63 protein-coding genes and 7 pseudogenes (1 of these 70 only partly in view) are annotated in these 53,259 nt (G+C 70.3%); 35 read left to right on the top strand and 35 right to left on the bottom strand.

The window, feature by feature from the left end:
• The 3 genes from P3T39_RS30030 to P3T39_RS30020 all read right to left on the bottom strand — a co-directional run.
• Window positions 1–329: the 5' portion of a hypothetical protein gene (locus P3T39_RS30030; protein ID WP_280702350.1), read on the bottom strand. The gene continues 178 nt to the left of window position 1, outside the view; only the first 329 of its 507 coding nucleotides appear in the window; it begins with the start codon at window positions 327–329; its stop codon lies off the left edge, out of view.
• 266 nt (window positions 330–595) lie between these two features.
• Window positions 596–1,096, bottom strand: coding sequence for a hypothetical protein (locus P3T39_RS30025; RefSeq protein WP_280702349.1), 501 nt, complete (start codon window positions 1,094–1,096; stop codon window positions 596–598).
• A 17-nt stretch (window positions 1,097–1,113) separates the two neighbouring features.
• Window positions 1,114–1,620, bottom strand: coding sequence for a hypothetical protein (locus tag P3T39_RS30020; protein ID WP_280702348.1), 507 nt, complete (start codon window positions 1,618–1,620; stop codon window positions 1,114–1,116).
• Between the two features lie 570 nt (window positions 1,621–2,190).
• Between P3T39_RS30020 and P3T39_RS37655 the strand changes: the two genes are divergently transcribed.
• The 3 genes from P3T39_RS37655 to P3T39_RS30005 all read left to right on the top strand — a co-directional run bounded on the left by P3T39_RS37655 (window position 2,191) and on the right by P3T39_RS30005 (window position 6,882).
• Window positions 2,191–3,468 (top strand): hypothetical protein, encoded by a 1,278-nt coding sequence (locus tag P3T39_RS37655; protein ID WP_348534404.1) that lies wholly within the window; start codon window positions 2,191–2,193, stop codon window positions 3,466–3,468.
• 167 nt (window positions 3,469–3,635) lie between these two features.
• Complete coding sequence (locus P3T39_RS30010; protein ID WP_280702347.1) at window positions 3,636–4,616, top strand: CHAP domain-containing protein; 981 nt, start codon at window positions 3,636–3,638, stop codon at window positions 4,614–4,616.
• A 319-nt stretch (window positions 4,617–4,935) separates the two neighbouring features.
• Entirely contained in the window at window positions 4,936–6,882 is a 1,947-nt protein-coding gene (locus P3T39_RS30005; protein WP_280702346.1) for a BTAD domain-containing putative transcriptional regulator, read from the top strand.
• Window positions 6,883–8,315: 1,433 nt separating this feature from the next.
• Here P3T39_RS30005 and P3T39_RS30000 read toward each other — a convergent pair.
• The 3 genes from P3T39_RS30000 to P3T39_RS29990 form a co-directional block, all read right to left on the bottom strand.
• A complete protein-coding gene (locus P3T39_RS30000; protein WP_280702345.1) occupies window positions 8,316–9,143 on the bottom strand; it encodes a CHAP domain-containing protein in 828 nt (275 codons plus the stop codon).
• A 67-nt stretch (window positions 9,144–9,210) separates the two neighbouring features.
• Complete coding sequence (locus tag P3T39_RS29995) at window positions 9,211–10,101, bottom strand: peptidoglycan-binding protein (protein WP_280702344.1); 891 nt, start codon at window positions 10,099–10,101, stop codon at window positions 9,211–9,213.
• A 344-nt stretch (window positions 10,102–10,445) separates the two neighbouring features.
• The gene (locus tag P3T39_RS29990) at window positions 10,446–10,877 is read right to left on the bottom strand and encodes a hypothetical protein (protein WP_280702343.1); all 432 of its coding nucleotides are present in this window, start codon (window positions 10,875–10,877) and stop codon (window positions 10,446–10,448) included.
• A 1,074-nt stretch (window positions 10,878–11,951) separates the two neighbouring features.
• On the opposite strand from P3T39_RS29990, the gene P3T39_RS29985 reads away from it, so the two are divergent.
• Window positions 11,952–12,443 (top strand): hypothetical protein, encoded by a 492-nt coding sequence (locus tag P3T39_RS29985; protein ID WP_280702342.1) that lies wholly within the window; start codon window positions 11,952–11,954, stop codon window positions 12,441–12,443.
• On the opposite strand, the gene P3T39_RS29980 is transcribed toward P3T39_RS29985, so the two are convergent.
• Together P3T39_RS29980 and P3T39_RS29975 are read right to left on the bottom strand one after the other, a co-directional pair.
• A complete protein-coding gene (locus P3T39_RS29980; RefSeq protein ID WP_280702341.1) occupies window positions 12,424–12,843 on the bottom strand; it encodes a transposase in 420 nt (139 codons plus the stop codon). The two genes, P3T39_RS29985 and P3T39_RS29980, sit on opposite strands and share 20 nt — an antisense overlap.
• Window positions 12,819–13,112, bottom strand: coding sequence for a hypothetical protein (locus tag P3T39_RS29975; protein WP_280702340.1), 294 nt, complete (start codon window positions 13,110–13,112; stop codon window positions 12,819–12,821). Before P3T39_RS29975 ends, P3T39_RS29980 begins: the two co-directional genes overlap by 25 nt.
• Window positions 13,113–13,168: 56 nt before the next feature.
• Here P3T39_RS29975 and P3T39_RS29970 point away from each other — a divergent pair, with 56 nt between their 5' ends.
• The gene (locus tag P3T39_RS29970; RefSeq protein WP_280702339.1) at window positions 13,169–13,966 is read left to right on the top strand and encodes a hypothetical protein; all 798 of its coding nucleotides are present in this window, start codon (window positions 13,169–13,171) and stop codon (window positions 13,964–13,966) included.
• A 110-nt stretch (window positions 13,967–14,076) separates the two neighbouring features.
• Here P3T39_RS29970 and P3T39_RS29965 read toward each other — a convergent pair whose 3' ends face one another.
• Entirely contained in the window at window positions 14,077–14,826 is a 750-nt protein-coding gene (locus tag P3T39_RS29965) for a transposase (protein ID WP_280702338.1), read from the bottom strand.
• Window positions 14,826–15,506: a replication-relaxation family protein gene (locus P3T39_RS29960; RefSeq protein ID WP_280702337.1), complete on the bottom strand. Its 681-nt coding sequence runs from the start codon at window positions 15,504–15,506 to the stop codon at window positions 14,826–14,828. The genes P3T39_RS29965 and P3T39_RS29960 overlap by 1 nt, the downstream gene beginning before the upstream one ends.
• 747 nt (window positions 15,507–16,253) lie before the next feature.
• On the opposite strand from P3T39_RS29960, the gene P3T39_RS29955 reads away from it, so the two are divergent.
• The 4 genes from P3T39_RS29955 to P3T39_RS29940 are packed head-to-tail and all read left to right on the top strand — an operon-like array spanning window position 16,254 to window position 18,839.
• On the top strand, window positions 16,254–16,754 hold the full coding sequence (locus P3T39_RS29955) for a hypothetical protein (RefSeq protein ID WP_280702336.1): 501 nt from the start codon (window positions 16,254–16,256) through the stop codon (window positions 16,752–16,754).
• A gap of 54 nt (window positions 16,755–16,808) precedes the next feature.
• Window positions 16,809–17,285 carry a nuclear transport factor 2 family protein gene (locus P3T39_RS29950; protein WP_280702335.1) on the top strand — a complete coding sequence of 159 codons (477 nt, stop codon included), beginning with the start codon at window positions 16,809–16,811 and terminating at the stop codon, window positions 17,283–17,285.
• Window positions 17,282–18,268, top strand: coding sequence for an NADP-dependent oxidoreductase (locus P3T39_RS29945; protein ID WP_280702334.1), 987 nt, complete (start codon window positions 17,282–17,284; stop codon window positions 18,266–18,268). The genes P3T39_RS29950 and P3T39_RS29945 overlap by 4 nt, the downstream gene beginning before the upstream one ends.
• Window positions 18,261–18,839 carry a TetR/AcrR family transcriptional regulator gene (locus P3T39_RS29940; protein WP_280702333.1) on the top strand — a complete coding sequence of 193 codons (579 nt, stop codon included), beginning with the start codon at window positions 18,261–18,263 and terminating at the stop codon, window positions 18,837–18,839. The genes P3T39_RS29945 and P3T39_RS29940 overlap by 8 nt, the downstream gene beginning before the upstream one ends.
• A gap of 121 nt (window positions 18,840–18,960) precedes the next feature.
• Here the strand turns inward: P3T39_RS29940 and P3T39_RS29935 are convergent, their stop codons facing one another.
• Both P3T39_RS29935 and P3T39_RS29930 read right to left on the bottom strand, forming a co-directional pair.
• Entirely contained in the window at window positions 18,961–19,191 is a 231-nt protein-coding gene (locus P3T39_RS29935) for a hypothetical protein (protein WP_280702332.1), read from the bottom strand.
• 690 nt (window positions 19,192–19,881) lie between these two features.
• Complete coding sequence (locus P3T39_RS29930) at window positions 19,882–20,316, bottom strand: Hsp20/alpha crystallin family protein (RefSeq protein WP_280702331.1); 435 nt, start codon at window positions 20,314–20,316, stop codon at window positions 19,882–19,884.
• Between the two features lie 120 nt (window positions 20,317–20,436).
• Here P3T39_RS29930 and P3T39_RS29925 point away from each other — a divergent pair, with 120 nt between their 5' ends.
• The 4 genes from P3T39_RS29925 (at window position 20,437) to P3T39_RS29910 (ending at window position 24,348) form a co-directional block, all read left to right on the top strand.
• Window positions 20,437–21,123 (top strand): type III effector protein, encoded by a 687-nt coding sequence (locus P3T39_RS29925; protein ID WP_280702330.1) that lies wholly within the window; start codon window positions 20,437–20,439, stop codon window positions 21,121–21,123.
• A 189-nt stretch (window positions 21,124–21,312) separates the two neighbouring features.
• Complete coding sequence (locus tag P3T39_RS29920; protein WP_280702329.1) at window positions 21,313–21,783, top strand: hypothetical protein; 471 nt, start codon at window positions 21,313–21,315, stop codon at window positions 21,781–21,783.
• A 92-nt stretch (window positions 21,784–21,875) separates the two neighbouring features.
• Complete coding sequence (gene htpG, locus P3T39_RS29915) at window positions 21,876–23,807, top strand: molecular chaperone HtpG (RefSeq protein WP_280702328.1); 1,932 nt, start codon at window positions 21,876–21,878, stop codon at window positions 23,805–23,807.
• A gap of 283 nt (window positions 23,808–24,090) precedes the next feature.
• Window positions 24,091–24,348 carry a hypothetical protein gene (locus tag P3T39_RS29910; RefSeq protein WP_280702327.1) on the top strand — a complete coding sequence of 86 codons (258 nt, stop codon included), beginning with the start codon at window positions 24,091–24,093 and terminating at the stop codon, window positions 24,346–24,348.
• A 94-nt stretch (window positions 24,349–24,442) separates the two neighbouring features.
• On the opposite strand, the gene P3T39_RS29905 is transcribed toward P3T39_RS29910, so the two are convergent.
• The 4 genes from P3T39_RS29905 to P3T39_RS29890 all read right to left on the bottom strand — a co-directional run bounded on the left by P3T39_RS29905 (window position 24,443) and on the right by P3T39_RS29890 (window position 25,862).
• Window positions 24,443–24,607, bottom strand: a complete 165-nt coding sequence (locus P3T39_RS29905) for a hypothetical protein (protein ID WP_280682209.1) — start codon at window positions 24,605–24,607, stop codon at window positions 24,443–24,445.
• 32 nt (window positions 24,608–24,639) lie between these two features.
• On the bottom strand, window positions 24,640–24,843 hold the full coding sequence (locus P3T39_RS29900; RefSeq protein ID WP_280702326.1) for a CsbD family protein: 204 nt from the start codon (window positions 24,841–24,843) through the stop codon (window positions 24,640–24,642).
• A 75-nt stretch (window positions 24,844–24,918) separates the two neighbouring features.
• Window positions 24,919–25,206 (bottom strand): hypothetical protein, encoded by a 288-nt coding sequence (locus P3T39_RS29895; protein ID WP_280702325.1) that lies wholly within the window; start codon window positions 25,204–25,206, stop codon window positions 24,919–24,921.
• Window positions 25,203–25,862: a hypothetical protein gene (locus P3T39_RS29890; RefSeq protein ID WP_348534403.1), complete on the bottom strand. Its 660-nt coding sequence runs from the start codon at window positions 25,860–25,862 to the stop codon at window positions 25,203–25,205. Before P3T39_RS29890 ends, P3T39_RS29895 begins: the two co-directional genes overlap by 4 nt.
• A gap of 109 nt (window positions 25,863–25,971) precedes the next feature.
• On the opposite strand from P3T39_RS29890, the gene P3T39_RS29885 reads away from it, so the two are divergent.
• From P3T39_RS29885 to P3T39_RS29870, 4 genes are all read left to right on the top strand, one after another.
• Window positions 25,972–26,406: an Hsp20/alpha crystallin family protein gene (locus P3T39_RS29885; protein WP_280702324.1), complete on the top strand. Its 435-nt coding sequence runs from the start codon at window positions 25,972–25,974 to the stop codon at window positions 26,404–26,406.
• A 125-nt stretch (window positions 26,407–26,531) separates the two neighbouring features.
• Window positions 26,532–26,825 carry an STAS domain-containing protein gene (locus tag P3T39_RS29880; protein WP_280702323.1) on the top strand — a complete coding sequence of 98 codons (294 nt, stop codon included), beginning with the start codon at window positions 26,532–26,534 and terminating at the stop codon, window positions 26,823–26,825.
• 46 nt (window positions 26,826–26,871) lie between these two features.
• Complete coding sequence (locus P3T39_RS29875; RefSeq protein ID WP_280702322.1) at window positions 26,872–27,276, top strand: DUF2267 domain-containing protein; 405 nt, start codon at window positions 26,872–26,874, stop codon at window positions 27,274–27,276.
• 55 nt (window positions 27,277–27,331) lie between these two features.
• Entirely contained in the window at window positions 27,332–27,730 is a 399-nt protein-coding gene (locus P3T39_RS29870; RefSeq protein ID WP_280702321.1) for a DUF2267 domain-containing protein, read from the top strand.
• Window positions 27,731–28,211: 481 nt separating this feature from the next.
• Here the strand turns inward: P3T39_RS29870 and P3T39_RS29865 are convergent, their stop codons facing one another.
• Window positions 28,212–28,406: a hypothetical protein gene (locus tag P3T39_RS29865; protein WP_280702320.1), complete on the bottom strand. Its 195-nt coding sequence runs from the start codon at window positions 28,404–28,406 to the stop codon at window positions 28,212–28,214.
• A gap of 730 nt (window positions 28,407–29,136) precedes the next feature.
• On the opposite strand from P3T39_RS29865, the gene P3T39_RS29860 reads away from it, so the two are divergent.
• Complete coding sequence (locus P3T39_RS29860; protein ID WP_280702354.1) at window positions 29,137–29,418, top strand: MerR family transcriptional regulator; 282 nt, start codon at window positions 29,137–29,139, stop codon at window positions 29,416–29,418.
• A gap of 394 nt (window positions 29,419–29,812) precedes the next feature.
• Here the strand turns inward: P3T39_RS29860 and P3T39_RS29855 are convergent, their stop codons facing one another.
• The 3 genes from P3T39_RS29855 to P3T39_RS29845 form a co-directional block, all read right to left on the bottom strand.
• The gene (locus tag P3T39_RS29855) at window positions 29,813–30,175 is read right to left on the bottom strand and encodes a hypothetical protein (RefSeq protein WP_280702319.1); all 363 of its coding nucleotides are present in this window, start codon (window positions 30,173–30,175) and stop codon (window positions 29,813–29,815) included.
• Between the two features lie 95 nt (window positions 30,176–30,270).
• Window positions 30,271–30,675, bottom strand: a complete 405-nt coding sequence (locus tag P3T39_RS29850; RefSeq protein ID WP_280702318.1) for a hypothetical protein — start codon at window positions 30,673–30,675, stop codon at window positions 30,271–30,273.
• Between the two features lie 228 nt (window positions 30,676–30,903).
• Window positions 30,904–31,131, bottom strand: coding sequence for a hypothetical protein (locus tag P3T39_RS29845; protein WP_280702317.1), 228 nt, complete (start codon window positions 31,129–31,131; stop codon window positions 30,904–30,906).
• Window positions 31,132–31,647: 516 nt separating this feature from the next.
• Here P3T39_RS29845 and P3T39_RS29840 point away from each other — a divergent pair.
• From P3T39_RS29840 to P3T39_RS29830, 3 genes are all read left to right on the top strand, one after another.
• Window positions 31,648–31,851: a cold-shock protein gene (locus tag P3T39_RS29840; protein ID WP_031068443.1), complete on the top strand. Its 204-nt coding sequence runs from the start codon at window positions 31,648–31,650 to the stop codon at window positions 31,849–31,851.
• Window positions 31,852–32,219: 368 nt separating this feature from the next.
• On the top strand, window positions 32,220–33,767 hold the full coding sequence (locus P3T39_RS29835; protein ID WP_280702316.1) for a DEAD/DEAH box helicase: 1,548 nt from the start codon (window positions 32,220–32,222) through the stop codon (window positions 33,765–33,767).
• 162 nt (window positions 33,768–33,929) lie between these two features.
• Window positions 33,930–34,310 (top strand): CBS domain-containing protein, encoded by a 381-nt coding sequence (locus P3T39_RS29830; RefSeq protein ID WP_280702315.1) that lies wholly within the window; start codon window positions 33,930–33,932, stop codon window positions 34,308–34,310.
• Window positions 34,311–35,109: 799 nt separating this feature from the next.
• Here P3T39_RS29830 and P3T39_RS29825 read toward each other — a convergent pair.
• Window positions 35,110–35,325: pseudogene (locus P3T39_RS29825) on the bottom strand (MerR family transcriptional regulator); the annotation flags it as partial.
• Here P3T39_RS29825 and P3T39_RS29820 point away from each other — a divergent pair.
• Together P3T39_RS29820 and P3T39_RS29815 are read left to right on the top strand one after the other, a co-directional pair.
• Window positions 35,321–35,722, top strand: a complete 402-nt coding sequence (locus P3T39_RS29820) for a hypothetical protein (RefSeq protein ID WP_280702314.1) — start codon at window positions 35,321–35,323, stop codon at window positions 35,720–35,722. The pseudogene P3T39_RS29825 and the gene P3T39_RS29820 sit on opposite strands and share 5 nt — an antisense overlap.
• A 106-nt stretch (window positions 35,723–35,828) precedes the next feature.
• Window positions 35,829–36,584, top strand: coding sequence for a methyltransferase domain-containing protein (locus tag P3T39_RS29815; protein ID WP_280702313.1), 756 nt, complete (start codon window positions 35,829–35,831; stop codon window positions 36,582–36,584).
• Window positions 36,585–36,766: 182 nt separating this feature from the next.
• Here the strand turns inward: P3T39_RS29815 and P3T39_RS29810 are convergent, their stop codons facing one another.
• The 4 genes and pseudogenes from P3T39_RS29810 to P3T39_RS29795 all read right to left on the bottom strand — a co-directional run.
• Window positions 36,767–37,219 (bottom strand): hypothetical protein, encoded by a 453-nt coding sequence (locus P3T39_RS29810; protein ID WP_280702312.1) that lies wholly within the window; start codon window positions 37,217–37,219, stop codon window positions 36,767–36,769.
• A 383-nt stretch (window positions 37,220–37,602) separates the two neighbouring features.
• Window positions 37,603–37,926 carry a plasmid stabilization protein gene (locus P3T39_RS29805; RefSeq protein ID WP_280702353.1) on the bottom strand — a complete coding sequence of 108 codons (324 nt, stop codon included), beginning with the start codon at window positions 37,924–37,926 and terminating at the stop codon, window positions 37,603–37,605.
• A gap of 25 nt (window positions 37,927–37,951) precedes the next feature.
• A pseudogene (locus tag P3T39_RS29800) lies at window positions 37,952–38,768 on the bottom strand (SDR family oxidoreductase); the annotation flags it as partial.
• Window positions 38,769–39,003: 235 nt separating this feature from the next.
• Window positions 39,004–39,268 (bottom strand): annotated as a pseudogene (locus tag P3T39_RS29795) (LLM class flavin-dependent oxidoreductase); the annotation flags it as partial.
• A gap of 423 nt (window positions 39,269–39,691) precedes the next feature.
• On the opposite strand from P3T39_RS29795, the gene P3T39_RS29790 reads away from it, so the two are divergent.
• A complete protein-coding gene (locus P3T39_RS29790; RefSeq protein WP_280702311.1) occupies window positions 39,692–39,865 on the top strand; it encodes a hypothetical protein in 174 nt (57 codons plus the stop codon).
• A 92-nt stretch (window positions 39,866–39,957) separates the two neighbouring features.
• Window positions 39,958–40,416, top strand: a complete 459-nt coding sequence (locus tag P3T39_RS29785; RefSeq protein WP_280702310.1) for an SRPBCC family protein — start codon at window positions 39,958–39,960, stop codon at window positions 40,414–40,416.
• Window positions 40,417–40,773: 357 nt separating this feature from the next.
• On the opposite strand, the pseudogene P3T39_RS37650 reads toward P3T39_RS29785, so the two are convergent.
• The 3 pseudogenes from P3T39_RS37650 to P3T39_RS29775 all read right to left on the bottom strand — a co-directional run.
• Window positions 40,774–40,899: pseudogene (locus P3T39_RS37650) on the bottom strand (glycoside hydrolase family 15 protein); the annotation flags it as partial.
• A gap of 53 nt (window positions 40,900–40,952) precedes the next feature.
• A pseudogene (locus tag P3T39_RS29780) lies at window positions 40,953–41,417 on the bottom strand (FAD-linked oxidase C-terminal domain-containing protein); the annotation flags it as partial.
• Window positions 41,410–42,077 (bottom strand): annotated as a pseudogene (locus P3T39_RS29775) (thiamine pyrophosphate-binding protein); the annotation flags it as partial. The pseudogenes P3T39_RS29780 and P3T39_RS29775, both read right to left, overlap by 8 nt.
• 277 nt (window positions 42,078–42,354) lie before the next feature.
• Between P3T39_RS29775 and P3T39_RS29770 the strand changes: the two are divergent.
• Complete coding sequence (locus P3T39_RS29770) at window positions 42,355–42,996, top strand: carbonic anhydrase (protein WP_280702309.1); 642 nt, start codon at window positions 42,355–42,357, stop codon at window positions 42,994–42,996.
• A 40-nt stretch (window positions 42,997–43,036) separates the two neighbouring features.
• On the opposite strand, the gene P3T39_RS29765 is transcribed toward P3T39_RS29770, so the two are convergent.
• Window positions 43,037–43,222: a hypothetical protein gene (locus tag P3T39_RS29765; protein ID WP_280702308.1), complete on the bottom strand. Its 186-nt coding sequence runs from the start codon at window positions 43,220–43,222 to the stop codon at window positions 43,037–43,039.
• Between P3T39_RS29765 and P3T39_RS29760 the strand changes: the two genes are divergently transcribed.
• Window positions 43,221–43,409, top strand: coding sequence for a hydrophobic protein (locus P3T39_RS29760; protein ID WP_280702307.1), 189 nt, complete (start codon window positions 43,221–43,223; stop codon window positions 43,407–43,409). The two genes, P3T39_RS29765 and P3T39_RS29760, sit on opposite strands and share 2 nt — an antisense overlap.
• A gap of 201 nt (window positions 43,410–43,610) precedes the next feature.
• Here the strand turns inward: P3T39_RS29760 and P3T39_RS29755 are convergent, their stop codons facing one another.
• The 4 genes from P3T39_RS29755 to P3T39_RS29740 all read right to left on the bottom strand — a co-directional run bounded on the left by P3T39_RS29755 (window position 43,611) and on the right by P3T39_RS29740 (window position 46,233).
• Window positions 43,611–44,516, bottom strand: a complete 906-nt coding sequence (locus P3T39_RS29755; protein WP_348534402.1) for a SigB/SigF/SigG family RNA polymerase sigma factor — start codon at window positions 44,514–44,516, stop codon at window positions 43,611–43,613.
• 160 nt (window positions 44,517–44,676) lie between these two features.
• On the bottom strand, window positions 44,677–45,228 hold the full coding sequence (locus P3T39_RS29750) for a type 1 glutamine amidotransferase domain-containing protein (RefSeq protein WP_280702306.1): 552 nt from the start codon (window positions 45,226–45,228) through the stop codon (window positions 44,677–44,679).
• 1 nt (window position 45,229) lies between these two features.
• Window positions 45,230–45,583, bottom strand: a complete 354-nt coding sequence (locus tag P3T39_RS29745) for a DoxX family protein (RefSeq protein ID WP_348534401.1) — start codon at window positions 45,581–45,583, stop codon at window positions 45,230–45,232.
• A 221-nt stretch (window positions 45,584–45,804) separates the two neighbouring features.
• On the bottom strand, window positions 45,805–46,233 hold the full coding sequence (locus tag P3T39_RS29740; protein ID WP_280702305.1) for an STAS domain-containing protein: 429 nt from the start codon (window positions 46,231–46,233) through the stop codon (window positions 45,805–45,807).
• Between the two features lie 130 nt (window positions 46,234–46,363).
• On the opposite strand from P3T39_RS29740, the gene P3T39_RS29735 reads away from it, so the two are divergent.
• From P3T39_RS29735 to P3T39_RS29720, 4 genes are all read left to right on the top strand, one after another.
• Window positions 46,364–46,720, top strand: coding sequence for a MarR family transcriptional regulator (locus tag P3T39_RS29735; RefSeq protein WP_280702304.1), 357 nt, complete (start codon window positions 46,364–46,366; stop codon window positions 46,718–46,720).
• A gap of 90 nt (window positions 46,721–46,810) precedes the next feature.
• Window positions 46,811–47,353 (top strand): DUF6328 family protein, encoded by a 543-nt coding sequence (locus P3T39_RS29730; protein ID WP_280702303.1) that lies wholly within the window; start codon window positions 46,811–46,813, stop codon window positions 47,351–47,353.
• Window positions 47,354–47,511: 158 nt separating this feature from the next.
• Window positions 47,512–48,012 (top strand): ATP-binding protein, encoded by a 501-nt coding sequence (locus P3T39_RS29725; RefSeq protein ID WP_280702302.1) that lies wholly within the window; start codon window positions 47,512–47,514, stop codon window positions 48,010–48,012.
• A gap of 179 nt (window positions 48,013–48,191) precedes the next feature.
• Entirely contained in the window at window positions 48,192–48,365 is a 174-nt protein-coding gene (locus P3T39_RS29720) for a CsbD family protein (RefSeq protein ID WP_280702301.1), read from the top strand.
• A 313-nt stretch (window positions 48,366–48,678) separates the two neighbouring features.
• Here the strand turns inward: P3T39_RS29720 and P3T39_RS29715 are convergent.
• Window positions 48,679–49,465 (bottom strand): annotated as a pseudogene (locus tag P3T39_RS29715) (SDR family oxidoreductase); the annotation flags it as partial.
• A gap of 31 nt (window positions 49,466–49,496) precedes the next feature.
• On the opposite strand from P3T39_RS29715, the gene P3T39_RS29710 reads away from it, so the two are divergent.
• The 4 genes from P3T39_RS29710 (at window position 49,497) to P3T39_RS29695 (ending at window position 52,139) form a co-directional block, all read left to right on the top strand.
• Window positions 49,497–49,709 (top strand): hypothetical protein, encoded by a 213-nt coding sequence (locus P3T39_RS29710; RefSeq protein ID WP_348534400.1) that lies wholly within the window; start codon window positions 49,497–49,499, stop codon window positions 49,707–49,709.
• A gap of 196 nt (window positions 49,710–49,905) precedes the next feature.
• Window positions 49,906–50,469, top strand: a complete 564-nt coding sequence (locus P3T39_RS29705; protein WP_280702300.1) for a trehalase-like domain-containing protein — start codon at window positions 49,906–49,908, stop codon at window positions 50,467–50,469.
• Between the two features lie 503 nt (window positions 50,470–50,972).
• Window positions 50,973–51,533: a hypothetical protein gene (locus tag P3T39_RS29700; protein WP_280702299.1), complete on the top strand. Its 561-nt coding sequence runs from the start codon at window positions 50,973–50,975 to the stop codon at window positions 51,531–51,533.
• A 48-nt stretch (window positions 51,534–51,581) separates the two neighbouring features.
• Complete coding sequence (locus tag P3T39_RS29695) at window positions 51,582–52,139, top strand: hypothetical protein (RefSeq protein WP_280702298.1); 558 nt, start codon at window positions 51,582–51,584, stop codon at window positions 52,137–52,139.
• A 233-nt stretch (window positions 52,140–52,372) separates the two neighbouring features.
• Here the strand turns inward: P3T39_RS29695 and P3T39_RS29690 are convergent.
• Window positions 52,373–53,259: transposase (locus tag P3T39_RS29690; RefSeq protein ID WP_280702297.1), on the bottom strand; the 887-nt coding region annotated here is incomplete at its 5' end.

Below are 53,259 nucleotides of genomic sequence, written 5' to 3'. Positions count from 1 at the left end.
TTGATGTAACCGCTCTGCGACCAGTCCACGTGGTTCACGCCCTGGCCGTAGCTGCCGCTGGCCCACAGCGCCCTGCTGCCGTCGTTGGTGTACAGCACCAGGTTGCCATCGCTCTGGAAGACCAGATTCACGCTGGACGAGTTGGTGTTGTAGCCCGCGTACCAGTCGCCCTGGCCGGCGGTGAAGTACGCGGCCGTCGAGTCATAGTCGCCGGCGGCCATCGCGTTGGTCCCGGCCAGGCCGACCACGGCCACGGCAGCCGTGCAGACCGTGGCAGCGCGGATGACCGTCTTGCGAAGCAGTGATCCGGTGGTTCGGTTCGCAGTCATGAGTGTTCCTCTTCTCGGAGCATCGGTTGATCGTGAGGGACGCAGGCGCGAGGGGCGCACCACCGTCGGAGACCGCCCCGTCGGACGGCAGGTGTCCTCGGGGGAGTCGACGTGTGCGGTCCGGCGCGCACGGTTCGAGGCGAACGGTCGCCCGGAGTGGACCTGGCGGAAGCGGCACGCCAGGTAAGGGTGGAAGCTCGACGTATACGGGTCGAGCCGAAGGGCCCTGCGGCGCCGCCCGCTGGGTGCGGCGGCGGGGGCGCGGATCAGGTGTAGCAGTAGTTCAGGTTGCGGTGACTGTGGCTGTCGGTGGACCAGGTGACGTTGCCGTTGACGTCGTAGAACACGAGGTCGCCGGTGTCCTGGAGCTCCGCGTGGCCACCCGGTGCCGGGTTCAGGGCTCCCATGGTGCAGACGATGTTGCCGGAGGAGTCCAGCAGTTTGACGTATCCGGACTGCGACCAGTCCAGATGCGTCACACCCTTCCCGCTGGTGCCCGAGGCCCACAACGGGTAATCGGTCTCGCCGTCGAAGCCATAGAGAACCAGGTTGCCGTCGTTGAGAAATGACAGTTGCCTCACGCTGCCAGACGCCGCCGTCTGGCCGAGCCACCAGTCGGGCTGGTTGAGTGTGAAGGTCGCGATGGGCGTGTCGGCGGTCGCTGTGGTGGCGGTGGAACCGATGGCACCGGCGGCCGCGGCACACACCAGCACGACGTGCCCCAGGCGCCTGCGCGCCTTGGAACCGGCGGATCTGCTGAATATCACGGGTGTCCCTTCGACGATCAGGTGTAGCAGTAGTTCAGGTTGCCCGGCCCGTTGGAGGTGCCGGTGGACCAAGTGGCGTTGCCGTTGGTGTCGTAGAAGACCATGTTGCCGTCGTCCTGGACCCGGACCGAGCCCCCCGGGGCGGGGTTGAGCTTGCCGAGGGTGCACACGACGTTGTTGGAGGCGTTCAGCAGTTTGGCGTAACCGGACTGCGACCAGTCCACATGGGTCACGCCCCGGCCGCCGGTGCCGCTGGCCCAGAGTCGAATGCCCCCGTCGGTGTCGCTGATGGTGTGCAGCACCAGGTTTCCATCGCTCAGCAGCTCCAATGTGACGGAGGAGGAGGACACGCTGGTGTTGGCGTACCAGTCGGGCTGAGCGAGGGTGAAGGTGGCGGCCGTGCTGTCCTGCGCCATCGCCTCCGCACCGGACAGGCCGACCGCGATGAGAGCCGCCGCGCCCACCAGGGCGGCCCGGACCCCGGCCTTCCTCAGACGCGGACCCGGGACCTGACGTTCCGTCATGAGCTCTCCTCAGTGGATGTGATGCGGGACTCGGCCGAGCGCAGCGCCTCGAACCGGCAGTGCACTGATCTTGTCGGCAGCCACTCATAGTCGACTCACGTGTTGATCACGCACGACGGAGGCGATCTGGGACCGGATCCGCCAGACCGAAGCGGACCGGGGCGAGCATAAGAGACGGCACTGATACGACCCCTCAGCAGCCTGATCCCGTCGATGAAGAACAACAACGCGTCCGGCCAGTTCTTCGGGACCTGAGCCGCCTGGTCTCGTCGCCGTATAGGCGGCGCCCGCCGGTAACAACTCCAGACGTACCCCAGCACGACTGCCCGCCTCCACTCGGAGGACGGTCAGTCGCGCTGTCGCGTTCTGATCGGAACGCGACGGAGCATGACGCAGTACCAGGCAATTCATGTAACAATCTGACTGCCCATCATCACGCGCCATGCACATCGTCGCCGCCAGGGGGTTGTGGCGGCGGCTGCGGCACTCGGCACGACCGGGGCGCCAGCAGAGCACAGGGGGATGCCGGGATGTTCGAATCGCACACGGTCGGCCGCGGCGAGGTGGCCCTTGCCCCGTAGGCCACGACCTCTTGACCCCGACGGCGGCCCGCTGCAGGCGTTCGCGTACGAGCTGAGGTCGCTGCGGCAGGCGGCCGGCAACCCGACATACCGGGCACTCGCGGCGACGGCGGGTTTCAGTGCCACGACACTCAGCGATGCGGCCGGTGGCATGCGCAAACCCACGCTCGAGGTGACGCTGGCGTACGTCGGCGCCTGCCGTGGCGACGTCAAGCTCTGGGAGAAGCGCTGGTGCGCGCTCGACCGCCGACTCGCCGGTACGGCTGGAGCCGACGCGCGGGTTAAGCCCGATGCGCGGGTTCAGCCGTCGCAGGTCCAGGCCCCCCAGATCGTCTTGACGGCGATCGAGCCGACCGAGGCGAGCACCGAGGAGTGCGGCCCGGCGGTGGACGCACTACCCAAGCACGGCTTCGGCCCCGAGCCGGTCGACGGCGAGGAGTCGAGCGCACCGCGCCGGCGCTGGTGGCGGCCACGGGTGTGGCTGCCCGCCCTGGGCTTCGCCTTGGTGCTGGGGCTGACCAGCCTGCTCGTGGTCTGGCAGCGCGCGGCGGACAACACGGGCGCGGCCGCCGAGTCGGGCTGTCCGGCCAGCCCGGCCGGCGGGACGACCTTCCAGGGCACGACCTACAGCGGGGACACGCGGGTCCGCAGCGGCGCCACCCGCAGCGCGGCGGTGATCGGCGAGATCCCGCCCGGATGCAAGGTCCACTTCGTCGGCTTCTGCATCGGTGACGTCGTCCTGGACCAGACGGGCGGGGCACCCGACGTCCGGTGGTTCGAACTGAGCGGTGGCGGGATGGTCTCGTCGGCCTCGGTGCACGGCAATCCGCCCACGGAGGCAAAGCCGGACATCTGCCCCGGCGGGCTCCCGGCTCCTGCCTCGATCTCCCTGACGGTCTCTCACCAGCCGACCGATCCCGATGCCATGGATCTGCACGCCACCGGTTCCTACCTCGGCATCGTGGGGTTCGCCGCGTACTTCTCCGACAGTGGTCAGGCGGTGCCGGCGCCGCGCTGGCACCAGCTCGGCCTGACCGACGTCGGCCCCGACGGGTTCACCGTGCCCTGGCGGCTCGCGAAGCCGACGGCCGATCAGGGCCCGATCCGGCTGGCCGCGGTCGCCTGCCTGGGCGGTGACGGTCCCACCGACGTGGTGGACGCGCTGGCCCTGCCATCTGCCGCCCCCGCGCAGGCACGGCCGGTGTCGCTGGGCGACGGCGAGCGGAGCGTGGCCGCACGGGCCGCCTGCCGTTACCCCGCCAAGTAACAAGGTCCGCCGGCAGGGCGGGGGCCGCTGTTCGGGACCGGGCTCGGCCCGCCGAGTGGGACAGGAACGTTACGGCGTACGGGAAGAGTGTGCCGCGCGGCGCGGCTGGGTGCTCGACGGCACCGTCGGCCGCGCCGTGCCCTGTCCCCCCCTTCCCAAGGAGAACGGTGAATCACCATCACCTCTCAGGATTGGTCAGGCGGATAGCCGGCGCCACGGTCGCCGCCGTGGTGTTCGCCCTGCTGAGCCTCGCCAACCCTGCCACCGCCTCCGCCGCCACGGGTGCGGACGCGGCCGCGCTGGCCGCCGCCAACGTCGACAAGACGGCTGGCACCTGCGCCAACAATCCGACCTACAACAGCCTCGGCGGCCCGCAGTTCGAGACCAGCTGCTCGGGCGGCCCCGAGTACTGGTGCGCCGACTTCGCGCAGTGGGTCTGGGAGCACGCCGGTTTCTCCACCGGCGGCCTGAACGCCGCCGCCTCCAGCTTCGTCGACTACGGCCGGGCCAACAGCACCCTGCACACCTCGGCCTCGTACAGTCCGCAGCCGGGCGACGCCGTGGTCTACGGAAGCACGAAGGACTCCGAGATCCACCACGTCGGCATCGTGACCTCGGTCAACCCCGACGGCTCGATCAGCACCGCCAACGGCGACTGGGGCGGCACCCAGAACACCGGCTCGATGGCCGGCTTCGCGGTCAGCTCCCACGTCGCCGCCATCACCATCGCCGCCGGCCAGAAGAGCGCGGGCAGCGCGCCGGACAACGTGGACGCCGCGGACGGCTACTACATCCTCGGCTACACCACGCCGGTGGCCACCGGCAGTAGCAACCCGTACACCCCGGCCGCGGTCTGCGGCAGCGGCTTCGGCGTGGTCGACTCGCACGCGCTGCCCGGCGCGGTGGTCTACCTGCTGTTCAACGGCGCCACCGGTCAGAACTGCGTCACCACCATGGCCACCCACCCCGTCGGCCAGGTGGCGATGGACGCGACGCTGGCCGCGCAGGGCGGCGCCTCGGCGAGCAACCCCGGCAGCTTCACGTACTACGCGGGCCCGGTCACGCTTGCCGCGCCGAAGGTCTGCGTGCAGTGGGGCGGCTCCTACGCGGGTGCCTCGTGGACCAGCGACTGGAGCCACTGCGGCTGACGGCTGTTCCCCGCTCACCGTGCCGGCTCCGCTCGGGGCCGGCACTTCCCGTCTCCTCAGGCCGCCCCACCCGGCCACCAGTCGGTTGTCCGGTTGTCCGGTTGTCAGGACAGCCGGACAACCGGACATTGTCCGGGATAGCCGAGGGCCCCAGCTGGCGGCGTATCAGGATGACCGCTGTCCGGAGTTGACCACCCTTCACCAGGTTCTGCAGCACTGACAACGTGTCGGCGCATTAGAAAGGGTGATCGATCGTCATGGGCGCGTCGCGAAGCGCGCCCATCACCTTCCACCACCCACGGCAGAGGAGAACAGGCGAGTGGAGTTCGGGATCCTGGGGCCCCTACTGGTCCGCGACGGCGGGCAGACCCGCGCCGTCCCCGGCCGCAGGCAACGTGCGCTTCTCGCGGCGCTCCTGATCCGGCACGGGCAGCCGACGTCGGCGGATTTCCTGGCAGAGGCGGTCTGGGACGGACAGCCGCCCCGGAGCGCGTCCGCCGCCCTGCGCAACTACGTGATGCGGCTGCGCAACGCCCTGGGCGAGTCGGGCGAGCGGATCCGGACCACCGCCGGTGGCTACCTGATCGACGTCGACGACCAGGAGCTCGACGTCCAGCGGTTCACCCTGCTCCGGGACCAGGGCATCTCGGCACTGCGGCGTCAGGACTTCGAGCGCGCGGCTGCCCTGCTGGACGAGGCCCTGGGGCTGTGGCGGGGGTCGGCTCTGGAGGACATCCCCTCGGACGTCCTGCACCGCGAGGAGGCCCGCCGGCTGGCCGAGGCCCGCCTGGACGCTTTGGAGGCACGGACCGAGGCGCAGCTGTGCCTGGGCGACGACACCGATGCCCTCATCACCGAGCTGCGCGCGCGAACGGCCGAGCACCCGGAACGGGAGCGGCTATGGGGCCAGCTCATGACGGTGCTGTACCGGGGTGGGCGGCAGTGCGAGGCGTTGACCGTCTACCAGCGGATGCGGCAGACGCTGGTCGAGCAGATCGGTGTCGAGCCCGGCCGCGAACTGCGCGAGATCCACCAGCGAGTCCTGCGTGGGGAGCCCGATCCGTACGGGCCGGCTCGGGCACGCCCCGAGCCGATCAGCGCGGGCTCCGTGCCGGCGCCCAGGCCGGCCGGCGGGTCCGTGGCCGCGACCGGGCACCCGACAGCCGGGAAGCCCGCGACCGCGCGGGTGAACGCCGGCCCGGGGACGGCAGCTGTGACGCCCTGCCAGCTCCCGCCGCCCCTGCCCGAATTCACCGGCCGCGACGAGCAGGTGTCCCTGCTCGTCGACCGGCTGACCTCCGCGAACCGCCTGGCACCGTTCGTCGCGGTGATCTCGGGCCAGCCCGGAGTCGGCAAGAGCGCGCTCGCCGATCAGGTCGCACACGCCGTCCGGACCGAGTTCCCGGATGGCACCCTCTACGCCGACCTCCACGCCACGGCCGACCAACCCGCCGCCCTCGCCGCCCCTGCAGCCGTGCTCGGCGCCTTCCTGCTCGCCCTGGGAGTTCCGGCCGAGCGGCTACCGACCGGTCTGGACGAGCGCGTCTCGCTCTACCGCTCGCTGCTGACCGGCCGTCGCGTGCTGGTGGTGCTGGACGACGCCTGCGACAGTGCGCAGCTGCGCCCGCTGCTGCCGAGCGACCCCGGCTGCGCGGTGCTGGTCACCAGTCGCCACCGGCTGCCCGACCTGTTCGAGGCCCTGCCGCTCGGGCTGGACGTGCTGACCGTGCCGGAGTCCGAGCGGCTCCTGCACCGGTTGGTCGGGTCGTCACGGGTGGCGGCCGAACCGCAGGCGGTGGCCCGGGTCGTCGACGCCTGCGGTCGACTCCCGCTGGCACTGCGGATCTGCGCCGCCCGGCTCGGCGCGCGGCCCGCGTGGAGCATCGGATACCTCGCCGACCGACTGACCGACGAACTGCTGCTCGACGAACTGCGGGTGGGAAGCCTGGACCTCAGGACCCGGGTGGCGGCCAGCTACCGGGCACTCGATCCGACCGCCGCCTGGGCCTTCCGGCTGCTGGCGTCGGCCACGGACGGCCGGTTCTCGAGCGCGCAGGCTGCCCGTGCCATGGACCTGCCGCTGCTGGTCGCGGAGGAGGTGCTCGAACGGCTCGTGGACGCCCATATTCTGGCCACCGACACCCCCGGTAGCTACTCCTGCCCCGCCCTGCTGCGCGCTTTCGCCCGCGAGTTGGGCCACCCGCAGGGCCATCCTCGGGTCCGGGTACTGCCAGTGCCCGCAGCCAGGGCGCGAATCTGGTTGTGATCGAGACCGGTTCGGCCAGGTGCGCATGGGGTTGCGTAGTTCTACCGATGGGGCCGGTAGACCCGGGTGAGGGCTACCGGTGACCTGGCCGGCGAACCCGTGCATTGGGTGTGGGGATCCGTGTCCGGCGCCCCGGGGCGCCCAACGGCGTTCAAGGGCAGGCGAAGTGCGCGGATCGTACGGCTACGGCGGCGGAGCGGTTTGGAGTCGCTGTAGGTCTCTCAAAATCCCTGTACGGAACCTCTATGCACGAGGAGGGCTTTGAGCTGGCTTGACAGTGGAGACTTCTGACGGATTGACACGCGGCTGGGGGTCAAGGGGTCGCAGGTTCAAATCCTGTCGCCCCGACTTCGGACTGATGTCCAAAGTCGCAGATCAGAGGCCGTATCTTGTTTTCAAGATACGGCCTTTTTGCGTTCTCGGGGGCGGTTTCTGGGAGCGTGGGGCTGGGAGTGTTGGGAGTAAATGGGAGCGGTGTGCTCCCAGTCTGCTCCCAGAGGTCAATGCGGCGCCGAGTGTTGTCACCCGATCCGGTCGAGTTTGCAAATCGGCCGGGCCACGAAAGATGCCGCCCCTACGTTTGACGCCTGCTCCGTGGGGGCACTGCGTCTGGCCCTGCGCATGAACGGAATCGGGTGTGTCCATGGACCCGCCCCACCGAAAGCACGAAGCCCCCGGCCGCGTTGGCCGGGAGCTTCGGTGCACGGGTCAGCCTTGCCAGGCAAGCGGGCTCAGAAGGTGTTGTCTTTCCGCTCGTGATCGGTGGGGTTCAACAACGGCTCTTCACTGTCGGGTCGTGACGGATTGGTGCTGACAGTAGTGATGAAAGGCCAGGTCATTCTCGTGCCGACTCCTATGGCGGCCGGGCTATTTGCACAGGTCAGAGGAGTGCGGCTCCCTGTCGATCGCTCTGTTCTGGGCATGCCTGGCTTGCGCTGCTGCTTGGTCTGCAGGCTGTAGTGGACGGTGAAGTGGAGGCATTGCCCGGGCCGTCGGTTTGATGTCCACGGGCCCGCCGACTCGGGCCCAGACGGTCACAAGGGCGTGGGAGCCGACGGGGGCCACATGTGGCTCATGGCCGAGCGGCTGGTGCCCACTCTGCTGAGACGCTCCGGTCAGTGGGCTTGTCCGCTACAAGCACGTAGGCGGGAAACAGATCCATTGCGCGAAACGGAGGTGGCAAGCTCTCGAAGCACCTCTGCAGTACCGGCACGGCTCAACTCGGCCGGGCGGACGTCGGCGGACTGGCGGCGTGTCGAAGCCCCGTTGGACGAAGGCGACTTGGAGGGGTCACCTGTCCGACGGGGCTTCGATGCGTACCGCTGCGGCTCCGGCGGACATCGTCACACCGCCGTGACCTGCACACTCACCAGATCATCCCGGCTGTGAGGTTGCCCTTGGCCCGGGTGTGCCGGTGTCCTGCTGGTGGTTGTTCAGAAGTGGAGCATCCACTGGAAGTCGCGCTGTGCGTTGCTGACGTGGAGGTGGCTGCGGGTGCCGTAGGCGAGATCGTTGTCCCAGTTGTATTCCTCGACGTCGAAGGAGCCGTCGGAGTAGACGGCGTTGACGTAGGCGACGTGGCCGACCTTGTGGACGGTGTTGACGGCGATGGCACCGACGGTGGGGGTGGTGTCGACGCTGACGCCGACGCGGCGGGCGGCATCGGCCCAGTCGCCGGCGTTGCCCCAGGTGGTGCCGCCCCAGGAGTTGCTGAAGTCCGAGACGCCGAGACGGCTGGCGATGCGGTACGCCGCGAAGGCGGTGCAGTTCTTGGCGTCGAAGCCGCGGGTGCGGTAGTCGAAGTCGTCGGTGGTGCTCTGGTTGTCGCTGCTGCTGCTGCCGCCGCTGAGGAACTTGTGAGAGGCATTGTTGTTCTTCAGGGTGGCGTTGAGGTTGCCCTTTTCACCGGGGGCGAAGTCCTGGCTGGCGCCGCCGAAGCCGCTGTTGTAGTAGACGCGGACGGTCTGCCCGGTGCGGTTCCACACCGATGCGGCGTTGTTCTTGACGCAGACGCCCTGGCCGTTGCCGCCGCCCTTGAATTCGTAGCAGGTCGGCTGGGTGGCTCCGAGGTCGCTGATGGAGCCGGTGAAGTCGGAGACCGAGCCGGCCTCGTTGCTGTTGTAGTAGTAGCAGAACTCTCCGTCGTCGCAGGCTCCGTCGCGGGACGCGGCGAAGGCGGGGGCGGAGGTGGCGCCGATGAGGGGAACGGCCATGGCCAGTGCGGTGCCGGCGACGGCGAGCGTGGTGCGTATGTTCTTCAAGGCTTTCTCTTTTCGTGACGTGTCATCGACGGGCGCTTCGGTTGTGCTCGGGTGGTGCCGTGCGCGGTCAGTGGGTGCGCTGGTACTCCTCCCAGGTCTGGATGGGGATGCGGGGGCCGTCGTCGTCGGCCTGGTTGGCCAGGCCGTTGAGGCCGAGGTAGTAGTCACCGGTCTGGTGCTGGGCCTGGGTGGACAGATCGGTGTCGTTGATCGCTGCGGCGTGGATGTGCCACGGCCAGTCGCCCTGGCTGGGGTTGCGGACCCAGGCGGCGAATCCGACCTCGCGCAGTGCTCGGGCGACGGCGGTGCGGGTGCTGCTGGACATGCCGTCGACGTCGATGTCCACGACGCCACCGCCGTCGTGGGTGCCGGCGGAAGTGGGATCGCCGCCGGGGTTGTAGGAGCCCTGGGACAGGGTGAGGTGGAAGCCCAGGAGGCGTTCGGCTTCGGTGAGCATGTTCTGGGTGCGGGTGTCGATGGTGTATCCGTCGCGTTGCAGCTTCGCGCCGGGTCCGATCTTGTGGGTGAGGGTGAACCGGCCCTGCCCGAGTGCGGTGAGGGAGGAGGCGCCGGGCAGTCCGTTGGCGGCCAGGCCGGTGTAGCCGAGGGAGCGCTGGAAGGCGGCGTAGGCGGTGATGGTGGTGGTGCCGAAGTAGCCGTCCACCCAACGGGCGTCGAGGAGGCCACGGGCCTGCAGAGCCTGCTCGACGGCCAGGACCGAGTCATGGGCCCCCGGGGTCAGCGTGTTGTCGGGGCGTCGGGGATCGATCTGGGCAGCCAGAACAGTGGCTTCCATGTCCACCACGGGCAGCGCGGCAGCGGTGGCCGCCGATGCCTCGGTATGGAGCGGCGGGGTTGCCGCGTGGGCCTGTGCGGCGCTCAGCACCAGGCCGCTCAGGACGGCGGCGGCCGCGAGCAGTCGGGTTGCGGTCTTGCGGGTCTTGATGGCGGATGCCATGTGGTGGTTCCTTCTGGTTCGGTGGAGGATCGGCCCTGACCTCGTCCCGGTGTCGGGCACCAGCGGGTGAGAGGTCTGATGGAGGGCTCCCGGCTGGGGGCAGCGCTCAGCGGCACCGCTGGTGGGTGCGGCCGTCGCTGACCTGGTTGCTGCGGAGAAGGGCGGCGTCTGCGCAGGCGCGCTTACCGCTCACCCGGCGAAGCCGGGTGAGCGGTACGTGTTCCGGTGACGGCTCGGGGACCGGTACTGCTCGATGGACATGACCGGCTTCGCAGCATCCGCCGGACAGTCAGCAACAGCCGTTGTGGGACCCGGCGTTACGGCGGTCGCCGTGGGCCGAGGGGTCAGCAGCGGACGTCGGTCTTGACGGCGACCTCGCCGGAGTAGGGAATGGGGCCGGTCCCGTTCCAGCCCAGGGCCTGGGTGCACTGCGTCAGGGTGTCGGCGCCGGAGGACCAGATCTCCACTTCGTTGTGGCCGCACTGGGGGTCCTGGACGTGCGAGCCGTCGACGACGACGGCCGCGCACACATCCCAGCCGCTGTGGGAGGAGCGGTAGCCCTCCCACACGTACAGGTAGGAGTAGTTCTTCCCGCAGCCCTTGTACTGCTTCACCGACGCCATCGTCTGCCCGTCGACGTTGAGGTAGGCGGTGCTGCCGATCTGCGAGACGCTGGAACAACCACCCGGGGTGGAGGCCTCGGCGGTCCCGGGAACAGCGACGAGCGCCGGCACGGCAAGGGCGGCGACGGCCGCGATCTTGGTGAATATGCGCATGACGAACAACCTTCTTTCAGGAAACGGGAAATGGAGGAGATGCCCCCGGCGTCGCCAGGGCATTGGAGTGAGCTTCTTCCGCGGACAGACCGCACCGCCGAGTCCCCGGCACCGGGTTGACGGCGCGCTCCGGTTCGAGACAGGTCACGTGACGCCGCCTCACCCCGCCGGCGCCCCCCGGCCAGGGACCTCAGGGCGCGCGGACACCGGCGGACGAGGCCGAGGAGCCCGCAACGACCGCTGCGCCGGCCATCAGGGCTGTCGCGGTCGGGTGCGTTTCTTTCCGAGTGGACGTCATGTGCTCGGCCGACCCGAGGTGTTCGGACGGAGGCGGGCAGGTGGTTCTCGATCTCCCGGCGCGACTGCACTCATGCGGCCAGGAGAGCCGTGGGCTCGGTTCGTGGAGGTCTTACGTGAGGACGAGGCACCAGCCAGGCAGGGCCGGCGCGTGCTGCAGAGCGCGTTCGCAGACGCGGCGCAGGTTCGCAGTTGCCGCATCTGGAGTGTCCGCGATGATCGCGGCAGCGATGCAATAGCGGTTGAGGTCGACGCGGGGTCGTTGCGGAAGCTGTCACGGCCGAACTCATAGACCGGCGGCCGCCATCGCGGCCACCGGTGCGCTCATGGCCAGCTGCTTAAAGATCTTCCGCACTCGTCCACCGTTCTCTTCTGGTCCGTTGGCAGTGGGCTGGCGGGTGAGCCCTCGGCCTGGACGCCATCGTGGTGGACGGAGGTATCGCGGTGGTCTCATTCCCGTAATGCCCGGCGACGTGGCCGGGAGCTTCGGTGTCTGGGTCAGTCTTTTGCGCGCCAGCCTGGTTGGCGCCGTTGCCGACGCACACACGTTGGGCGACTCGCTCGACCGGGCCCACAACGCGCTGAGCCCGCTCGCCTGGCAGCATTCACGTCCTCACCCAGCCGTGACGGCGTAACCGTCCAGCCTGGCCCGGTGACCTAAAAAGCGATTCCCAAACTGAAGGTAGGGTCACGTTTTCCCAGGTGAGGTGTGTAGTCGCCTCTCGGTAGGCATGCTCGGACTGTCGTGACGGTGCGGGGCGTGCTTGGAGGTGGCGGATGCCGTCGGTGCTGGGGGTACTGGAGCGGCGCGAGCGGGTGGCGCTGGCGCGGGCGGAGGAGTTGCGCGCCGAGTTGGAGCGGCTTCAGGCTGCTGTGGCCGAGGCGGATGAGGCCGCGCGGCGCGCGGTCATCGCTCGCGAGGAGACCGTCGCGGCCTTGGCCGAGACGGTCGATGAGGCCGTGGTGTCCGATGCGCCGGCGGTGGTGTCGGCTGCGGTCGGTGTCGGACCGCGAGTCGAAGTCCCGCTCTGGCGTGAAGGGGTGGGGATCGATGTGCTCCCGCCCGACTGCGCGCGGATCGTGACCTTGGTCGAGCGCGAGGCCACGGGTGGCGGGGAGGGGGTGCGGGCGCGGCGGATGCGTGAGCATCTGGGCTGGCCTGCGACCGACGTGAAGGAGCAAGCGGCCCGGTTCCGGGCGAAGCGGCTGGTGGCGCGGGGATGGTTGGCCGAGGAGCGTCCGGGGCTGTTCAGGCCGCGGACCGCTTGACGCGGCGCGGTGCCGGCTGGCCGGAGCGGGCCAGGCGGCGGGTGGCCGGGATGCTCGCGGCCCACCAGGCCATCGCTTCGGCGCTGTCGATGCTGGTCTCGTAGTCCCGGGCCAGGCGCCGGGCCCGGATCAGGTGGGAGAAACTGCGCTCCACGACCCAGCGGCGCGGCAGCACCACGAACCCCTTGGCGTCGTCGTTGCGTTTGACGACGGTCAGCGCGAGGGCCAGGACGGTGGTGGCGAAGGCGACCAGCCAGCCGGTGTAGCCGCCGTCGGCCCAGACAAGGGCGATGTGGCGGTGTTCGGCGCGCAGTTGTTCAAGGAGGTCTCGGCCGGCGTCGTTGTCCTTGACCGAGGCGGCGGTGACCATCACGGTCAGCAGCAGGCCCAGAGTGTCCACAGCGATGTGCCGCTTGCCTCGCGGGGGCCGCCGGGGCGGGGCAGGTCGGTGGCCAGGTACCAGGTGGCTTGCGCGGGCAGCGTGGCCGGGTCGGTGGTGGCCACGACCAGGCGGACGTTCCCGTCGGGTCCCCACCAGCCCAGGCGGGCGTCGGCGGCCCACCAGGTCTCGGTGCGCCCGTCACGGAAGGTTCGCGCGACGGCGGTCCAGTCACCCGGTGTCGGGGTACGCCTCCCGGTACCCAGCCGGGTACACAGGAGTGTGCCCACACGGCAGGGCGGCTACATGGTGCCGGCCCCTTGGGCGCGACTGGGATCATGAACGCATGCTCGAGGAATCGAACCTGCTGTCAGGCCTGTGGCCGCTCGCGCCGTCCGATGCGACCGACTGGTTGTTGGAGCTGTGCGGCGATGGTGTGACCGGGTTCATCCCGCCCGCGATGCCCGATGCCGTCTGGGTGCTCAACGCCATGTACGAACACGAGCAGGGGCCGGCCGAGGTGTCATACCACGAATACCGCCAGGCGGGTTTGGCGGACGGGAGCGTTCAGCCCGCCACCTTGGCGGGCATCGACCTCGAAGTGGGTATCGCCACGGGAGGCGGGCTGGGTCGCGCCGAGCACCCCGGAAGCGGCTGGCGGCGGCTGCGCTGGGCGGAACTCGCCCGGCGTACCGGCGATCCCGTCGTGCCCGAGGGGCGGCAGCCCTCCAACGGCTGTTTTCCCTCGGCCAAGAAGGAGGGGAGTTGGCCGCTCGGTATCGTCCCGCCCACCGAGGGGAGCCTGGACCGTGAGACCTGGGACCGGCTGATCGCCGTCCTCACCGAGCACAGCCCCGCGGGTCCGGACACTCCCTGCCTGGCCTACTACAACCCGCTGATGCTCACGGTCATCGACGTCGACAACCTTCATGTGCAGGCTGGCCGCCTCGGCGATGCCGCGATTCTCTACGACAATCCCGAGGCCGACTTCAGCCCGTCCAACCTGTGGGCGGGGGACCGCTCATGGGTCCTGTGTACCGACTACGACCTCTGGGGCACCAAGGTCGCCGGGCCACCGGCTCTCGTCGAAGCGCTGCTGAACGACCCCGAGATCGAGGCAGTACGACTGCCTTGGGCGGCCTGATGGCGTGCCGCCCCGCGCCCGATTGAACCCGAAACGCGAGCGCTTTCACGTGTACGCGGCTGAGTACTTCACCTGTACGCCGACACCCGGGTGTTCGGGATCCGTCCAGGTCAAGGCACGGGCGGCATCGACGGGGGAGTGTAGGCGTCCTTGCCGTAGGCCCACGTGCCGTGGCTCGGTTTGAGAGCCATGACGAACGGCAGCCCCGCCGCTGCGAGTTGTCTGCGGAAGCCGTCCTGGTCGCCGTAGGCACAGTCGGCGGCCACGGCCCGGAAGGCTACCCCGTCGGCCTTCGCGGTGCGGGCGAGTTCGGCTGCGATCTGCAGCTTGGTACGGAAGTCGGGGTCGCTCTTACCCTTGGGGAAGTGATGGGCGGGGCTGTAGGGCACGGCGTGCAGCGGGTAGTAGAGGCTCTCATCGGCCCAGCAGGTGGTCACGGTGACGATGCCGTTGTCGGTCTTGCCCAGCCGGCCCAGCCATTGCCGGCCGACGTGCGCGGTAGCTTTCCCGTCCTTGCGGTCGCCTGAGTCGTCGATCACCAGTACCCCGCGGGGGTGGGGCGCGGTCGCGGGGTCGGCCAGCAGCAGCTCCACCCTGCGGGCGTTGACCCGCTCGTGGTCCCAGGTCGACTCGGACGGGAAGAACTGCAGCCGCTGCACCGAGGCGTGTTGGGCGCCGACGAGGGGTTCGGTGCCGGCCAGGCAGGTCAGCGTCTTGTTGCGGTCCCGCGGCAGCAGCAACCCCGCGAGGTACTCGCGGAACCCCCGACGCTGTGCCAGTGTGGAAAGCAGGTCATCGAAGCGTGCGGCGTAGGCTTCCAGCGGGCCCGGAGCGGGCGGACACGGCACACGGCGGGTCATCACAGCTCCCAGGCGGCCAGCCGCAGGTCCGCCACCGCGCCGCGCACCCCGGCCACCGCCGTGCCGACCAGGACCACCAGCAGCCGGGGGAACGCTCGCCAGCGCCGTTCCCACGCCCGCCCCGACCCGTCCTCGCCCGTCTGCTCCCACACCCGGGCGCAGGCCGCCAGCTGCGCCGCGGTCTGCTCGTCGCCGACGCCGGGGCGGTGGCGCTCGATGAACGCCCGCAGGCGGTGCCGCTCGTCGCCGGTGCCGGCGGTGTAGGCGAGGTGGGCGGCGGGCCGGTAGACCTCGGCGCCGCCGGCGGCCAGCTCAGGGGCGGGGACGAGGTCGAGCGGGCCGCAGGCCTCGCCGCGGGTGCGGGCGTCGGTGACGAAGGCGGCGTGGATCCGGCCGACGTCGAGCAGGTGCTCGCGCCCGTGCCTCACCGCCGGCTTCTGCTCGCCCGGCACGGGGGCGCCCGGGCGCAGGGCCTCGGGGAAGGTGGCGGTCACGGCGGAGCCGGCCGCGGTGAGGTGCCAGGCCTTCGCGCGGCCGGCCTGCGGCAGGGTCACGAACTCCGCCAGGCCCTCGGCCTGGAGCTGGGTCAGCCGCTTCTGGGTCTGCTTGATCCCGGCGGCGCCGCCGTGCAACTGGTGGAGCTGCTCGGCGGTCGCCAGGGTGAAGCGGTGGAGTGTCACCAGGACGTCGTGGTCGGTCTCCAGATCCCCGTGCGCGTAGGTGCTCCCTCATTCCGTGCGCGGGCTGCTCCCGCGCTCGGAGAATGAAACCCCGCGTTTCTCGCCGGATTTCTTGCCATCAATGGGGCCTTTCCATAACGATTTGATAACTCCCGCTGCCAAGGTATCCCGCGTTCTTACCGGTCCGAAATGAGGTCCGTAATCCCGTCCGCTAACCAGTCCCTACCTCGGGGCCCCCGTCGGCCGGGTCGGCACGTCTCTGGCCTGCGTTGATAGCCCATCAAGGTGCCTGGTGAGTTTCCTTGGTGGCCTGTCAAGGAAACTCATCGATACCTTGGTGACCCTGGTGAGTTTGCCGGAACGCTTCCGTTCCCCCTGCCGTTTCCTCCTCCGCTCCCCCTGCCGGTCACCTCATGCCCGAGGGGCGAATCGGCCCAGCCAGCGCCAGAATCCGGGCCGCCACCGCATTCTGACAACCCTCTTCTCCCGTCTTTCTGCTTTTGGTTTTGGTTTGTGGTTGTGGCGTTGTCGGTTGGTCGGTTCGGGTTGTTCGCACCTGCGGTGGGCTTCTCCTTTTCTCGCGTCCGGCTGGTGCCGGCCGCTCGCTGCTGGGGGTGGCGGCGGAGGCCGGATCCGGGGTGGTGGGAGAGGGAGCGGAGCGCGGGCCAGGAACGGGCTTGGCCACTGTCGTCCCGGCCGGATATCCCGGAGAGGCAGCAGCCGACCACGACCACCGGGGAGACGCCCGTGAGCACCCGTCCAAGCCCCGCCCCGCCCGACGACAACGACGACCACGACCAGGACGACGGGCAGCCGTCCCGGCCGCGACGCACCGCATACCGGCGCGGCGCCGACAACCCCAACGGCTCGACCACCGCGCTGCGCGCCGACGTCCTCGCCGCGCTCGGCGTCCTCAAGGTCGCCACCGCCGACCAGCTCCAGCGCCTGCTGCGCCCGCAGGCGACGTCGAACAAGGCGATCCGGCAGGCGCTCGGTGGCCTCGCGCTGCACGGCCTCGTCGCCTCGGACGGCAACACCGCCGCTCGGCACAAGACGTGGCGGCCGGAGGGCGCGGCCGGGCTGGACGCCGCCGCTTCGGTGCTCGGGATGGTCCGCTCGGAGATGGGCGGCAGCGCCCGAGGCGCCGGCCGCTCCGGCGCGCCGCACGAGACGGTCAGCAGCCCGGGTACGGCCTCTGACCATCCGCCAGTTCCGATCCGGACTGGTCTGCCAGGCCCCCACCATTGACGAGACAGATCTGTCTCGATTAGAAAGGACCGCATGAATGAAGACCGATCTGTCTTGTTACCTCACCAGGAGACACCCGAGGCAACGCTCGGGGAACCGATAACGCGAGAATCCGCGATCGACATCGTCCGGCGGCTGGCCGCCGTCAAGAGCCGCCAGGATGTCCAGGCTGCCATGGCGATCTACCACCCTGAAGCCGTGCTGGAGTCACCCACACTCGGTTCGCGCTACGAGGGCCCCGCGATCACGAAGGCGCTGGAGAACTGGTTCGCCTTCGCGCCGGACTACCGGGTGGACCTGGACGGCCACGCGCTGGACGGGCGGACGCTGTGCTGCTGGGGGCACATCAGCCTCACCCCGGCGTTCACCGCCGGCGGCGCCGTACCCAATGGCGAGTCGGCCCGGGTGAACGCGTTCATCCTCTTCCACTTCCGGGAGGGACAGGTGCTGTGGGAGAGCTTCCACTTCGACGTCGCAGCCCTCGCACGGCAGTGCGGCGTCGCGGCGACCGACCTCGTGGTGGGGTCATGATCGTCGGAGCCCGCCGGCCCGGCGCCATGACCATGAGGGCGGCGCAGCACGTCGATTGGGGCTCGCCGCTGCGGATCGCGCGGGTCGATCGACCCGAACCGATGGCCGGCGAGGTGGGGATCCGGGTCCGCGCCACCAGCGTGAACCCCATTGACATGCATACCGGTCGCAAGGCCGGTTACGAGCAGTCGATGCGACTGCCGTTCGTTCCCGGCTGGGATGTCGCCGGTGTCGTCGATGCCGTGGGGTACGGCGTCACCCGCCACGCGGTCGGCGATCGGGTCTTCGGGCTCGCCTGGTTCCCCTACCCCGCCGGCACGTACGCCGAGTACATGACCGTTCCCGCCCACCAGGTCGTGGCGATGCCGGCCTCCGCGTCGTTCACCGAGGCCGGGTGCCTGCCCATGACGGCGCTGACCGCTGGGCAGATGCTCGACGCCGCGCACGTCGAGCCGGGCGCTCGGGTCCTGGTCAGCGGAGCATCGGGCGGAGTGGGGCACCTCGCCGTTCAGATCGCCACGGCCCGCGGTGCCAAGGTCGTCGCGCTCGCGCGGCCGGGTCACCACGCGACACTCCTCGCCCTGGGAGCTCACACGTGCGTGGACTACACCGAGCCCGAGCAGATCGCCTCGGCGGGGCGGTTCGACGCTGTCATCGATCTCGTCGGCGGTGAACTCGGCCGTTCGCTCTTCGACCGCGTCACCCCCGGCGGGTCGATCGCCCTCGCGACCGCCTGGTCGATCCCCACGTACACCGCCGACGCAGCCGACCGCGGGATCCACGTCGCCTCGTGCCTCGTCGAGCCCGACCCCCAAGGGCTCACCGCCATCGCGTCTCTGGTCGACGCCGGTCGGCTCCGGGTCGTCATCGGCGCCGAGTACGACCTGACCCGTGCGGCTGAAGCACAACAGTGGGTGTCGGATCGACGTGGCTTCGGCAAGGTCGCCATTGTGATGCACACCGAGGAGCTCGACCGTGACTGACAAACCCAAGCAGTTGCGCGGGGTCGCCGTGCGCGACCATCTCGTCGACACGGCGGCTCGACTCTTCTACGAGAACGGCACGCACGCGGTCGGCGTCGACGAAGTCGTGCGCCGCTCCGGCATGGCCAAGGCGAGCCTGTACCGATGGTTTCCCAGCAAGGACGACCTGATCCTCGCCGTCCTCCAGCGGCGCGACGACGACTTCTGGCAGCGATGGGACGCCCGGGCGGCCGCACACCCCGGTGATCCACGGGCCGAACTGGAGGCCCAGCTCGCCTGGATCGAGGAGCTCGCCGCCCGGGACGGCTACCGGGGTTGTGCGTTCGTCAACACCGCCGCGGAGTTCGACGCGGACAAGGCCGACATCCGCCGGCGCTGCCTCCAGCACGAGCGGGAGCTCGGCCGCAGACTTCACGAACTCGCACAGCGCCTTGACGTTGCCGACAGCGCCCTCCTGGCCGACCAGCTTCACGTCGCCATCGTCGGCGCATTCGCCGTCGGCGGGATCTACCCGTCCGGCGGCCCCGCCACCCGCCTGCGCCAGCTCGCACACCGGCTGATGGCGGTGTGACCGGAATCGGCCGCTCGCGGCTGCCCGGCGGTCGACCTCGTGAAAGCGCGAGGCCACAGGGCGGTCAACGAAACCCCGTTGTGACTGACCGCGTAACAGGCGGTCAGTCACGACGACGGGCTCACCTCAAGAAGTGCAGGCAGAGCGTGTACCGGTTCGAGCCCTCGTAGGTGAAGAAGCCGTCGGCATCGGCGTACTTGCGGCAGGCGGCGTCGCCGTCGCTGGTGGCGTTCTCCCTGGCGACGACCTTGGCCTCGGCCGACGGGTCGGAGCAGGCGACGACCACCACGTCGGGGTGGGTGTATTGAGCAGGGTCTTTGAGAGCCGGTAGGGCGGCGGTAGCGAGAGCCACTGGTTTGGGCAACGCAGATCGCGGTGCCAGCGCAGCACGGTGTCCGGCCGCACCGGCAACCGCATCCGGCGCAGCACCTGCGTCGGCAGGCCCTGGAGCAGGGCTGCCAGGAAGGCCCGGTCGCTCGCTTCGAACCGCACCCGCTGTCCGCTCAGCTGCCGCTCCAGCACGGTGATCTGATGGCGCAGTGCGAGGATCTCCACGTCCTTGGCGCGGTCGCTCATCGGCAGAAGTCGCAGGATCGCGAATGCGTTGGTCACACCCAGGTACGCCAGTCGCAGAAGCACGGTCGATCATCATGCCGGGCTGATCGCCGGTCCCGCCAGAGCGCCGGCTCGACCGACGAGGGTCGGCACTTCTCTGCACTCTCGCGAGTGCTTCTCACCAGGGCGGACGAGGTTATCGGCAAGGGCAACGCCACCTTCTCAGAGAGTGCTGGCGCATGTCGCTGAACGGCTGAGAGGACGGATGATCAGGCGTACTGGTGAACAGGTGACCTTCAGAGGTCGGGTCATCGGCACCAGGTGCCCCGCGCGAACGGGCGGTGGGCCCAGCGGCGCGGTTGCGGGTGGCGGTCGGTGCGCCGATCGCCCGGCAGTCCGTGGGTTGGCGGCCGGATCAGGCTCTCCCGATGCCATGGCCTGCGGCCGGTGCCGAACCCTTGGTGGTGGGGTGCTGGCCTCGCCGGGCTTACCTCGCCGCGGGAACGGCCTGGCCGATCGTGTCGGGCGACTGGTCGGCCGCGCCGGTCTGGACGGTGATCTTGCGGCGCCGGGAGGCCGAGGCGATGGGGACGGTGATGGTCAGGACGCCGTCCTGCAGGTGGGCCGCGATGCGGCCCGGGTCGAGGCTGTCGGCCAGCTGGATGCGGCGCTCGAAGACCCCGTGGGCCCGTTCGGCGTGCTGGGTGCGCACGTCCTCGCCGCGCGGGGTGGACCGGCGTTCGGCCTTCACGGTGACTATCCGGCCCAGTGCTTGGACCTCGATCCCCTCCAGCGGGATGCCGGGCAGGTCGAGCGCGATCACGAAGCGGTCGTCCTCGCGCCAGGCGTCCATCGGGATCGGGGCCGGCTGGGACCAGGGCCTGGGGGGCGCCTGGTGGGTCACCGCAGTGCGCACGGACATCGTCGGACACCTCCGGTCCAGAAGGGCTTCGGGTGGTTCGCACCGGTGCGGCGCGACACGACCCGTTGTAGCATGTCATCCAGGCGATGACAAATACCCAGTCAGCGAAAGAGTGACGACATGGAGACGCAGGACACCGGCGCAGCCGGGGTGGGGCCGGCCTCGTTCCTGGCCGCCGCCGCCGCGCTGGGCATGATGGACGCCGCCGCCCGCACCGCCCGCCACGCACCCCAGGACGACGCAGGCCAGGCCGATCCGCAACAGGCCCTTTCCGCACTCCTGCTGCTGCGCCACCTGCGCGAGGAACTCGCCGGCTGGGAGACCGGCCTGATCGAGACCGCACGCGATGCGGGCGCCACCTGGGCCGACCTCGCAGAACCGCTGGGAGTCCAGAGCCGCCAGGCCGCCGAGCGCCGCTATCTGCGTCTGCGTCCCAACGCGGACGCAGGCACCGGGGCGGGCAGCACCGGCGAGCAGCGCGTCCAGGCCACGCGCGACCAGCGCGCCGCCGACCGCGCGGTGACCACCTGGGCCCGCGACAACGCCGCGGACCTGCGCCACCTCGCCGGACAGATCGGTGCCCTGGACGGCCTCAGCACGCAAGCGGCCCCCGCCGTAGAACGCCTGCTGGACGCGCTCGGCAACAACGACCCCGCCCGTCTGCTCGCCCCGCTCGCCGAGACCCGGTCTTTCCTGGAGGCGGACCACCCGAAGATCGCCGACCGCCTCGATCAGCTCACCGCCCGGGCCGACCAGCTGCGCGCCGACAGCGACCGGCAGCGCCGCACACCCCCAGCCGGCCCGTGACTACCCCGGGTCACGCCCCTGCCGGTCTGCGACCCGCGCGCTGTGGACCGGTTTACCGCCGTAAGCCTGCACGAGGCGCCTGCCCCGGCAGGTGGGGCGCGAGTTGACGCCTGACGGTTCTCGGCGTGCAGACCGCCCGTATCTTCCGGACCGTGACGGCCGCGCCGTCCCCGACCCCAGCCGACTCCCATGACTCCAGCCGACCTGCAGCAGCTGCTCATCGAGCGTGCCCTGGGCATACCGGGCATTGCCGGTGCCGGCAAGCGTGACGACGACAGCCCCTACGGACTGACCGTGGCCCTGGAGGGCGGCGGACAGATGTGGTGGACCATCACCGGCGCCAGCGGCCCCGCCCCCACCATCACCCCCGGCGACGGTGACGGCGCCGAGAGCGTGGAGGCGCCGGACCTGACGGGCTCGTCGGTTCCGGTGGCCCTCGTCGAGCAGGCCCTGGTCGCCGCCGCCATCGCGGCCGACGACCCGGCCGGCGGGATCGTGCGCGTCGACCGGTACAGCACGCTCCCGGACCCGCCCGCCGTCCGCTACGGCGCGACGCTGGAGTGCCGCGACGGCTGGAAGCTCTTCCTGTCCTGCTACGGCACCACCCGCCCCGGCCACACCCGCCCCGAGCAGCCCTACCAGCCCCTCAGCCACATCTGAACACCCCCGGGGCCGGCCACGCAGCACACCGGCTGGCCCCGGCAGCTCGACCCCATCCGAACCCTTTCCACCACTCGAAGGAGACGCCTCCCGTGGCCAGTCCGACCCAGACGCTGGAGTTCCAGGCGGAGACCCGCCAGCTGCTGCAGCTGGTGATCCACTCGATCTACTCGAACAAGGACATCTTCCTGCGCGAGCTGATCTCCAACGCCTCCGATGCCCTCGACAAGCTCCGCCTGGAATCCCTCACCGACACCGACCTCGCGGCCGACACCTCCGACCTGCACATCACCCTGGAAGTCGACCGGCAGGCCCGCACCCTGACGGTGCGGGACAACGGCATCGGCATGACCCGCGAGGACGTCGTCGACCTTATCGGCACCATCGCCAAGTCCGGCACCGCGAGCCTGCTGGCCAAGATCAAGGAGGCCAAGGACGCGGACGCGGCGCAGAGCCTGATCGGTCAGTTCGGGGTCGGCTTCTACTCGGCGTTCATGGTCGCCGACAAGGTCACCCTGCACACCCGCCGCGCCGGCACCGAGCAGGGCACCGCGTGGGAGTCCGACGGCGAGGGCACCTACACCATCGCGCAGGCCGACGATCTGCCGGTGGGTACCTCGGTCACGCTGCACCTCAAGCCGGCGGACGGCGAGGACGGGCTCGGCGACTACCTCGCCGGGTGGAAGATCCGCCAGATCGTCAAGCAGTACTCGGACTTCATCCGCTGGCCCATCCGTATGGCCGCCGAATCCGGTGCCGCGGACGAGGCCGTGGACGGGGCCGCAGGCGCTCCGGAGACGCTGAACTCGATGAAGGCGCTGTGGGCCCGCCCGCGCAGCGAGGTGACCGAGGCCGAGTACAACGAGTTCTACCGGCAGATCAGCCACGACTGGCAGGACCCGGCCGAGACGATCCACATGCGCGCCGAGGGCACCTTCGAGTACGAGGCGCTGCTGTTCATCCCCGCCCACGCCCCGTTCGACCTGTTCTCCCGCGACACCAAGCGGGGCGTGCAGCTGTACGTCAAGCGCGTGTTCATCATGGACGACTGCGACGCGCTGATGCCGAACTACCTGCGCTTCGTCAAGGGCGTCGTCGACGCCCACGACCTCTCGCTGAACGTCTCACGCGAGATCCTGCAGCACGACCGCCAGATCACCGCGGTACGCCGGCGCCTCGTCAAGAAGGTCCTCGGCGCACTCAAGAGCACGCAGGCCACCAACACCGAGGCCTACCTCAAGCTGTGGGAGCAGTTCGGCCGGGTCCTCAAGGAGGGCCTGATCGAGGACCGCGACAACACCGAGGCGCTGTTGGAACTGGTCAGCGCCGCCTCGACCAACGATGCGGAGAAGCCGACCACGCTGCGCGAGTACGTCGCGCGGATGAAGGACGGCCAGGACGCCATCTACTACCTGACCGGCGAGAACCGCCAGATGGTGGAGAACTCCCCGCACATGGAGGCCTTCACCGCCAAGGGCTACGAGGTCCTGATCCTCACCGACCCCGTCGACGAGGTCTGGACCGACCAGATCCCCACCTTCGACGGCCACCGCTTCCAGTCCATCGCCAAGGGGCAGGTCGACCTCGACCACGACGCCGACGGCGACGTCAGCGACGAGGCGAAGGCGGAGAAGGCCCGGCGCGAACAGGACTTCGCCGACCTCCTGGCCTGGCTTGAGACCACCCTGGCCGAGCACGTCAAGCAGGTCCGCCTCTCCACCCGCCTGACCACCTCGGCGGCGTGCCTGGTCGGTGACGCCCACGACCTGACCCCCACCCTGGAGAAGATGTACCGGGCCATGGGCCAGGACCTCCCCCCGGTCAAGCGCATCCTCGAACTCAACCCCACCCACCTGCTCATCACCGCCCTCCACCAGGCCCACCAGGCAAAGCCCGACGACCCGGCCCTCACAGACATCGCCGAACTCGTCCACGGCAGCGCCCTGCTCGCCGAAGGCGGCGACCTGCCCGACCCGGCCCGCTTCACCCGCCTCCTGACCGACCACCTCACCCACACCCTGTAACCCCCGCCGGGGTGCGGCCCGCCGGACGCCAGACCAGCCCGGCCGGCCGCACCCCCGCATCGTGTTCGGCCGTCCCCGCCCGGCGCACGCCGCAGGGAAGGGTCTGAGGCGCTGCACACGAGTCGCATCGAACCGGGCGTCCCGCCAGAGCCGAGCCCGGCCCCGGCGGGACGCGCGTGCAGCGCCCGCCTCGGCATCCACGCCCCTGTTGCACCGCCGCCATTACCCGCTTCGGCTGCCAGACACGGAAGCCGGCCACCCGACCGACCAAGGAGACAGAAGCGTGTACCAGTACACCGACCGCAAGAACCGCACCCTGGCCGACCGCGTCAATGCCGTCGCCGAGCGCCGCCTCGACGAGGCCACCGAGCAGGACTGCGCCGCCGCGACCGCCCTGCTGGCCGACATGCTCCACGCCGCCGCCCAGCACGGCATCACCCTCGATGTCTTCGACTGGGTCACCGACCTGCCCGGAAACTGCTACGCCGCCGTCGTCTCCCCTCTGCACGCGCGAACCACCCAGTGGGCCACGGCCAGCTGAACTCGACGAGCCGGGCTACGCCTCACCGTCCCCTTTCGCCGACGCTTCGCGCACGATCCTCGCCCGGTGCGGACGGTGCGCCCCGGGGGCCCGCCTATCTGCGTGCGCCTCGCCCGCGGCCCAGGCGCACGCCGCCGAGCACCAGGGCTGCGACGAACAGCACGGCACCGATGACGAGCAGCCACAGCAGGCCCTTCACGAGAGCGCCGAGGAAGCCGAACACCACGGCGATGAGCAGGATGAACAGGAACAGGGCCATGCCGCTGCCTCCCTTGGTCAGTCGTTGCGTGGTCAGTCGTTGCGCTTCAGGGCGCCTTTCGCCCGGTCCGCGGCGCCTTGCACGGCGTCCCTGACGTCGTCCGCGGCCTGCCTGAGCTTCGACTCGACCTGGTCGGCCTGGCCCTCGCCCTTGAGTTCCTCGTCACCGGTCAGGTCACCGGCCTTCTCCTTCGCCTTGCCGGCCAGTTCGTGCGCCGTGTTCGGCAGGTCGCTCATCGGTTCCTCCAGTCGTCCGCCAGGCGGCGCAGCCGCACCGCCCCTTCGCCACCCGTTTTACCGATATTCGCCCTTTCATGCGCGCGGAACGGGATCAGCGGCCGTCCTGGCCGTTGCGGGGAGGCTCTCCGGCGGGCTCGCGCCGGTTGCGGCGGGATGGCCGGAGGGCCTGCGGGCGCGGGGAAGGCCTGCGGGGGCCAGGTCGTGGCGGAGGGCGTCGACTCTGGCCAGGCAGGTGTCGATGGTGGCGATGGCGTCGCTGCTGTGCTCGCGGATGCGGCATTCGATGGCGGCGAGCCGGTCTTCGATGTGCTGCCGGCGCTCCTCGGCGGTGGCGTCAGGTGCGTCGTTGGTCGCTGTCATGGCGGATGCGGTCGGTGTGGTGGGTGAGGTCGTCGAGGCGGGCGGCGAGGTCGGGGTGGGCGGCGACGTGGGGTCGCATCGCCGCCAGGGGCGCTATCAGGCCGGCCGGGTCGGGCGCGCCGAGGGCGGTGGTGAGCGCGGTCAGCGCGGGACGGGCCCGGGGTGAGGCCGGGCGCGGCGGTGACCTGGGTGGCCAGCACGCGCAGGTCGGCCGCGTGGTCGCGGGCCCAGGCGGTGACGGCGCGCTCGGCGGCCCGCCGGTCGCGCACAGCTTTGACCCGCTCCGCTCCGGTCTCCGCCTCGGTGCTGTCGGTGGGGCGCAGGCGCAGGTAGCGGTTCTCGGCGGCCTGGCGGCTGGCGACGCCCATGGGCTGGGCGAGTTCGGCCCAGGTGGCGCCGCCGGCGCGGGCGGCATCGACCAGGCCCGCTTCCCAGTCCGCAAGCTCGGTGCGCAGCTCGCGCAGCAGCACCAGCGCGGCCAGCGCGGGCTCCGGTCCCTCGTCCGGTGTACCGGCACCGGGCCGGGCGGCCGGGCTGGTGTTCTGGGCGGTGCGGACGGCGTCGTCGATGGCGGCGAGCGCGGCGGCGGCGAGGAAGGACGCCGGTCCTGTGGGCGGGCTGCCTCCGGTGGCCGGCGGGTCGGGCCGTCTGCCCATTGGTGTCACTTCTTTGGTGACTCAGGAGTTTGTCATCGGATAGATGACATGCTAGAACAGATTCAGGTGAAGCGCACTGGCTCCCATCGATCAGTGGAGGTGTTTCGCGATGCTGATGCGCACTGACCCGTTCCGCGAACTGGACCGGTTGACCCAGCAGTTCCTGGGCACGAACGGCACCTGGTCCCGGCCGGCCCCGATGCCGCTGGACGCCTGCCGTGTCGGCGACGAGTACGTGATCTGCTTCGACCTGCCCGGGGTGGACCCGCAGGCGATCGACATCGACGTCGAACGGAACATGCTGACCGTCAAGGCCGAACGCCGCCCCCGCCACGAGGGCGACAATGTGGAGTGGGAGCTGTCCGAGCGCCCGCTCGGCGTGTTCTCCCGCCAGGTCATGCTCTCCGACACCCTCGACCCCGCCGGGATCAGTGCCGACTACGACGCCGGCGTACTGACCCTGAAGATCCCGGTCGCCGAAAAGGCCAAGCCCCGCAAGATCGCCATCAGCCACAGCGGCGACTGCAAGCAGATCCAGGCCTGACCGGCCCCACGGACCGCCGTCCCGCACCGCCAACCCCCGGGCCCTGCGGGACGGCCACCCCAGCCGGACGACCCGCCCGGCCCCGCGGTCCCCGGCACACCACGGGCCGACAACGAGAGACCACCATGCGCGATCAGGTCCAGGTGCCCTTCGTGGTGAGGGCCGGCGGCGAGATCGACCTCGACACCGCCCCCTCACTGCGCCGTGCTCTGGCCGCCGCGCTCGAGTCGCACTGGGAGGTGGTGCTCGACCTGTCGGAGGTGACGTTCATGGACTGTGCGGGCCTGAGCGCCCTCGTCCGGGCCCGCAACCAGGCCGACCGCTTCGGCGCCCGTCTGGTCCTGCGCGGGGCGGGGGAGTGCGTGGTCCGGCTGCTCAAACTCACCGGCCTGCACCGGCGCCTGGCCGTCGAACCCTGACCGGGCACCGTTCGCACCGGCTCCTCGGGATGGAGGGAGAACCGCGGTGACTCTTCGATGGGAGGCGTTCCTGGAGGAGGTCCGGGAGCGCGGCGAATACGACACACCCCAGGAGGCCGAGCGGGTGGCGCGTGTCGTCCTGGCCCTGCTCGGCGCCCACCTGGTCGGCCATGTGCGGGCCGAACTGGCCGCCCGCCTGCCCGAGACCCTCGCCCTGATCCTGCTCAACCCGCTGCAGGCCGCCGAGCCGCTCAGCTCCGAGCGGTTCGTGCGCGCGACCGCGGCCTGGATCGAGGGCGCCACCGAGACCACCGCGCTGTGGGACATCGGCGCGGTCCTGTCCACGGTGGCCGACGCCGCCGGCGACGACCTCACCGAGCGTGTCCTGCTCCAGCTGCCGCCCGGCTACGACCTCCTGTTCGGCCGGCCCCAGCCCGGCCGCCGCCCCTGAACCCGTCCGCGCCGCCGCCCCCGCCTGGCCGGCCCCGCCCCGGAAGGCCACCGCCATGACCCGGTACCGCCTCCTTCTCCAGCACGTCCGCACCCTCGGCCGCTACACCTGTGACGAGGAGGCCGAACGCGTCCTGCACGCCGTCCTGGCCGTCCTCGGCAGCCAGCTCACCGGCGAGGAACGCTGCGACCTCGCCGCAGCCCTGCCCGAACGCGCCCGCGCCGTCTTCGCCTCGCAGATCCCGCTGCCCCAGCCCGTTGCCGCCCCGGCCTTCGTCGAAGCCGTCGCCCGCGCCCTGAACACCAGCCTCACCAGCGCATGCTGGGACGCCTCCTCCGTCCTGGCCGCCCTCGCCGACCCGGCCGGCGACCGGCTCACCGACCGAATCCTCGCCCACCTGCCCCGCGGCTACGCGCTCCTGTTCGGCCGCGCCGACCTCACCGCCGCGGCTTGACCAGGGCGGCACCACCGTCGTCGGCCTCTGCGCGCAGGCCGACGAGGCAGGACCGCTACCGCCCCGCCGAGTACCCGGTTCAAGTCCGGCGCCACAGTGGTGCGCCGCGACATCCGCCTCGGCAGGTGCGCTCCGTCCAGCCGTACCGGGCACTGGCGGGCACCGGCACGGTGCTGGAGCTCGCCTACTGGACGGGCATCGGCTCCCCTCGCCCCGACCACTCAGGGCGAGCGCGCTGCGCACCACGACGCCAGGCGCAAGATCGATCTGAACGCCCTGGTCGGGCAGGTCCGCTAGTCCCGTCCTCCGCACGTCACTCGGGAGAGTGAAGATCGAATGCCTGAATTGGCAGAGTTCGACATAGAATCGCACCCCACCCCGACGTCCGCATCGTGAGATTCCGATGCCATCGCCAGTCGGCTATCGATCTTCACGCCTATGTGCGAAGTCTCCGGCTAGTGCGTTCCGGCAGGAGTCACCTCTACCCGTGGGCACCAGGTGGGCGGGCGGTGTCGAGGGCGTCGCGCAAGGCGTACAGGTCGGTGATGGTGGCCAGTTCGGCGAAGCGGGCCAGCAGCCGGCGGACAGTTCGGTTGTCGCCGTCGCGCACGGCCTCGGGGATCGCTTCGATCAGATCCGCCTGTCCGTTGCGGGCTGTCTCTGGTGCTGTGGGCACCAGGTGTTCCACTGCCGCCTCCATGCGGGGTGTCGCTCGTTTCTTCGGGCGCGCGGCGGCGGCTCGGGGGGTTGCCGCCGCCGCGCAGCGGAAGGCTACCTCACTCGCGAGCGCCGCAAAATCTGTGCGCGCCGGAGTAGACATTACTCGCGGGCGGGTCTAACGTTTCTCTCGTAGACAGCAGTCGGCGATACCGGCCAGACGCGAACTGGCCGGGGTTGTTGGACAGAAGTTCGCGGTTCGGTCCGGCAGTGGAGTTCCGAAGCCAGGCAGGTGCAGGACGGCGACGGGGCTGGCTGCCGGACCGGGCGGCCCGCAGGTATCAGGGGCCGCCACCAGCGGTATCCAGCAGTACGCAGTTCAGTGAGTGCGGTACCAGCAGTACGCAAGTGACAGTTCAGTACAGAGGATGAACGGAGGGCGCAAGCGCCATCAGGATCGCCCGGCCCGTGAACACTCGTCCGGGCGGACACCGCAGACCCCAAGGCAAGGACGGTGGTTTCCGGTCACGCATACGCGATCCCCGCACACCCCTCCCCCGGGGCAGTGCGGCAGTAACAGGACCGGCCCAGGCCGGTAGATGGTGTTGTTCCCCTTCGGGGCCCCGGGCCGACACGGCCCCGGGGCCCCTCGACGCGTTCTCCCCGAGAACCAGAGAGGTGCAGTGACTACAACGGCCAGCCCCGACACACCCGACAAACTCGACGACGATGACTACCCCGCCTACACCATGGGCCGCGCCGCCGAGATGACCGGCACCACCCCCGGCTTCCTCCGAGCCCTCGGCGAACACCGCCTCATCACCCCGCTACGCTCCGACGGCGGCCACCGCCGCTACTCCCGCTACCAACTACGCATCGCCATGCGCGCCCGCGACCTCGTCAACCAGGGCACCCCCATCGAAGCGGCTTGCCGCATCGTCATCCTCGAAGACCAACTCGAAGAAGCCCTGCGCCTCAACGAACAACTCCGCCGCGCCCAGCACGACCAGGAGCCCACCGCGGACACCTGACCGGACCGGCAACCTGGCCCACAGCTCCTTCCAGCCGTACGGCCGCCCGCCGCAGAGGCCAGATAGGGGGACGGCCTCGCGCTCTGCACGCTCTGGCCGTCGCCTCGTACGGCAACACCGCAGCGCGGCACAAGACGTGGCGGCTGGAGGGCGCGGCCGGGCTGGACCCCGCCGGCCAGGTGCTCGGGATGGTCCGCTCAGAGAGGGCGGCACCGCCCGGGGCGCCGGTGCCTTCGGCTCGCCCGCTGTGCCCTTCGTCTCTGCGGCCGGGGCCGTCAGCGGTCGCACCCCGACACCCGGACCAGCCGTCACGGCACCCGCTCAAGGCTCAGCGACTCCTTGGTGCGGGGACGTAGGGCGCCAAGCCGGGCGGCCTCTTGGCCTGCCGTGGTGGTCAGGAATCGGAGTAGCTGAGGTCCCCGACCGTCCAGCTGCTGACGTCCTCGATGGCGATGCGGTACATGCCGCCGGTGTGGGGAAGCCCGAAGTCGCCCTGAAGGATCTTCGCCCGGTGGAGATGCAGATGGGTGGGCCGTGCGGGCGGGCCGTCGGCGGGCGGGGCGAAGAGAGCGGCGAACGGCTTCAGGTGCTCCGAGGCCTGGAGGACCTCCGCGACCCGCTCCAACCACAGGGTCACCGGCGCGAGCCTGCCGGTGATCACGGCGCCGGGGACCACCACGGTCAGGGACATCTGATTGCTGTGCTCGGCCTCGACCATCGCGGCGATGTCGACGAGCAGCCCGTCAGGGTTCGACATGCCCCCCAGGATAGGACACGGCCTTTGCGGCGCCCACGGGCCCGGGGCAGCGGCCATGGCGGCCACGGGCCTTGCGCCTGCTGCACGGCCGGGCGCTACGCGACGGCGACCTGACACGCCGATCGGCTGCGCCGCGGTGCAGGGCAGATGGCGGCGGCCGTGAGGGCCGGGGCATCGCCCGGATCGCGCGGGCCGGCGGTGACGAGCAGGTCGGCTCCGAGGGTGGTGACGGTGAAGCCCGCGGAGCCGAGGACCTCCGCCAGGGCCAGCATCAGCGCGCCGCGGATGCCGCGGAACTCGGTGCGACCGGCGGCGTCGGCGGGATGCGGGCAGGCGTGGAGGGTCGGTCCGATCAGGTCCTGGCCCGGGCTCCACCCCAGCACCAGGCCGCCCCCCGGACGCTGCCGGGCGAAGAGCCCGGCCGCCTGCGACGGTGTCGGCTCGAACCCCCGGTGGGAGAGCACTGCACAGACGGACTCAAACAGATGTTTGTCATCCACGCGCAGAGTTTATCGCCTGCCCGGCCCGCACCCGCCCATCGGTGACGACTCGTCACATTCCCTTCCGGCCATTGCCGGTGAGGCTGCGGGGCCGGAGCGTCGGGTTCCCGTTCGACCCGGTCGGGGTGCGCACTCTCTGGACGGTGCGCCGACGCGACGGGCCGGGGGCCTACCGCAGGGTCCGCGCCATGCGCGGCGCACTCGGCGGAGAACCGCGTGCGTCCTGGGTCAGAGTTTGAACATCGCGGTGTAGGGCTGGGTGATGCGTTCCCGCCGCGATCCGAAGTCGACGAGTACCGCGATGTCGCTGTCGCCTTCGACGCCGATGGCCCGGCCGAGGCCGTAGGTGTCGTGGGTGACGCGGTCGCCGACGGCGAAGTGCTTGCGCGGTGCTTCGGCCGGGGGCTTGAAGGGGCTGGTGGGCAGGACGCGGCGTACTGCTGCAGATTTCGTCATTCCCTGCAGTATGCGCCGAAAATCGCGGGAGCGGGTTTTCTCGGTGCACTCGATTTCGGAGCTACGACAGGAATTTCGCGCAAGCCGTCCAGTGCGCCCCCGGATGGCGCCGGTGGGCGTGGTGCGTTGCTTTCGCGGGTCTGTCGCGGCGGGGGCGGGTGCTCAGCTCCCGCGCGACTCGCCCTCCTGGGGGAGCGCGTGGTCGGCGCCCAGGAGGCGGGATCCATGCCCAACCTGGCTGCCATGCATGCGTGTTGACGGGCCTGTCGCCCCGCACCCGGCGACCCCGGGGGAAGGGGCCTGCAGGACCGGGGGTGGGATATCCGCCCGCGGCGGGCCTGGGCCTGCTAGAGTCGTTTTAGTTGCAGTAGTGGTTCCCATGAACTTTGTGTGCGCCTGCTGGTGTTTCGCAGGCGCCTTTTTGTTTCCCGGCTCTTCCCCGGGTGGGTGCTCATCGCGGCGACTCGAAGCGCGCGCTGTGCGTGCTTCGGACAGCCCCTTGAAGGAGATTTCTTTATGGCTAATGGCACTGTGAAGTGGTTCAACGCGGAAAAGGGCTTCGGCTTCATCGAGCAGGACGGTGGCGGCCCCGACGTCTTCGCCCACTACTCGAACATCAACGCCAACGGCTTCCGTGAGCTGCTCGAGGGCCAGAAGGTCGAGTTCGACGTCACGCAGGGCCAGAAGGGCCCGCAGGCCGAGAACATTCGTCCGCTGTAGTTTCCGCCACGGCACCCGCCTGGTAGCGAGGGGCCCGCACCGCGTACACGATGCCCGGTGCGGGCCCCTCGGCATTGCGCCACGACGCGCTTCCCCGGCTGTTTCTGGCCCCCTGGCTCCGCCACCGGCGGCCATCCCCACGCGAGACGCACAGCGCCGCGTCCGGATCGCCGCCCTGCCGTGACAGCTCACGGTTCGAGGTTCTCCGCTCCCGCCCTCCGCGGTGAGCGCCGACCGTAGGTGACGTGCCGCACGGTTCCACCGTCCACGCCCCGCTCCCCACACTTTCGGCCCGTTCCTTGCGACCTCCTGCCGGCGCCTCGCGCTGCGGAGCTTCCTCGCGACGTGCCACCCCAGGAAGGTCTCACATGAACCGCTCCAGTCGCTCCTCGTACCAGAACGCCAACTCCCGCTCCTCGGCCTCCTCCCGCTCCGGCGGCACCCACGGGTCCCGCTCCGGCGGCAGCTCCTTCTACGGCGACCGGCCCGCCCGCGGCCGTAGCGCCCGCCAGAGTTCTTCTCCGCAGGGCGAGTTCGCGATGCCGGTGAGCACCACCCCGGCGCTCCCGGCCGTCGAAGCGTTCGACGAACTGGACATGCCCAAGGCCCTGCTCTCCACCCTGACCCGCCAGGGCGTGACCGCGCCGTTCCCGATCCAGGCCGCGACGCTCCCGAACTCGCTGGCCGGCCGGGACGTCCTCGGTCGGGGCCGGACCGGTTCCGGCAAGACCATCGCGTTCGGCCTCGCCGTGCTGGCCCGCACCGCCGGCCGGCGCGCCGAACCGCGCCGCCCGCTGGCCCTCGTCCTGGTCCCCACCCGCGAGCTCGCGCAACAGGTGACCGACGCCCTCACCCCGTTCGCCCACGCGGTGCGGCTGCGGATGGCGGCCGTGGTGGGCGGGATGTCGATCGGACGCCAGGCCCAGGCGCTCAACCGCGGGGCGGAGGTCGTGGTGGCCACCCCCGGCCGGCTCAAGGACCTGATCCAACGCGGCGACTGCCAGCTGGACGGCGTCGGCATCACCGTCCTCGACGAGGCCGACCAGATGGCCGACATGGGCTTCCTGCCGCAGGTCACCGAGCTCCTCGAACAGGTCGCCGAGGGCTGCCAGACGATGCTGTTCTCCGCCACCCTGGACCGCAACGTCGACCGCCTGGTGCGGCGCTTCCTCAAGGACCCGGTCACGCACTCGGTCGACCCGTCCGCCGGAGCGGTCAGCACCATGGAGCACCACGTGCTGCACGTGCAGAACTACGACAAGAACGCCACGATCGCCCACATCGCCTCCCGTGACGGCGGGGTGATCATGTTCACCGACACCAAGCACGGCGCGGACCGCCTGGTGGAGGACCTGCTCGCCAACGGGGTGAAGGCCGCTGCCCTGCACGGAGGCAAGTCCCAGCCGCAGCGCACCCGCACCCTGGAGCAGTTCCGCACCGGCCAGGTCACCGCGCTGATCGCGACCAACGTCGCCGCCCGGGGCATCCACGTCGACGGGCTCGACCTCGTCGTCAACCTGGACCCGCCGGCAGACCACAAGGACTACCTGCACCGCGGCGGGCGCACCGCCCGGGCCGGCGAGTCCGGCACCGTCGTCACGCTGGTGCTGCCCAACCAGCGCCGCGAGATGGCCCGCCTGATGAACATGGCCGCCATCACCCCCGTCACCACCAGGGTCACCGCCGGCGACGAGGACCTGACCCGCATCACCGGCGCCCGCGTCCCCACCGGCATCCCCACCGTGATCGCCGCCCCCGCCGTCGAACGCCCGCGCCGCAGCCCGTCCACGAGCCGCAACCGCCGCAGCCGCCCCGCCCACGCGGCCGGTGACACCCGCGCGACCGTCGCAGGCCGTGACAACCAGGGCTCCTCCGGCCGCCGCCGGGCACCGAGGCGCGTCGCCCTCGCCGCCTAGTAGGCAGGTGTGGGCCTGGACCGCCGCTGCGGTCCAGGCCCACACGACTCACCAGCGCGAAGCAGGAGTCCCGGCCCGCTCCGGCGGACCCCGCCGGCCCTCCCACCGCCGATGCCCCGACCACCGCCGGCCCCGGCGGAACCGACACCAAGGAGTCCGCCCATGCCCCTCACCCTCGAACACCCCGCGACCACCGCCACGGTCGGCGACCTCATGAGACACCCCGAACTGCAGATCAGCGACGACGTCATGGTCGACATGGCGATCGACATCCTGCACAGCTCCGGCGCCGACCACCTCCTGGTCCGCGACGACGACGGCCGCTGCGCGGGTCTGCTGACCCGCCTGCACCTCGCCCCGTTCCAGACCCGCACCCGGTCCACCGAGCGCACCCCGGTGCGCGACATCGTCCTCGACCAGGCCCCGTTCGCCACCGCCGACATGCCCGCCACCACCGCAGCCGTCGCCATGCGCGCCCGCGGCCTGGACACGTGGCCGGTGGTCGACCCCGACGGCCACGCCATCGGCCTGCTCAGCTTCTAGGCCAACTCTGCCGGCGCCGACGCGCCGGCAGTCGCATGCCCAGGGCGCTGTCCACGGCGGCGTTCAGCATTGGGCCGCTGTCCTGGTCCGGGTCGCCCATCGCGTCGAGCACCAGGTCGCCGGTTCCCGGTCGCGGGCGGATGTCGAGGGCAGGGGATCGGACTCCGCGGGGACGGCCACCGAGTACTCCTCGCGGCCCCGGTCTCGGGCGGGCCGTAGTGCGCCCGCAAAGCGGGCGACTTGCCTGACGGCCCGCAGGCGGCGGCGCAACCCCACCGTAGCGGCCGGGCGACCGCGCGGACCGCCCGCTCAGGGCAGGCGAACCGCCCGCGGCAGGCGCGGCCAAGGACCGGGCAAGGAAGCACAGTTGTGCACTGAGCGCGGCCTGAACGATCCGGTCCCGAGGGGGCCGGTGCATCCGACCAGCGGGCCGTGCGGAAGTGGCGTCGGCGTCCCTTCCTCGGTCACCTCCCGTGCGGCGCGGGCGGTCGCGGAGTGGTCATCGGGGGTGCGACCGAGGCGGTGGGAGCGTGGGCTCGGTCCGGTCGACGGGAAGTAGGCCGGGCCCGGGGCAGAACGGTAGTGGATGAACCCCTGCTGTGTACTTCAACGGGGCGGCGTGCCGTCGTGCCGGGCGGCCTGGAACCGGTCCGCGCCAGTGAGACAGGGTGCCGGGCAGCCTGGCCGGTGGAGAACGGTCGGCCGACGATCGGGGAGTGAGGGGTAATCGTGTCCGGGGCGGCCTGCGGTGAGCGCCCGTCGCTCACCGCGGACCGGTCTCGGCGGCCTGGCAGGTGGGTCAGGTGTCGGCGGCGGACTCCTGGCCGCGCGGCGAGCGGCGGAGCTCTTCGTTGATGCGCAGTGCTTCTTCGAGTTGGTCTTCGAGGATGACGATGCGGCAGGCGGCCTCGATGGCGGTGCCCTGGTCGACGAGGTCGCGGGCGCGCATGGCGATGCGCAGCTGGTAGCGGGAGTAGCGGCGGTGGCCGCCGTCGGAACGCAGGGGGGTGATGAGGGTCCTCGACGCAACCGACTGCGACAATCGCAACGTCGGCAGCGTCTTCCTTAGCCCCGTTATCGACAGCGACCAAGCTGAACAGCTTCGCGCCGAGCACGCGCCGGTCAACGACTTTCCAGATGGCCTGACGAGAGTCAGCGCCAGCTGGCTCATCAAGGCTGCAGGCTTCACCCTCGGGCAGCAACTCGCTCCCGGCATCCGCATGTCCTGCAAGCACTTCACCCTCGTCGCCGAGGGAGAAACCACCGCGGCCGCGCTCGCCGATGCCACCCGTCAGATCGCCGACGGCGTACTGCAGGCCACCGGAATCCAGTTGGCCCCCGAACCCGATCTGTTCGGGGAGGAACCGACGTACCAGCAGCTCAAGCGAACGACGCTGGCCAGCCTGAGCTGAGGGCTCGGAGGCATTCCCGTGGACGACAGGCTTCCCTCCGGACGATGCTGGACGGCGTCAACTGGCCACGCTGACACCGATGAGGGGCAAGCCGAGAGAAGCTGGTGTGTCGGCAGCCGACGAGCTGATCCACGACCACATCGCCGAGACAGCAGCGATTCCCGCTGACGGGCGAGTGATCGATCTTGGGTGCGGGAGAGGCCCGACGCTTGCGGCATTCGCACGCCGTTACCTCGGGGCCCGGCTGACCGGACTCGACCGGTCAGCAGTAAGTGTGGAAGCCGCGCGCAATCTGCTGGCTGGCCGTGCAGGCGGCGTCGAGATCGAGGTTGTGGATCTAGGCAAGCCGACACCGCTGCCGGACCGTTGTGCCGATGCCGTGGTCTCCTACAACCTCCTTGAGTGCCTGCCGGAGCCTGCCGCGCTCCTCGCCGAGGCATGGCGCCTGCTCAAGCCGGGCGGCCGGGCCGTCATCGCGCACGTCGACTTCGACTCCATCGTGATCGCCGGAGCCGACCGCGAGCTGGACCGGCGGATCTGCCACGCCTTCACCGATGACCAGCAGCCCTGGATGGACCACGCAGACGGACGGATCGGCCGCAAGCTGCCCGGGTTGGTCAACTCCTCACCTCTGACCCTGGAACGGGCCCATCCCTGGGGCACCAGCTCGACCGAGCTGACAGGCCCCGCGGCCCGCCGGGTCGAGAACATCCGCCACGTGCTGACGGGCGCCGTGCGGAACGGCCGCACAAGCGTTGAGGTGGACGAGATCGAGGCTTGGTACGCGAAGATCGAGGAGGCTGCGGAGTGTGGACACTTCTTCTTTGCAGAGACTGCCTTGGTTGTCTCCGCGCTCTGCTAACCGAGAAGCCACACTGGTGCGCAGTGAGCCCTGTAGGAAGACCAGGTCGCCTCACCGGTCCTACTCGCCGTAGTCGATCTCCTTCCAATGGCGACATGGGAGGCGCACCGCGGTGTCGCGCCACCACCCACAGGCAGGCACCGGGCCGGCCAGCAGGACGAGGGCGGCCGCCGCCCAGGCGTTCACTGCGTCCTGCCCGGGCGGGCGACAGCCTCTTCGACCGGTCCCGCCTCCGGCCGCAGGGCGTGCACCACCACCTCGTCGTTGCCCGGGACGTCGATCACGCAGGTGTCCGGGGAGGCGGCGAGCAGCGCGCCGGCCCAGCCCGCGTCCGCCCCCGGTTTCAGGCGGATGCGCCGCACCACCGCGGCGTTGGGACACTGTGTCATGGCGGCCACCAGGACGGCCAGGCCGCGAACGACCGCGCGGGGCAGCGACAGCACCGCCCCTGCCGCGCGGCGGGCGCCTGTGAAACCGGCGTCGGCGGCCAGGCGCATCCGCCGGGCCGCCACTGCGCCGCCCACCGAGGCGACGCCGGCCACCGCCAGCTCGACGGGCGACACCGAGCTGATCGACACCACCGTCAGAGCCAGCAGCACAGCGCACCACACCACGATCTCGACCCCAGCGCGCACCGGACCTCCTGTCGCCCAAGCCATTGTTCGACCACCTGGCGGCCCGCCGCCGCGCGAATGGCGGGTGGCGTGACCGGGGCGCCACCCGTACGGCTCAGCGCCGCCGAGCGGCCTGCGTTCAGTCGGGCGGCTCCTGTGGGCGAGGCCCCGGCTCTGGCGGGGCGGGTTCGCCCGGGCGGGGCGGGGTGGGCGGCTCGGGTGGCGGGATGGGCGAGCCGGGCGGCGCCGGTGGGTCCGGTGGCTTCGGAGGCTCGGTCGGTTCCGGCGGACCGGGTGGCTCGACAGGTTCCTGCGGGCCCGGGGGTGACGGGGGCACGGGGGGCGGTGCGGGGGTGACATCGGGGTCGGGCGGCACTGGAACGGTGCCCATGATCACAGTCTCCCTATCGGCCGAGGGCATTCTCGAGCTGCTTCTTGTTCATCTTCGAGCGGCCGTGGATGTTGCGCTGCTTGGCCTCGTTGTACAGCTGCTCCTTCGTGGGGCCCTGGGAGCCGCTGTGAGAGCGCAGGCCGCCGCGCCGGGAGGAGGATATGTCCTTGACTGAGCTGCGGCTGGCGGTCTTCGACTCCCCGTGCCGGGCCCGTTCCTTGTTCACTGTGCGAGCGGCGATCTCCCTGGCGCGCTTCTCGCTCTCACCGCGCTCCAGCGCACTGTCCTTGATGTGTTCGTACTGGCGTTCCCGCTTGGGAGTTGATCCGCGAGGCATGGTCACCTGACTCCTACTCGTGTGACTACGCGGGGCGCGTGTGTCCCCGCATCCGTGAAACGAACCCGGCGCGAGCCCCGGGCAAACCCGCTCTCACCCGTCCGACCGCGCGCCTGGCGCCATCTGTGAGGGCGCCGACGCGGTGGGCGGTCTGCTGCTGGAGGCTTCGGGCGCGGGCCCGGTCGTCGAACCGGCCGTGCGCCCCGAAGTCTTGCCACGAATCCACGGGGTGGAACAGGTTGTCCGGATCGCCCGGGCGCCGTCGCTCACCGGTCTGCTGGGAAGCGAAGCCGGTGCGGGCCAGGTGACGGTCCAACAGACCCGGCACGACCGCGTTCGCCACCAGGGTCGCCACCGTGCTGGCGCCGACCCAGTACTCGCGCCGCCCGGGGTGGTCGGCCGCGTACAGCACGGCGCGGGCGGCGACCTCGGGCTGGTAGATCGGCGGAACCGGCTGCGCGCGCTCCGCCAGGCGGGAGCGGACCCAGTCGAACTGCGGGGTGTTCACGGCCGGCATCTGCACCATCGTGGTACGCACCTTGGTGCCGGAGGCGAGCAGTTCGCAGCGCAGCGCCTCGTGCCAGCCCTGGATGGCCGTGCTTGGCGCCGCTGTAGGCGCTCTGCAGCGGGATGCCGCGGTAGGCGATCGCCGAGCCGACCTGCACGATCACCCCCGCGTCGCGGGGCAGCATGCGGCGCAGCGCCGCGCCGGTGGCGTACACGTAGCCGAGGTAGCTGACCTCGGTGACGCGCAGGAACTCCTCGGGGGTGATCTCGGTGAAGCGGGCGAAGACGGAGGCGAACGCGTCGTTGACCCACACGTCGATCGGGCCGAGCTCCTCGATCGGCCGTCTCAAACGGGCGTGGAGGCTGTGCGGTGGGCGCGGGCGGGCCGCCCTGATGTCCCGTGTGGCTTCCCTCGGCGCCGACCAGCGCGCCCGCCTCACCCTCCACGCCGAACCCATCGAAGCAGCGGGCCTGGTGGAGGTGGCGGACCTGGCCCTCGCCTCCATCGTCGTCGCCTGTCTCGACCCCGCCACCCACCCAGCTGCCGTCCGAGCGCGAGACGGTGGGGCGGCTCGCGGCGGCCTGCGCGGTGACCGCCGGATGCAGCCGCACCGTCGGACAGGTCACCAGCGTGGTGACCGGCAAGGCGACGGCCTGCGACGGAGCGCCGATCATCGACCAGACGAACGCGCTGTTGCCCTGCGCGTCGTTCCACGGATGGAAGTGATCGGATCGCCAGCCGGGTGAAACCCGCCTGCTGCGCCCGCCGGGCCTGGTCGATCAGCTCGGCTGGGGTGAACTCCTCAGACGACAGGAAGTAGCCGAACTCGGTCATCGGATCCCGCTCCTCTGCGAACGTCTGACCCCGGTCTCGGTGACCAGGGGCGCGTGGGAGGTGCTCTTCGGGCGGGATCGGTAGTCATCCCGCGCTCTTCGTCCTGGGGCCGGTGCCTGCAGGCAATGGCCGCCCGCACGGGTGTGGGCCGCATGGGGCGGCTGACCGCTGGGCGGTGAGGCAAACCGGCGTTGTCGCCCGGATCGGAGCCTAGGGGTGCGGGACAGGCCCGCAGCCCGAGACCGCTGCCTCCGCGGCCCCTGCACCTGGTCGAACGTCGCCTGCCCGGGGCGGGGACACAACGCCGGGCGGGTCCGATCGGGTGAGACCGGCGTGTCGGGCGCGGCCGCGGTGTGCCGGGAGAGGGTAAGTCCCTGCCGGGCGGCAGCGACCCGCCCCTGACGGGACGAGAGGTGATACGTGATGGGGAACGGCGGGGACGTGATCGATGAGCTGATGACCGACCACGGCGAGGTCGAGGAGATGTTCGCCCGCATCCAGGCGATGACCGGCCAGGGTCAGCAGCTGCGTGACAAGGAGATCGAGGGCCACAGTCGCGTCGAGAAGATCCTCAAGCATTCCTGTGAAGCCCAGTAGGCCTTGCTGTTGGCGTCAGGGCGTTAGCTCCCGGAGTACCGGGGCACACGCACGATCGGGAACGACAACAGTGCGACCGAAGGAGCGAGCCCATGAGCATCGTGCAGGAATCCGTCGAGGTGGAGGTGCCGCTGCACACCGCCTACAACCAGTGGACGCAGTTCGAGGACTTCCCCCGCTTCATGGAGGGCGTCAAGGAGGTCACCCAGCTCGACGAGCGGCACAACCACTGGAAGACCAGCGTCGCCGGGGTGAGCCGCGAGTTCGACACTGAAATCGTCGACCAGCTGCCCGACCAGAAGATCGCCTGGCGCACTGTGGGCGGCGACGTCCAGCAGATGGGCGTGGTGACATTTGAGCGCCTGGACGACCAACACACCACCGTCCGCCTCGCGATGGACTTCGCACCCGAAGGCGTCACCGAGAAGGCCGCGGACGTGATGGGCATGGTCGACCGACGCGTCAAGGGCGACCTGCGGCGCTTCAAGTCCTTCATCGAAGACCGCGGGACGGAGAGCGGAGGCTGGCGGGGGCGGATCACACCCGGCTGACGCGACAGGACCCCGGGGCGGTGCTGCCAGCAGGGCGGCGCCGCCCCATCGCCGCGTCCGGGCTCGGGACGAAGCACGTCAAGGGAAATGTCCACACACTGGTGCTCGCAGCACTCGCAGCACTCGCAGCACTCGCGGCCTTCGAGCCGACATCTGGCCCCGTCGCCCTTGGAGCGCACGGCCCGCCCCCGACGGCCCGGCCGTGCAATCCGGCCGCCATCGCACCCTCACCGACCCTTCCGACGCGCCACACCTGGTGTCGCATGCACCGGCCGACGCTGACTTGATGGTGCGCGCACGGGCTCCGTTTCGAGCACCGTCGCCCGGCGGGCACCGGGCAGGACCGTCACAGGGGGCTCAGCGCGGCGGCGCGAGCCGGGAGGCGGCTTCGAGTATGAGCGCGTGAACGAACGCCTGGGGCAGGTTCCCGCGCAGCTGGCGCTGGGCGACGTCGAACTCCTCCGCGTACAGGCCGGGCGCGCCGCGGGTGGCCCGGTTGCACCAGCAGCGCCTCCGCGGCCGGCACCTCGCCCGACACCGCGGGCCTGTCCATCACCGTGCTCGCCCGACAACGATCCGCCGTAGGAGGCGACGAGGTCGGCCGCTTCGAAGAGGAACGCCCGGAACGCCTCGACGCCCTTGCCCTCGCGCAGCTCGAACGGGATCCGCGTGTGCACGCAGCCCTGCCCGAAGTGCCCATAGAGAGAGGCCTGTTGGTAGCCGTACCGATCGAAGAGCCGCTCCAGGTCACGCAGGTAGGCGCCGAGCTTCTCAGGGGCGACCGCAGAGTCCTCCCAGCCCTCCCACGTCTCGGAGCCGTCCGGCGGCCGGGCGGTCACGCCCAGGCCCGCCTCCCGGGCCTTGAGCATCTCGTGCTCCCGCGCCGGATCGTCGGAGAGCGCCACCGCCGGGTCGTCCTCGTCGCGGCCCAGCGCCTGCAGCAGCTCGTACGCCTGTGCGTCGGCCTGCTCGTTCGTGTCGCCTGTGAACTGGATCGGCACGGGCGTGCCGTGCGCCCTGCCCGATCAGCATCGCGACCTTCTCGCCGGCATTGAGGACCTTCGCCGCGCGGGCCAGATCCTCCTCGGCCGGGACGGGGGCGTAGTAGGGGACGCCGAGGCTGGAGGGGACCTGCTTGAAGGCGTGCGCCGGCGGCTCGTAGTCGAGTTCCTGCACGTCGGCCGGGATGATCACCGCGGTGGCTGTGCGCCGGGGGCGGCCACCCGCATGGCGCGGTCCAGCACGTTGGGCAGCTGGGCGGGGACGGTGACCATCTCGCAGAACTCCGAGGCCACGTCCTTGTAGAGAGTCAGCAGGTCGACTTCCTGCTGGTAGGAGCCGCCCATCGCGCTGCGGTCGGTCTGCCCGACGATGGCGACCACCGGGACGTGGTCGAGTTTCGCGTCGTACAGGCCGTTGAGCAGGTGGATCGCACCCGGTCCGGAGGTGGCCGCGCACACCCCGGTCCGTCCGGAGAACTTGGCGTAGCCGACTGCTTCGAAGGCGGCCATCTCCTCGTGCCTCGCCTGGATGAAGCGCGGCCGGTCCTCGGCGCGGCCCCAGGCGGCGAGCAGCCCGTTGATGCCGTCCCCGGGGTAGGCGAAGACGTGCTCGACCTCCCAGTCGCGCAGGCGCTTGAGCACATAGTCGGAAACCTTCATCACCCAATTCCTCCACTGTGCGGTCCTGGCACCTCGGGGCACCGGGTCGGCCTATGAGCACGGCTAACCGCTGGCGCCGCGATGAAACCGGCGGACGTCCGCATCAGCGGCGGCGGGCGCCCGGGGCTGCACCTAATCGGGCGCTTGTACCGACGTCTGGGCCTGGCCACGGGCTCCGCCCGTGGGTTAGCCCATGATCGCCGTTTCGCTCACCAGATTCCCCACCGACCGGGGACCTGTCGGCGTAAGGGGTGCAGTCCGGTCCTAAGCTGTGATCATGTCCAGCTCTGATCTGCTCGCCCCCGGGGATGCGCTCGACGTACTGCTGCGCGGCAATCAGCGCTTCGTGTCGGGCACGCCGGAGCATCCGAACCAGGATGCCGCACGCCGTGCCGCGCTCGCCCCCGTTCAGAACCCCTTCGCTGTCCTCTTCGGGTGCTCCGACTCCCGCCTGGCTGCCGAGATCATCTTCGACCGCGGGCTGGGCGACCTGTTCGTCGTGCGGACTGCCGGCCACGTCATCGGGCCGGAAGTGCTGGGCAGCATCGAGTACGGCGTGAGCGTCCTGGACTGCCGGTTGGTGGTGGTACTCGGTCACGACTCCTGCGGCGCGGTGGGAGCGGCCAGCGCCGCGCTGGAGAACGGGCTACCACCGGCGGGGTACGTGCGTGATGTCGTGGAGCGGGTCACCCCAAGCGTGCTGGCGGCGCGCGCGGCCGGGTTGGAGCGGCCCGAGGAGCTCATCGAGGCGCACATAAAGCACACCGTGGATCTGATGCTCGACCGGTCCAGGGTGCTCGCCGAGCAGGTCGCAGCTGGTCGTACGGCTGTCGTGGGCCTCTACTACGGGCTGGCCGACGGCACGGCACGGATCGTCGCCGTCCGAGGCATGGAGGTGGCTGTCCCTCCTGGGCCCTGAACCCGGCACGGGACGGCGCCTACCTGAGAACGAGTTCGCCTCACCGCTCACTCGCGCCGCTGCGGTGCCCGATTGCGTCGCGAACCACCGCCTCCAGGTCGATGAGCACGCTCGGATCAACATGACCTCGATGCTTGCCGCTCTCACCACCCAGGCCTGAGCGGCCGCGTGACGTGTAGGGAATGTGTTCGCGGGCAGACGCGAGCGGCGAGGAGACGGTACTCATGATCGCATTGCTGCTCGTTCTTCTGGTGATCATCGCCCTGGCGGGCGCGGGCTTCGCCCTCCACGTCCTGTGGTGGGTCGCGGTGCTGGTGCTGTGGCTGCTCGGCTTCGTCGCCCGCGGGGCCTCGGTCGGCGGGGTCCTGCACACCTGGGGCTTCGCCATCTACCTCGCCAGCCGCGACGGCTAACAGGACAACGTCCTGCCCAGCGGCTACCCCGCCGGATCACCGGAAGAAGCCCTCGACTGCGCGTGCCGCCTCTACCTCAACGACCCCACTGCCTGGACAAACGCACCCTCAACGATCTAACGCGGTGCAGCACTAGCTAGTGGTCCCGCTGCTGACACCGTGCCGCGACCGGGTCCCCACGCGACTTCTCTCGGCCCCGCGTCACCCGGCGTGCGCGGATTCGCTCCCGGCGTCCTGACCACCGGCCAAGCCCGCGCGCAGGACCTGGAAGCTGTAAGCGAGCAGCCGGGAGACGTGCATCTGGGAGATCCCGAGGCGCTGCCCGATCTCGGCTTGGGTGAGGTCCTGGGTGAACCGCAGGGCCAGTATCGTGCGCTCCCGCTCAGACAGTGCGGCTATCAGCGGTTTCAGGGACTGTACGTCCTCCACCAGGGCGAGCGCCGGGTCGCAGCAGCCCAAGCGGCACTCCCGGGTGCTGTCCGCGTCCCCGTCGTCCAGCGGCGCGTCCAGGGAGGTCGCGGTGCGCGCGGTGGCGGCTTCGAGCGCTTCGACCACCTCGTCGTGTGGCAGCGCGACGTATTCGGCGAGTTCCTGTGTGCTGGGCGCCCGACCGAGGTCCTGCTCCAGTTCGTCCGAGCCCTTGACGACAGCGAGCCGGGCCTCCTGAAGCCGTCTGGGCACGTGCACCGCCCAGGTCGAGTCGCGGAAGAACCGGCGGATCTCGCCGATGATCGTCGGTAGGGCGAACGTGGTGAACTCCACTCCACGGTCCGGGTCGAAGCGGTCGATGGCCTTGATGAGACCCACGGTGCCGGTCTGGATGATGTCGTCCATCGATTCGTGGCTGCTGCGGAAGCGCCTGGCCGCGAACTTGACCAGAGAGACGTTGAGTTCGATCAGCGTCCCACGCACATAGGAATGCAACTCGGTGCCCTGCTCCGTCTGCCGCAGGCGGAGCAGGAGGACGCGCGACAGCTCCCTCGCCTCGGCGGTGCTGACGGCCAGTGGATCGGCGATCTCCGGCAACCCGTGCCGGCGGGGGGAGAAGCCTGAATCGGTGCCTGTCCTCGGCTCGTTCTCCGGCGCCACCGTTCTCGGCATGGACATTGAGCGTTCCTTCCTGGTACCCCATCGCCATTTCGACCCTGCCCACGCGCTTCGCCCAGCGCGAGGCCTTCGCCGCGCGAGTAGTGAGGCCGGGCCGCAGACATGCACGCCGGGTACCTCTCACCACACCGCGACGTCGCCCTGCGGCGGCGGTCAGCCGCTACGAGCCGAGGTGCTCGATCAGCGTCTTGCCGAAGGCTGGCAGATCGTCCGGCTTCCGGCTGGAGATGAGGACGTTCGGTCCCTGCGTACACACATGGACCTCCTGGTCGACCCAGGCCGCGCCGGCGTTGAGCAGGTCGGTGCGCAGGCTGGGCCAGGAGGTCAGCGTCCGGCCGCTCAGCACTCCGGCTTCGATGAGCGTCCAGGGGCCGTGGCAGATCACGGCGACGGGCTTCCCTGCGGCGAAGAAGGACCGGACGAAGTCGACGGCCTCGGAGTTCACGCGCAGGAGGTCGGGATTGGCGACCCCGCCAGGCAGGACCAGGGCATCGAAATCGCCGGCCGACACCTCCCCGGCCACCGCGTCCACCGGGAAGGTGTCGCTTCGGTCCAAGTGGCGGAAGGCCTGGGCCGTGCCGGGCTCGGTCAAAATCAGCCGGGCCGTCGCGCCCGCCTGGGTCACCACCTCCCAGGGCGCGGCCAACTCCTGCTGCTCCACACCTTCGGGTGCGACCAGAAAGGCCACCTTCGAGCCTTGCAGATCGGTCATGTCAGTCACCTACTTTGTGGGAGATGCCGCGGACGCGCTGCCGGGCCCGCCAGGCAAGCGACGGGCCGGAACCGGTGTCGGCGGCGGTGATCAGCAGGCCGCCGAGCATGGAGAGGTTCTTGAGGAAGTGGATCCGCTGCTGGGCGCGCTCCTGCTCGTCCTCGGCCTCCCAGAAGCGGTGGCCCGCCCAGGTGACCGGGACGAGGGTGACAGCCAGCGCCAGCGCCGACACCCGCGTGAGGCGCCCGGACGCAAGGAGCACGGCGGCCACGACCTGGACACCCGCGTTGAGGCGGATGGCGGTGGCCGTGTCGGCGGGTACGGCCGGAAGGCGGTCGGCAAGGGAGTGGACCACCGGGTCAGCAGCCGGAACGACGTTCTCGGGCTCGGCCAGTGCGTGTGGGAACCGCCGTAGAGGAACATCGAGGCCAGCATCGGCCGCGCACAGGTTCTGAGGATGGACATGTCGGTTGCCGCCTCTCGCTTGCTTGACGATGTCTGGTGACCGAGCCGCGTATGCCCGCGATGGGGCTCGCGACTCACTCCGGCGACCGAGCTGTCCACCATCGAACGCGATCACGCATGCCGACTCGCTGCGCCATTGATGGAAGCGCCGAGCACTTCTCGGGTACCGGTGAGGTCGATGAGCCGCGACATCCGGGGGCTCACGGAGCTCACTCGTACGGCGCATCCGGTCGCTGCGGCGCGCCTGCGCACCCATAGGAGGACGTTCAGACCGGCGCAGTCGCAGAACGAGAGGCCCGCGAGGTCCAGTTCGAGCCCCACGGGGTACTCCTTCAAGGCGGTCGCCATCGCGTGCCGGAACGCGTCAGCGCCGTCGTAGTCGACCTCGCCAGCCACTGCTGCCAGCGCCGAACCGTCGGGCTTTCCGGTGAGCTCCACGGTGAACCGGGCGGCCGCCGAAGGTGACCCCAACTGCCGTGCGCCCGCAGCGGTTGGCGAAACCAGTGAAACCGACTGCTGGCGCACCTGGTGACGGGACATGGACGTTCTCCTCCCGCAAGAGGAAGGGTTCTACGACCGATCGTCTGTCTGCTATCGAAGTATGTCAAGGAATGCACGAAAATTTGTGCACATATTTGAGGGCGCGAAATGCCGATCGTACGATGGCAAGGTGGACACAAATACCGGCAGCCACCGGCCGTGGACGTTTCTGACCAACCACGCCCGGGTGCTCTCGCTGATCGCCAGGGATCCCGGGATCCGGTTGCGGGACGTGGCCGCGGCCTGCCAGTTGACCGAGCGCGCCGTGCAGACGATCGTCGCCGACCTGGAGGCGGACGGCTACCTCACGCACTCGCGAGAAGGGCGGCGCAATCGCTACCAGGTCACACCTCACACTCAGTTGCGGCACCCCGCCGAAGCCGGCCGCACCGTAGCCGCCCTACTCCAGCTGCTCGACGAGGAACCCGCTACCACCAACGGCGAGCCGGACCAGCCACCTGAACACCCTGCCGAGCGGGATTCGTGACGCCACGGCTCCCCCGCTCCCGCACAGGGTCCTTCACTCGCGTTGCTCATCACCTCGGGCCAGAGCCCCTCAATCCGAGGAGGCCGTTGCATGAACACCGAACCGCAGCGGGCAGGGACGTCATCGTGCAGCCCGGAAGGCGGCCCCGGTCGTGAGGAGACGGCCGAGGAGCGGGCGGACCGGCTGTGGAGCGAGATGCTGCAAGAGGCCCGCGTCTGCCAGACCGGTGCCCAGATCCTCTTCGGCTTCCTGCTGAGCGTCGCGTTCACACCCCGCTTCGCGTCGCTGGGAGGATTCGACAAGAGCCTGTACGTCGTCACCGTCATCCTCGGCACCTGCGCCACCGCAGCGCTCATCGCCCCCGTCTCCTTTCACCACTTCTTCGCCGGGCACGACCTCAAGACGGAGCTGGTCCACGTGGCCGGCAAGCTCATCGACTGCGGAATGGTCCTGCTCGGCCTCACCATCGGAGCCGCACTCCTCCTGCTGCTACGGACGGCCACCGGCCACCCGCTGCTGGCCGGGATTCTCACCGGCTGCGTTCTGGCCTGGTTCGCCGTCTCATGGCTCGTCCTGCCTCTCCTGACCCTGCGCCGAACCGAGCGCAACACCCGGCGGCAGCACACGTCCTGAGCCGTGAGCAAACTCGGACTCGCCGGCGTGCCGTTCCCACAGGCGCGAGGCCTCGCGTGGGAGATCCAGGTGTGGAACCGCGCGTCGTGGGCAGGCGCGAACCGAAGCAACCTCGCCGCGCAAGGCCAGAACCAACGGGACCAGGCGGAGGTGACGGGGTGAACAGCATCGCGAGAACCCGAACCGACGGCGACCGCCGCGGGTTCGGCGATGCACGCCGTCTCGACCTTTCCACCGCGCAGCACGCGGTCACCACCGCTCGCGACTTCACCCGCGACGTTCTCGCCGGATGGGAGCTCGGCGAGCGCGCCGGAAGCGACGCTGTTCTCGTGGTCTGCGAGTTGGTCGCGAACGCCGCACAACACACCGGGGGCCCCCGGGCACTACGTCTGAGCCGCTCCAGGACGGCGCTGCGCATCGAGGTCAGCGATACGGATCCCGCTGCACCAACCCCCCGACCCCCAGGCGTCGGCCGACCCGGCGGGTACGGGCTGATCGTACTCGAGCGGCTGTGTCACCGCTGGGGCAGCGATCCGCATCCTGCCGGGAAGACGGTCTGGGCGGAGATCCTCCTCACCCCACCGAGACCCGGCCGTTCTCCCGTCCAGGTGTCGACGCACCAACCTCGGCAACCTCAGCACCCGAAAGCCGGTTCGTGAGGCACTGGAGCGCCCTGGGGTCAGTCCGTGCCGGTGGAAGCCGCCGGCTCCGGCAGGAAAACCCGGCACCGGGTAGCGCCGGCCTCTGCATGAACGCCCCCGTTCGGGGAACGCGCGCCGCACGTAGAGCCAGCCGGTCCGGGCGTCGGCATCATTCAGCATCACCGAGGAGAACAGCCATGAGCGGCGAGGACAAGGTCAAGAACGTCGCCGAGAAGGCGAAGGGCAAGGCGAAGGAGGCGGCGGGCAAGGCGGTCGGCAATGAGCGCTTGACCGCAGAGGGGAAGGCCGACCAGGTCAGCGGCGACGCCAAGCAGGCGGGAGAGAAGATCAAGGACGTCTTCAAGCACTGAACCATCCCGAGGAGGGTGCCTGTCGTTTGCACTGGCGGGCACCCTCCGGAGAGGGAGCGCGATGCGAATTCGACTCCCCGGACCGAATGCCGGGGGCCGGGGTCGCGACAACCCGCGATGTACCCGCACCGGCGCAGCGTGGGTCGGCACGACCCTGTTCGCGCTGGTGCTTCTGATCTTGTTGATCTTCGTTCTCGAGAACGGCGACTCCGTAGACGTGGCGTTCTTCGGCGCCCACGGAAGCATCCCGCTCGGGGTCGCGCTGCTGCTGGCTGCGGTCTTCGGCATCCTCCTGAGCCGCGAGAGCACCGTGATGGCGCGAGGCCCACGCCTGCACGCTGTGCTCACGCGCGCGGTCATCGAAACGGCCGTGCGCACCGTAGTCCTCGTCCATGTCGACCTGCTCCCACAGGTTCGTGGGCTCGTCGCGGCGCCGCCGTTCCGTAGTCTGCTGCGAGTCGAAGCCGGTGCGCGCCAGATACCGGTCCAGCAGCCCGGGCACCACCGCGTTGGCGACCAACGTCGTCGCGGTGCTACCGCCCACCCAGTACTCGCGGCGCCCCGGGTGATCCGCCGCATACACCACGGCCCGGGCCGCCAGCTCCGGCTGGTAGATCGGCGGCACCGGCTGCGCGCGTCGCGGGAGCCGGGAGAGCACCCAGTCGAACTGCGGGGTGTTCACGGCCGGCAGCTGGACCATGGTGCAGCGCACGTTCGTGCCCGCGTGCAGGAGTTCGCAGCGCAGCGCCTCGTGCCCCCCCTGCAGGGCGTGCTTGGCGCAGCTGTATGCACTCTGCAGCGGAATGCCCCGGTACGCGATCGCCGAACCGACCTGCACGATTGTGCCGCTGTCACGCGGCAGCATCCCGGAGCGCGGCCCGGGTGGCATAGACGTACTCGAGGTAGGTCACCTCGGCGACACGGCGGAACTCCTCCGGCTCGATCTCCACGTCGATCGGACCGACTTCGCGCTCGGCCATCTCGGCCGCATGCTCGACGGCCTTCGGATCCGCCATGTCGGCCACGACGGCGACGGCTTCGGCGCCCGAGGCACGGGCCTCCGCCAGTGCGGCGTCCAGGCCGGCCCGGCCCCGTCCGAGGTCACCTTCGTTCTGCCCGCGGACCATAGTTGTGGACCGGTCAGCGTGGTCGGCGACTTCAACGACTGGCAGCCCGGCAAGCAAGCACCCCTTCGAGAAGCGTGCCGACGGCACGCGCGCTGTCACCCTCATCCTCCCGGCAGGGCAGCGGTTCCGGTTCCGCTACCTCGCCCACGGCGACTACTGGTTCGACGAGGACTGCGCGGACGGGCAGGACGGGCACAACAGCCTGCTGAACACCTGACGACCTGCGCAGCGCGCGCAGGTCTTGGCGCGGGTGTCGCGAGTCTGGCTGCCCTGTAGGGCGAGGAGCTCCTGCGGTGCCAGCACCGATCGGATCCGGCATGCCGGATCCCCGCGTCAATCCGAGCAGCCAATCCATAGGCAGGCGCGCAGTGGCTGGTCAGACGCTCCGTCAGGACGACTTCCCCACTCACACGTTGCGCGACTACGCTCTGCTCGCGGATGGAGAACGCGGCGCGATCATCGGACTCTGGGGCGACCTGGTCTGGATGTGCGCTCCGCGCTGGGAGTCCGATGCGGTCTTCTCCCGCCTCATCGGTGGTGAGGGGCTGTATGCCGTCACTCCCCGCGAGCGCTTCGCATCGGGCGGCTTCTACGAGGAGAGCACGCTGATCTGGCGCAGCCGGTGGGTGACCACCGGTGGAATCGTCGAATGCCGTGAATCGCTGGCCTTCCCGGGAGACCGGCACACGGCGGTGATCCTACGGCGCATCATGGCGGTGGAGGGCGAGGCCCACGTCCGTGTGGTCCTGCAACCCTGCGCCGGGTTCGGCTCCTGGCCGTTGCGCAGACTTCGGCAGCAGCCATCAGGTGTGTGGACCGCCCGAAGCGGGAAGCTGAAGATGCGTTGGACCGGGCGGCAGCGCGGCGAATGCCGAGCCGTCCGAGAGCAGGCCGGTCCGACTGACCCTGGATCTGACCCTCGGAGCCGGCACCTGCCACGACCTCGTCCTGGAGGTCTCGAACACCGGACTCGCTGAACCGGTGGATGTGGGCCGGGCGTGGGCCGCTACCGAACGGGCATGGAGACGCGCCGTACCGGCTCTGGATAATATCCTGGCTCCCCGCGACGCCCGACAGGCGTACACCGTGCTGCGAGGACTGACCAGCGCTGACGGTGGCACGGTGGCCGCACACGTGTCCTGCTCCTCCAGGGGGCGGCACCCGGAGGATCCCTCACGCTGCACAGCGACGCCGGGCCGGAGGTCCTGCGCGCAGTGCGGACCCTGCTGAGCGGCTACTGAGGCCGACCCCCCCGGCTCCGGCGTCGGAGGCCTCGCAGGTCAGGCAGCGGCCGCTGACCAGCCGAACGGTGATGTACCGGCCACAGCGGATGGCGCTGGTGATCGGCTCGCTGAGGACCAGTCCGGCGGTCCAGCCCGGATCGGCCAACGGGCTCAATCTGCCGGAAGACCTTCGCTCCGGCGTTTCGACCCGCCAATTCGGGGCAGCGGCTGGCTACAAGAGTCTCAAGGAGGACCCGATGTCCACAGGGAACCTCATTGCGATCATCGTCCCTATCGCGGTCGTTCTGATCCTGCTCGCCCTCGCAGCCTGGTACCTCACCCGCCGCCGTCGGCTACAGGAGCGCTTCGGACCGGAGTACGAACGGACCGTCCGGCGCTCGGAGAGCCGATTCGCGGCCGAGCGCGACCTGCGCGCCCGCGAACAGCGCCACGACCGGCTGGACATCAGGCCGCTGCCGGCCCCGGTCAGGGACCGCTACGCCGAGGACTGGACCCAGGTGCAGCAACAGTTCGTGGATCAGCCGGGCCAGGCGGTCCAGCAGGCCGACCGACTGGTGACCGTGCTCATGCGCGAGCGCGGCTACCCGACGGAGGGGTACGAGCAGGAACTCCGGGACCTCTCGGTCGAACACGGACGCACTCTGGAGCACTTCAGAGCTGCTCATGCGGTCAACGAGCGGGCCGGCAGCGACAAGGCGACCACGGAGGAGCTCCGAGGGGCGATGGTGCACTACCGCGCGCTCTTCGACGAACTGCTCGGCGACGGCAACGGCCGGACGAGCGGCGGCCGGACCTGAGACATCCGGGCGGTGAGCGCACACGAATGCGGAAACGAGATGAGGCAGATGAAGTACGAAAACCGGCCCGGGGACGACGAAGGCCGCCTGACCACCGAGGATCTGGCCCGTTCCCGCACCACCGATGACGAGGAGCTCGGGGCTTCGGCGCAGAAGGACACCGAGAGCCGGGACGACCGACCCGTCTTCCCCGGGGAGGCCACCGACACGGGCCTCAGCCGGGAGGACGAAGAGGCTCCAGTGACGGACGAGGCGGAGGCGCAGGCCGGACCGGCGACGGAGGAGCCGGCCGAGACGCGGGACCGCGCGACCGGCGAGGGCCACCCAAGGAGCGAGGAACAACCGCTGTTCTCCTCGGAGGACGAGCACGAAGTCCGGGACCGCTGGCAGGAGATCCAGAACGATTTCGTCGACGACCCCCGACAGGCGGTTCAGGCAGCGGATGCCCTCGTCGCGGACTTGATGCAGCGGCTGGCCGGCTCGTTTGCCGAGCACAAGGAGCGGCTGGAGCAGCAGTGGAACCGCGGTGACGAGGTCCAGACCGAGGATCTGCGGCTGGCGCTTCAGCAGTACCGGTCGTTCTTCAACCGGTTGCTCAGCAGCTGACTGATTGGGCCCAGGCCGAAGGCGAGCCCTCGCGCGATGCCACCCGGTGGTCCGCCGGCGTTTCCCGGCGGACCACCTCTTTCGGACCGGGCCCTCGAATTCCCGGCCAGGCCCTCGAAGGCACGAAGGCGTGCCACCGGGCGTGAGGAGCGCGACCACCATGTCGACAGATGCCATCGTCCTCCCCAGGGAGCATCACCGGGAGATCCCTCGTGTTTCGCACTTGCTGGTGATCACGTTCCGGCGATTGCCCAGGCAGTGAGGACGGCCCGGATTTCTTCGGGTTCTGGCTGGTGGAGGCATGGGCCGCGAAAACGGTGGGCGATGATGACGCGGCGGAGCTTGGCGGTCATGTCCTCGAAGGACGGCTGGGTCTTGGTGGTGTACCAGCGGGCCCGAGCGCGATGCTCTTCGGTATCGGCAGGCTGGTGGCCGGCCAGTGCGTACCAGGCGATGACCACTGTGTAGGCGAGCAGGCCGAAGGGGACGGTGCGTTGGACCGCGAGGATGGTGCGGTTGCGGGCCTCGCCGACGCCGAGGGTCTGGCGGGCGTCGAAGAAGGCGGTCTCGATCGCCCAGCGGGACGCGTAGCGTTCAACGATGTGCTCGGCGGGGCTGGTCAGGTCGGTGGTGACCAGGGCCAGGCCGTAGTCGCGGTCCGACCCGGTGCCGGGTCCGCAACGCTCGTCCCACACCAGGACCACGCGCACCGGCTGGATGTGGAACGAGCCGTACCACAGGCAGACGCGGTCGGCGATCAGGACGGCGTCTGTGCGCCCGTAGCGGCGGATCTTGACGGGGCGCCAGTCCAGCAGTTGGGAGAGGTCGGCCGGGGTGCCCAGGCGTGGGCCTCTCGTGCGCGGGCGGCCTTTCTTCCCGGTGCGCGGGGGCGGCAGTTCGTGCAGCACGGACGTGGTCTTCAGGCGGCTGGTCCACGTGATCTGCGGGTTCAGTGCGCGCAGGTGCTCACCGACGTAGGCCGCGTCGCCGACGGCGTGCACGGTGCGGTCGGGGAAGTGGGCGGCGAGCGGTTCCACCATCTCCCGGGCCAGAGCGATCTTCCCGGTGCGGCGGGGCCGCCAAAGTCGGGCCAGGACCGGCAGGCACATCGGCCGGGACA

Origin of the sequence: Kitasatospora sp. GP82, from assembly GCF_029892105.1 — a bacterium.
In the GTDB taxonomy this organism is placed as follows: Bacteria; Actinomycetota; Actinomycetes; order Streptomycetales; family Streptomycetaceae; genus Kitasatospora.
This window is presented reverse-complemented; position numbering and strand designations above follow the sequence as displayed.

Excerpts from the sequence above, each read along its gene's own strand:
- P3T39_RS29860 (WP_280702354.1), top strand. The coding sequence starts at position 29,137 with ATGGGCCGCGCCGCCGAGATGACCGGCACCACCCCCGGCTTCCTCCGA.
- P3T39_RS29765 (WP_280702308.1), bottom strand. The coding sequence starts at position 43,222 with ATGAGTACCGTCTCCTCGCCGCTCGCGTCTGCCCGCGAACACATTCCC.
- P3T39_RS29790 (WP_280702311.1), top strand. The coding sequence starts at position 39,692 with ATGGGGAACGGCGGGGACGTGATCGATGAGCTGATGACCGACCACGGC.
- P3T39_RS29845 (WP_280702317.1), bottom strand. The coding sequence starts at position 31,131 with ATGACGAAATCTGCAGCAGTACGCCGCGTCCTGCCCACCAGCCCCTTC.
- P3T39_RS29890 (WP_348534403.1), bottom strand. The coding sequence starts at position 25,862 with ATGGGCAGACGGCCCGACCCGCCGGCCACCGGAGGCAGCCCGCCCACA.
- P3T39_RS29965 (WP_280702338.1), bottom strand. The coding sequence starts at position 14,826 with ATGACCCGCCGTGTGCCGTGTCCGCCCGCTCCGGGCCCGCTGGAAGCC.
- P3T39_RS29870 (WP_280702321.1), top strand. The coding sequence starts at position 27,332 with ATGACCCGGTACCGCCTCCTTCTCCAGCACGTCCGCACCCTCGGCCGC.
- P3T39_RS29995 (WP_280702344.1), bottom strand. The coding sequence starts at position 10,101 with ATGGCATCCGCCATCAAGACCCGCAAGACCGCAACCCGACTGCTCGCG.
- P3T39_RS29830 (WP_280702315.1), top strand. The coding sequence starts at position 33,930 with ATGCCCCTCACCCTCGAACACCCCGCGACCACCGCCACGGTCGGCGAC.
- P3T39_RS29785 (WP_280702310.1), top strand. The coding sequence starts at position 39,958 with ATGAGCATCGTGCAGGAATCCGTCGAGGTGGAGGTGCCGCTGCACACC.
- P3T39_RS29740 (WP_280702305.1), bottom strand. The coding sequence starts at position 46,233 with ATGTCCCGTCACCAGGTGCGCCAGCAGTCGGTTTCACTGGTTTCGCCA.
- P3T39_RS29730 (WP_280702303.1), top strand. The coding sequence starts at position 46,811 with ATGAACACCGAACCGCAGCGGGCAGGGACGTCATCGTGCAGCCCGGAA.
- P3T39_RS29770 (WP_280702309.1), top strand. The coding sequence starts at position 42,355 with ATGTCCAGCTCTGATCTGCTCGCCCCCGGGGATGCGCTCGACGTACTG.
- P3T39_RS29840 (WP_031068443.1), top strand. The coding sequence starts at position 31,648 with ATGGCTAATGGCACTGTGAAGTGGTTCAACGCGGAAAAGGGCTTCGGC.
- P3T39_RS29720 (WP_280702301.1), top strand. The coding sequence starts at position 48,192 with ATGAGCGGCGAGGACAAGGTCAAGAACGTCGCCGAGAAGGCGAAGGGC.
- P3T39_RS29855 (WP_280702319.1), bottom strand. The coding sequence starts at position 30,175 with ATGTCGAACCCTGACGGGCTGCTCGTCGACATCGCCGCGATGGTCGAG.
- P3T39_RS29990 (WP_280702343.1), bottom strand. The coding sequence starts at position 10,877 with ATGCGCATATTCACCAAGATCGCGGCCGTCGCCGCCCTTGCCGTGCCG.
- P3T39_RS29750 (WP_280702306.1), bottom strand. The coding sequence starts at position 45,228 with ATGACCGATCTGCAAGGCTCGAAGGTGGCCTTTCTGGTCGCACCCGAA.
- P3T39_RS29805 (WP_280702353.1), bottom strand. The coding sequence starts at position 37,926 with ATGCCTCGCGGATCAACTCCCAAGCGGGAACGCCAGTACGAACACATC.
- P3T39_RS29700 (WP_280702299.1), top strand. The coding sequence starts at position 50,973 with ATGTCCACAGGGAACCTCATTGCGATCATCGTCCCTATCGCGGTCGTT.
- P3T39_RS29900 (WP_280702326.1), bottom strand. The coding sequence starts at position 24,843 with ATGAGCGACCTGCCGAACACGGCGCACGAACTGGCCGGCAAGGCGAAG.
- P3T39_RS29925 (WP_280702330.1), top strand. The coding sequence starts at position 20,437 with ATGGAGACGCAGGACACCGGCGCAGCCGGGGTGGGGCCGGCCTCGTTC.
- P3T39_RS29820 (WP_280702314.1), top strand. The coding sequence starts at position 35,321 with ATGAGGGTCCTCGACGCAACCGACTGCGACAATCGCAACGTCGGCAGC.
- P3T39_RS29760 (WP_280702307.1), top strand. The coding sequence starts at position 43,221 with ATGATCGCATTGCTGCTCGTTCTTCTGGTGATCATCGCCCTGGCGGGC.
- P3T39_RS29695 (WP_280702298.1), top strand. The coding sequence starts at position 51,582 with ATGAAGTACGAAAACCGGCCCGGGGACGACGAAGGCCGCCTGACCACC.
- P3T39_RS29970 (WP_280702339.1), top strand. The coding sequence starts at position 13,169 with ATGCTCGAGGAATCGAACCTGCTGTCAGGCCTGTGGCCGCTCGCGCCG.
- P3T39_RS29945 (WP_280702334.1), top strand. The coding sequence starts at position 17,282 with ATGATCGTCGGAGCCCGCCGGCCCGGCGCCATGACCATGAGGGCGGCG.
- P3T39_RS29930 (WP_280702331.1), bottom strand. The coding sequence starts at position 20,316 with ATGTCCGTGCGCACTGCGGTGACCCACCAGGCGCCCCCCAGGCCCTGG.
- P3T39_RS29885 (WP_280702324.1), top strand. The coding sequence starts at position 25,972 with ATGCTGATGCGCACTGACCCGTTCCGCGAACTGGACCGGTTGACCCAG.
- P3T39_RS29880 (WP_280702323.1), top strand. The coding sequence starts at position 26,532 with ATGCGCGATCAGGTCCAGGTGCCCTTCGTGGTGAGGGCCGGCGGCGAG.
- P3T39_RS29755 (WP_348534402.1), bottom strand. The coding sequence starts at position 44,516 with ATGTCCATGCCGAGAACGGTGGCGCCGGAGAACGAGCCGAGGACAGGC.
- P3T39_RS29895 (WP_280702325.1), bottom strand. The coding sequence starts at position 25,206 with ATGACAGCGACCAACGACGCACCTGACGCCACCGCCGAGGAGCGCCGG.
- P3T39_RS29835 (WP_280702316.1), top strand. The coding sequence starts at position 32,220 with ATGAACCGCTCCAGTCGCTCCTCGTACCAGAACGCCAACTCCCGCTCC.
- P3T39_RS30020 (WP_280702348.1), bottom strand. The coding sequence starts at position 1,620 with ATGACGGAACGTCAGGTCCCGGGTCCGCGTCTGAGGAAGGCCGGGGTC.
- P3T39_RS29905 (WP_280682209.1), bottom strand. The coding sequence starts at position 24,607 with ATGGCCCTGTTCCTGTTCATCCTGCTCATCGCCGTGGTGTTCGGCTTC.
- P3T39_RS29985 (WP_280702342.1), top strand. The coding sequence starts at position 11,952 with ATGCCGTCGGTGCTGGGGGTACTGGAGCGGCGCGAGCGGGTGGCGCTG.
- P3T39_RS29920 (WP_280702329.1), top strand. The coding sequence starts at position 21,313 with ATGACTCCAGCCGACCTGCAGCAGCTGCTCATCGAGCGTGCCCTGGGC.